The 57,671-nt window shown below is 75.1% G+C and carries 46 protein-coding genes and 1 pseudogene (2 of these 47 cut by a window edge); 29 read left to right on the top strand and 18 right to left on the bottom strand.

Annotation, left to right across the window (positions count from 1 at the left end):
• Positions 1–2,587: the 5' portion of an alpha/beta fold hydrolase gene (locus OOK31_RS02100; protein ID WP_267010576.1), read on the bottom strand. Its footprint begins 155 nt before the window's first position; 2,587 of the gene's 2,742 nt are visible here — the first part of the coding sequence; its start codon is at positions 2,585–2,587; its stop codon lies beyond the left edge, outside the window.
• Positions 2,588–2,764: 177 nt separating this feature from the next.
• Here OOK31_RS02100 and OOK31_RS02095 point away from each other — a divergent pair, with 177 nt between their 5' ends.
• The 3 genes from OOK31_RS02095 to OOK31_RS02085 are packed head-to-tail and all read left to right on the top strand — an operon-like array spanning position 2,765 to position 5,234.
• Positions 2,765–4,303: an ATP-dependent DNA ligase gene (locus tag OOK31_RS02095; protein WP_267010575.1), complete on the top strand. Its 1,539-nt coding sequence runs from the start codon at positions 2,765–2,767 to the stop codon at positions 4,301–4,303.
• Positions 4,304–4,360: 57 nt separating this feature from the next.
• Complete coding sequence (locus tag OOK31_RS02090) at positions 4,361–5,023, top strand: helix-turn-helix domain-containing protein (protein ID WP_267010574.1); 663 nt, start codon at positions 4,361–4,363, stop codon at positions 5,021–5,023.
• A 16-nt stretch (positions 5,024–5,039) separates the two neighbouring features.
• A complete protein-coding gene (locus OOK31_RS02085) occupies positions 5,040–5,234 on the top strand; it encodes a DUF6126 family protein (protein WP_267010573.1) in 195 nt (64 codons plus the stop codon).
• Here OOK31_RS02085 and OOK31_RS02080 read toward each other — a convergent pair.
• Positions 5,146–5,652, bottom strand: a complete 507-nt coding sequence (locus tag OOK31_RS02080; protein WP_323188171.1) for a DUF6629 family protein — start codon at positions 5,650–5,652, stop codon at positions 5,146–5,148. The genes OOK31_RS02085 and OOK31_RS02080 overlap by 89 nt on opposite strands.
• Before the next feature lie 78 nt (positions 5,653–5,730).
• On the bottom strand, positions 5,731–7,215 hold the full coding sequence (locus OOK31_RS02075; RefSeq protein ID WP_267010572.1) for an MFS transporter: 1,485 nt from the start codon (positions 7,213–7,215) through the stop codon (positions 5,731–5,733).
• A gap of 242 nt (positions 7,216–7,457) precedes the next feature.
• Here OOK31_RS02075 and OOK31_RS02070 point away from each other — a divergent pair, with 242 nt between their 5' ends.
• From OOK31_RS02070 to OOK31_RS02045, 6 genes and pseudogenes are all read left to right on the top strand, one after another.
• Positions 7,458–11,021, top strand: coding sequence for a S8 family serine peptidase (locus tag OOK31_RS02070; RefSeq protein WP_267010571.1), 3,564 nt, complete (start codon positions 7,458–7,460; stop codon positions 11,019–11,021).
• 135 nt (positions 11,022–11,156) lie between these two features.
• Positions 11,157–11,906 carry a hypothetical protein gene (locus tag OOK31_RS02065; protein ID WP_267010570.1) on the top strand — a complete coding sequence of 250 codons (750 nt, stop codon included), beginning with the start codon at positions 11,157–11,159 and terminating at the stop codon, positions 11,904–11,906.
• Between the two features lie 28 nt (positions 11,907–11,934).
• Positions 11,935–12,447 carry a protein phosphatase gene (locus OOK31_RS02060; RefSeq protein ID WP_267011801.1) on the top strand — a complete coding sequence of 171 codons (513 nt, stop codon included), beginning with the start codon at positions 11,935–11,937 and terminating at the stop codon, positions 12,445–12,447.
• 121 nt (positions 12,448–12,568) lie between these two features.
• The gene (locus OOK31_RS02055; protein WP_267010569.1) at positions 12,569–13,726 is read left to right on the top strand and encodes a hypothetical protein; all 1,158 of its coding nucleotides are present in this window, start codon (positions 12,569–12,571) and stop codon (positions 13,724–13,726) included.
• Positions 13,723–13,965: a hypothetical protein gene (locus OOK31_RS02050; RefSeq protein ID WP_267010568.1), complete on the top strand. Its 243-nt coding sequence runs from the start codon at positions 13,723–13,725 to the stop codon at positions 13,963–13,965. The genes OOK31_RS02055 and OOK31_RS02050 overlap by 4 nt, the downstream gene beginning before the upstream one ends.
• Before the next feature lie 33 nt (positions 13,966–13,998).
• Positions 13,999–14,157, top strand: a pseudogene (locus tag OOK31_RS02045) (gluconate transporter); the annotation flags it as partial.
• 47 nt (positions 14,158–14,204) lie between these two features.
• Here OOK31_RS02045 and OOK31_RS02040 read toward each other — a convergent pair.
• A complete protein-coding gene (locus OOK31_RS02040) occupies positions 14,205–14,711 on the bottom strand; it encodes a gluconokinase (RefSeq protein WP_267010567.1) in 507 nt (168 codons plus the stop codon).
• Between the two features lie 149 nt (positions 14,712–14,860).
• Between OOK31_RS02040 and OOK31_RS02035 the strand changes: the two genes are divergently transcribed.
• The gene (locus OOK31_RS02035) at positions 14,861–15,571 is read left to right on the top strand and encodes a FadR/GntR family transcriptional regulator (protein ID WP_267010566.1); all 711 of its coding nucleotides are present in this window, start codon (positions 14,861–14,863) and stop codon (positions 15,569–15,571) included.
• Positions 15,572–15,651: 80 nt separating this feature from the next.
• On the top strand, positions 15,652–17,727 hold the full coding sequence (locus tag OOK31_RS02030) for an AAA family ATPase (RefSeq protein ID WP_267010565.1): 2,076 nt from the start codon (positions 15,652–15,654) through the stop codon (positions 17,725–17,727).
• A 22-nt stretch (positions 17,728–17,749) separates the two neighbouring features.
• Here OOK31_RS02030 and OOK31_RS02025 read toward each other — a convergent pair whose 3' ends face one another.
• Positions 17,750–18,127 (bottom strand): VOC family protein, encoded by a 378-nt coding sequence (locus OOK31_RS02025; RefSeq protein WP_267010564.1) that lies wholly within the window; start codon positions 18,125–18,127, stop codon positions 17,750–17,752.
• A gap of 52 nt (positions 18,128–18,179) precedes the next feature.
• A complete protein-coding gene (locus OOK31_RS02020) occupies positions 18,180–20,120 on the bottom strand; it encodes an ABC transporter ATP-binding protein (protein ID WP_267010563.1) in 1,941 nt (646 codons plus the stop codon).
• 147 nt (positions 20,121–20,267) lie between these two features.
• Between OOK31_RS02020 and OOK31_RS02015 the strand changes: the two genes are divergently transcribed.
• Entirely contained in the window at positions 20,268–22,268 is a 2,001-nt protein-coding gene (locus OOK31_RS02015) for an AMP-binding protein (protein WP_267010562.1), read from the top strand.
• 33 nt (positions 22,269–22,301) lie between these two features.
• Here OOK31_RS02015 and OOK31_RS02010 read toward each other — a convergent pair whose 3' ends face one another.
• Positions 22,302–24,023 (bottom strand): GNAT family N-acetyltransferase, encoded by a 1,722-nt coding sequence (locus tag OOK31_RS02010; protein ID WP_267010561.1) that lies wholly within the window; start codon positions 24,021–24,023, stop codon positions 22,302–22,304.
• 173 nt (positions 24,024–24,196) lie between these two features.
• On the opposite strand from OOK31_RS02010, the gene OOK31_RS02005 reads away from it, so the two are divergent.
• Positions 24,197–24,619 (top strand): DUF350 domain-containing protein, encoded by a 423-nt coding sequence (locus OOK31_RS02005; protein ID WP_073908177.1) that lies wholly within the window; start codon positions 24,197–24,199, stop codon positions 24,617–24,619.
• A 71-nt stretch (positions 24,620–24,690) separates the two neighbouring features.
• Here OOK31_RS02005 and OOK31_RS02000 read toward each other — a convergent pair whose 3' ends face one another.
• The 4 genes from OOK31_RS02000 to OOK31_RS01985 all read right to left on the bottom strand — a co-directional run bounded on the left by OOK31_RS02000 (position 24,691) and on the right by OOK31_RS01985 (position 29,182).
• Positions 24,691–25,911: an acyltransferase gene (locus OOK31_RS02000; protein WP_267010560.1), complete on the bottom strand. Its 1,221-nt coding sequence runs from the start codon at positions 25,909–25,911 to the stop codon at positions 24,691–24,693.
• Positions 25,908–26,954, bottom strand: a complete 1,047-nt coding sequence (locus OOK31_RS01995) for an alpha/beta hydrolase (protein ID WP_267010559.1) — start codon at positions 26,952–26,954, stop codon at positions 25,908–25,910. The genes OOK31_RS02000 and OOK31_RS01995 overlap by 4 nt, the downstream gene beginning before the upstream one ends.
• A gap of 135 nt (positions 26,955–27,089) precedes the next feature.
• Entirely contained in the window at positions 27,090–27,770 is a 681-nt protein-coding gene (locus OOK31_RS01990; protein ID WP_267010558.1) for a response regulator transcription factor, read from the bottom strand.
• Entirely contained in the window at positions 27,767–29,182 is a 1,416-nt protein-coding gene (locus tag OOK31_RS01985) for a sensor histidine kinase (RefSeq protein ID WP_267010557.1), read from the bottom strand. Before OOK31_RS01985 ends, OOK31_RS01990 begins: the two co-directional genes overlap by 4 nt.
• 160 nt (positions 29,183–29,342) lie before the next feature.
• On the opposite strand from OOK31_RS01985, the gene OOK31_RS01980 reads away from it, so the two are divergent.
• The 3 genes from OOK31_RS01980 (at position 29,343) to OOK31_RS01970 (ending at position 31,515) form a co-directional block, all read left to right on the top strand.
• Positions 29,343–30,290: an AEC family transporter gene (locus tag OOK31_RS01980; protein WP_267010556.1), complete on the top strand. Its 948-nt coding sequence runs from the start codon at positions 29,343–29,345 to the stop codon at positions 30,288–30,290.
• On the top strand, positions 30,287–30,814 hold the full coding sequence (locus OOK31_RS01975) for an HXXEE domain-containing protein (RefSeq protein ID WP_267010555.1): 528 nt from the start codon (positions 30,287–30,289) through the stop codon (positions 30,812–30,814). The genes OOK31_RS01980 and OOK31_RS01975 overlap by 4 nt, the downstream gene beginning before the upstream one ends.
• 266 nt (positions 30,815–31,080) lie before the next feature.
• Positions 31,081–31,515 (top strand): hypothetical protein, encoded by a 435-nt coding sequence (locus tag OOK31_RS01970; RefSeq protein ID WP_267010554.1) that lies wholly within the window; start codon positions 31,081–31,083, stop codon positions 31,513–31,515.
• On the opposite strand, the gene OOK31_RS01965 is transcribed toward OOK31_RS01970, so the two are convergent.
• The 4 genes from OOK31_RS01965 to OOK31_RS01950 all read right to left on the bottom strand — a co-directional run bounded on the left by OOK31_RS01965 (position 31,469) and on the right by OOK31_RS01950 (position 36,790).
• The gene (locus tag OOK31_RS01965) at positions 31,469–32,857 is read right to left on the bottom strand and encodes a trypsin-like peptidase domain-containing protein (protein WP_267010553.1); all 1,389 of its coding nucleotides are present in this window, start codon (positions 32,855–32,857) and stop codon (positions 31,469–31,471) included. The genes OOK31_RS01970 and OOK31_RS01965 overlap by 47 nt on opposite strands.
• Before the next feature lie 14 nt (positions 32,858–32,871).
• Positions 32,872–34,407: an FAD-binding oxidoreductase gene (locus OOK31_RS01960; protein WP_267010552.1), complete on the bottom strand. Its 1,536-nt coding sequence runs from the start codon at positions 34,405–34,407 to the stop codon at positions 32,872–32,874.
• A gap of 223 nt (positions 34,408–34,630) precedes the next feature.
• Positions 34,631–35,284 carry a class I SAM-dependent methyltransferase gene (locus OOK31_RS01955; RefSeq protein ID WP_267010551.1) on the bottom strand — a complete coding sequence of 218 codons (654 nt, stop codon included), beginning with the start codon at positions 35,282–35,284 and terminating at the stop codon, positions 34,631–34,633.
• 33 nt (positions 35,285–35,317) lie between these two features.
• Complete coding sequence (locus OOK31_RS01950) at positions 35,318–36,790, bottom strand: IucA/IucC family protein (RefSeq protein ID WP_267011800.1); 1,473 nt, start codon at positions 36,788–36,790, stop codon at positions 35,318–35,320.
• Between the two features lie 183 nt (positions 36,791–36,973).
• On the opposite strand from OOK31_RS01950, the gene OOK31_RS01945 reads away from it, so the two are divergent.
• Both OOK31_RS01945 and OOK31_RS01940 read left to right on the top strand, forming a co-directional pair.
• The gene (locus OOK31_RS01945; protein ID WP_267010550.1) at positions 36,974–38,530 is read left to right on the top strand and encodes an IucA/IucC family siderophore biosynthesis protein; all 1,557 of its coding nucleotides are present in this window, start codon (positions 36,974–36,976) and stop codon (positions 38,528–38,530) included.
• Between the two features lie 145 nt (positions 38,531–38,675).
• Positions 38,676–39,449: a GntR family transcriptional regulator gene (locus OOK31_RS01940; protein ID WP_267010549.1), complete on the top strand. Its 774-nt coding sequence runs from the start codon at positions 38,676–38,678 to the stop codon at positions 39,447–39,449.
• Between the two features lie 10 nt (positions 39,450–39,459).
• On the opposite strand, the gene OOK31_RS01935 is transcribed toward OOK31_RS01940, so the two are convergent.
• Positions 39,460–40,143 (bottom strand): hypothetical protein, encoded by a 684-nt coding sequence (locus OOK31_RS01935; RefSeq protein ID WP_267010548.1) that lies wholly within the window; start codon positions 40,141–40,143, stop codon positions 39,460–39,462.
• A 605-nt stretch (positions 40,144–40,748) separates the two neighbouring features.
• On the opposite strand from OOK31_RS01935, the gene OOK31_RS01930 reads away from it, so the two are divergent.
• The 5 genes from OOK31_RS01930 (at position 40,749) to asnB (ending at position 48,396) form a co-directional block, all read left to right on the top strand.
• Entirely contained in the window at positions 40,749–41,531 is a 783-nt protein-coding gene (locus OOK31_RS01930) for a phytanoyl-CoA dioxygenase family protein (protein WP_267010547.1), read from the top strand.
• 275 nt (positions 41,532–41,806) lie between these two features.
• Positions 41,807–43,699 carry an NAD(P)-dependent oxidoreductase gene (locus tag OOK31_RS01925; RefSeq protein WP_267010546.1) on the top strand — a complete coding sequence of 631 codons (1,893 nt, stop codon included), beginning with the start codon at positions 41,807–41,809 and terminating at the stop codon, positions 43,697–43,699.
• Complete coding sequence (locus tag OOK31_RS01920; protein ID WP_267010545.1) at positions 43,692–45,113, top strand: MFS transporter; 1,422 nt, start codon at positions 43,692–43,694, stop codon at positions 45,111–45,113. The genes OOK31_RS01925 and OOK31_RS01920 overlap by 8 nt, the downstream gene beginning before the upstream one ends.
• 106 nt (positions 45,114–45,219) lie before the next feature.
• On the top strand, positions 45,220–46,482 hold the full coding sequence (locus OOK31_RS01915) for a nucleotide sugar dehydrogenase (RefSeq protein WP_267010544.1): 1,263 nt from the start codon (positions 45,220–45,222) through the stop codon (positions 46,480–46,482).
• A 54-nt stretch (positions 46,483–46,536) separates the two neighbouring features.
• A complete protein-coding gene (gene asnB, locus OOK31_RS01910) occupies positions 46,537–48,396 on the top strand; it encodes an asparagine synthase (glutamine-hydrolyzing) (protein WP_267010543.1) in 1,860 nt (619 codons plus the stop codon).
• A gap of 82 nt (positions 48,397–48,478) precedes the next feature.
• Here the strand turns inward: asnB and OOK31_RS01905 are convergent, their stop codons facing one another.
• Positions 48,479–48,808: a helix-turn-helix domain-containing protein gene (locus tag OOK31_RS01905; protein WP_267010542.1), complete on the bottom strand. Its 330-nt coding sequence runs from the start codon at positions 48,806–48,808 to the stop codon at positions 48,479–48,481.
• A gap of 145 nt (positions 48,809–48,953) precedes the next feature.
• Between OOK31_RS01905 and OOK31_RS01900 the strand changes: the two genes are divergently transcribed.
• The 3 genes from OOK31_RS01900 (at position 48,954) to OOK31_RS01890 (ending at position 52,978) form a co-directional block, all read left to right on the top strand.
• On the top strand, positions 48,954–49,943 hold the full coding sequence (locus tag OOK31_RS01900; protein ID WP_267010541.1) for a SigB/SigF/SigG family RNA polymerase sigma factor: 990 nt from the start codon (positions 48,954–48,956) through the stop codon (positions 49,941–49,943).
• Positions 49,944–50,117: 174 nt separating this feature from the next.
• A complete protein-coding gene (locus OOK31_RS01895; protein WP_267011799.1) occupies positions 50,118–51,185 on the top strand; it encodes a glycine betaine/L-proline ABC transporter ATP-binding protein in 1,068 nt (355 codons plus the stop codon).
• Complete coding sequence (locus OOK31_RS01890; RefSeq protein ID WP_267010540.1) at positions 51,185–52,978, top strand: ABC transporter permease/substrate binding protein; 1,794 nt, start codon at positions 51,185–51,187, stop codon at positions 52,976–52,978. Before OOK31_RS01895 ends, OOK31_RS01890 begins: the two co-directional genes overlap by 1 nt.
• A 66-nt stretch (positions 52,979–53,044) precedes the next feature.
• Here the strand turns inward: OOK31_RS01890 and OOK31_RS01885 are convergent, their stop codons facing one another.
• Positions 53,045–55,201 (bottom strand): MMPL family transporter, encoded by a 2,157-nt coding sequence (locus OOK31_RS01885; RefSeq protein WP_323188170.1) that lies wholly within the window; start codon positions 55,199–55,201, stop codon positions 53,045–53,047.
• A gap of 297 nt (positions 55,202–55,498) precedes the next feature.
• On the opposite strand from OOK31_RS01885, the gene OOK31_RS01880 reads away from it, so the two are divergent.
• The 3 genes from OOK31_RS01880 to OOK31_RS01870 form a co-directional block, all read left to right on the top strand.
• Complete coding sequence (locus OOK31_RS01880) at positions 55,499–56,698, top strand: sensor histidine kinase (RefSeq protein WP_267010538.1); 1,200 nt, start codon at positions 55,499–55,501, stop codon at positions 56,696–56,698.
• Positions 56,695–57,363 (top strand): response regulator transcription factor, encoded by a 669-nt coding sequence (locus OOK31_RS01875; protein ID WP_267010537.1) that lies wholly within the window; start codon positions 56,695–56,697, stop codon positions 57,361–57,363. The genes OOK31_RS01880 and OOK31_RS01875 overlap by 4 nt, the downstream gene beginning before the upstream one ends.
• A 142-nt stretch (positions 57,364–57,505) precedes the next feature.
• Positions 57,506–57,671: the 5' portion of a hypothetical protein gene (locus OOK31_RS01870; RefSeq protein ID WP_267010536.1), read on the top strand. It continues 80 nt past the right edge of the window; only the first 166 of its 246 coding nucleotides appear in the window; the start codon lies at positions 57,506–57,508; its stop codon lies off the right edge, out of view.

Genomic DNA, 57,671 nt, shown 5'->3' with positions numbered 1-57,671 from the left:
CCGCGGAGCCGACCCCCTCCAGGGCGGCGACCTTCGCGACGACCGGCTCGCCCACCGGCCCGTCCAGGGTGACCAGCAGGGTGTCCCCGCCACCGGTGATCTCGGCGACCTCGCCCGCCGCGACCCGCCGGCCGCGGTCCATGACCACCAGATGGGTGCAGGACTGCTCCACCTCCGACAGCAGGTGGCTGGAGACGATGACCGTCCGCCCGCCCGCCGCGTAACGGATCATCACGTCCCGCATCTCCCGGATCTGCGGCGGGTCCAGACCGTTCGTCGGCTCGTCGAGGATCAGCAGGTCCGGCAGGCCCAGCATGGCCTGCGCGATGGCCAGGCGCTGGCGCATGCCCTGCGAGTAGGTGCGCACCGCGCGTTCCAGGGCGTCGCCGAGACCGGCGATCTCCAGGGCCTCCTCCATGTGCGCGTCCCCGGCGGGCCGGCCCGTGGCCTGCCAGTACAGCTCCAGGTTGGCGCGGCCCGTCAGGTGCGGCAGGAAGCCCGCGCCCTCGACGAACGCCCCGACCCGCGACAGCACCGGCGACCCCGGCCGGATCGCGTGCCCGAACACCCGTACTTCCCCGGCGTCCGGTGCGATCAGCCCCATCAGCATCCGCAGGGTGGTGGTCTTCCCCGCGCCGTTGGGCCCGAGCAGACCGAGGACCTGGCCCTTCTCCACCCGGAAGGACAGGTCCCGCACGGCGTAGCGGTCCTGGGCCTTCGCGTAGCGCTTCGTCAGCCCGGTGATGTCCAGTGGTACGTCGGCCAGCGCGGGTTCGGGCTGCGGTGCGCGCGCCCGCGCCGCCCCGCGGCCCCCGCCGGTCCGCCGGATCCCGAGGAGGGCCGCGGCCAGCGCCAGCGCGCCGAGCGGCAGCCCCCAGGTCCAGGCGGGCAGGCCGGCGGACGCCGTCCGTACGCCGTCGGCGACGGGCACCTGGAGCGGCCCCTCCACCGAGACCGTGTAGGAGGCGGGCGCGGCGGGCGAGGCGTAGCCGAGGTCGGTGGCGGCCACCACCAGCCGCAGCCGGTGCCCGGCCTGCACGGCGTGGTCGATCGCCGGGAGCCGCAGCGTCACGCTCCGGCCCTGCCCGGCGTCCTCCACCCGTACCGGCGCGACCAGCTGGCTCGGCAGCACCTGCTGCCGCCCGTCCGGGGCGACGTCGTACACCTTGCCGAACAGCACCGCCGATCCGTCGCCGGCTGTCGACCTCACCTTCAGGGTGAGGGTCGGGGTGCCGGTGACCCGTACCTCCTCGGTCAGCGGCTCCGACTCGAACCGGGCGTGCTGCCCGGGGAAGTCCAGCGCGAACCCGGCTCCGAAGGAGGCGAGCTGACCGCCGATCCCGGGCAGCGAGGACAGGGCCGGCGGGGTGCCGCCCGCAGGATTGGCGAAGGTCTGCTCCCGGCCGGACAGCGCGAAGGCGCGCGGTGCGGACGTCAGCCCGGGGTAGCTCTCCCCGCTCGCGCCGCGCACCATGACCCGCCCGTCGGTGGAGTCGATGCCGCCGGAGCGCGAGACCCGGAACGCCGGGCCGGTGTCCACCGCACCGTCACCCTTGAGGTGGCGGTCGAACCAGGCCGTCACACGGGACTCGATCCGGGCGGAGTCGCGCATCCCGCCGTCGTGCCCGCCGGCCGCCCAGTCCACCGAGACCGGAGCCCCGTTCGCGGCGATCGCCTTCGCCATCGCGTCGGCCTGGTCCAGCGGGAAGAGCGAGTCGTCCTGCCCCTGCACGATCAGGGTGGGCACCTTGATCCGGTCGCCCACCGCCGAGGGGCTGCGCCGCTCCAGCAGTTCGCGGGCCTCGGCGTCGGGCTTTCCCGCCACCGCGACCCGCTCGTACATGGCGCACAGCTGCGGCTCGAACCGGCCGCAGCCCGGTGCGGCCGGACCGGAACCGCCCGCACCCGCGCCCGCACCGGCCCCGGCCCCGGCCGCCGGCGGCTGCGCCGGCTGGAGGCCGCCCGCCGCGCCCGTGGTGAAGAAGATCCCCGCCCACAGCTTCTTGAAGACGCCCTGCGGGAAGAGGGAGTCGGCGAGGTTCCAGTACGTGATCTGCGGGGCGATCGCGTCCACCCGCCGGTCGTACCCGGCGGCCAGCAGCGAGACGGCCCCGCCGTAGGAGGCCCCGGCCACGCCCACCCGGGGGTCGCCGTCCCCGTCGAGGCGCACCTCGGGCCGCTTCGCCAGCCAGTCGACCAGCGCGGAGACGTCCTTGACCTCGTGCTCGGGATCGTTCAGGCCGATCTTCCCGCCCGAGCGGCCGAAACCGCGCGCCGACCAGGTCATGACGGCGTACCCGTCGCGGGCGAGACGTTCCGCCTGGGCGCGGACGTCGTCCTTGCTGCCGCCGAAACCGTGCCCGAGGAGCACGGCGGGCCGCCGCTGCCCGCCGTCGTCCCCGGCCGTGAAGTAGGAGGTGTCGATCCCGGCTCCGGGCAGCTCCAGGACCTGGTCCTGGCGGTGCACCCTCGGGGCGTCCCCGGACGCGGCGGACGCCGTCCAGGTCCCGGCGCCCGCCAGCACCGCGAGGGCGGCGGCGCCGGAGAGCAGGCGGTCCCGGCGGCGCCGGGGCAGTCGTAGCTTCATACGGGAACCCTACGGGCCGGGCCCCGCTCGCCCGAGCTCCCTCAGGGGGACCCCCGGCCCTTCTCCAGGAGTACCCGCACGGCCCCGCGTACCGCACCCGCGGTACACCGCCCGGCCCGGGCCCGCCGGCGGGACACCGCCTGGCGGGGGCGGGCCGGCGGCGGCAGGATGGACCGCATGCTGCTGGCCGAGGTCGCGCGCGTGTCCCGGGAGGTCGCCGCCGCCTCCGCGCGGTCCCGGAAGACGGCCCTGCTCGCGGAGCTGTTCGCGGCCGCCCCCGCCGAGGAGGCCGCGACGGTCGTCTCCTACCTCTCCGGCCGCCTCCCGCAGGGCCGACCCGGCATCGGCTGGCGCGCCCTCGCCCAGGACACCGACCCCGCCGCCCTGCCCACCCTGACCGTCCCGGCCGTCGACGCGGCGGTGCGGGAGCTGGCCGCCGTCGGCGGCCCGGGCGCGCAGGCCGAACGCCGTCGGATCGTGGCCGCCCTGCTCGGCGCCGCCACCGAGGGGGAACAGCGCTTCCTGCGCGGCCTGCTGTCCGGGGAGGTCCGCCAGGGCGCCTCCGACGCCGTGGCCCTGGAGGGGGTCGCGGCCGCCGCCGGGGTGCCGGCCGCCGCGCTGCGCCGGGCCGTGATGCTGGACGGCTCGCTGCCCCGGGTGGCGGCGGCCGTCCTCGCGGAGGGGGCCGGGGCGCTGCGCGGGGTGAGCCTGCGCGTGGGACGGCCCGTCCAGCCCATGCTGGCCGGAACCTCCCGGTCCGTGGCCGACGCCCTGACCGCGCTCGGGCCCTGCGCGGTGGAGGAGAAGCTCGACGGGATCCGCGTCCAGGTCCACCGCGACGGCGACGAGGTACGGATCCACACCCGGTCCCTCGACGAGATCACCGACCGGCTGCCGGAGGTGGCCGAGCTGGCGCGGAGCCTGCCGGGGGACCGGTTCATCCTGGACGGCGAGGTCATCGGGCAGGGCCCCGACGGGCGCCCCGTTCCCTTCCAGGAGATCGCGAGCCGGGTCGGCTCCCGGGTGGACGTGGCGGCGGCGCGGCGGGGGCTGCCGGTGGACGCCTACTTCTTCGACGTGCTCGCCCTGGACGGCCGGGTCCTGCTCGACCTGCCCGTCCGCGAGCGGTACGCACACCTGGCGGCGCTGGTCCCCGGGGCCGCCCGGGTCCGCCGGCTGGCCGTCGAGGACCCGGCGGCGCAGGCGGCCGAGGCCGAGGCCTTCTGGCGCGAGGCCCTGGACCGGGGCCACGAGGGGGTCGTGGTCAAGGCCCTGGACTCCGCGTACGAGGCGGGCCGGCGCGGCAAGCGCTGGCTGAAGGTGAAACCGGTGCACACCCTCGACCTCGTCGTCCTCGCCGCAGAACGGGGCCACGGCCGCCGCACCGGCCTGCTGTCGAACCTGCACCTGGGCGCGCGGGCCGCCGACGGCACGTACGCGATGCTCGGCAAGACCTTCAAGGGCCTCACCGACGAGATGCTGCGCTGGCAGACCGAGCGGCTCGGCGAGCTCGCGGTCGGGGACGACGGGTTCACGGTGCGGGTCAGGCCCGAGCTGGTGGTGGAGATCGCCTACGACGGCCTGCAACGCTCCCCGCGCTACCCGGCGGGGGTCGCCCTGCGCTTCGCCCGCGTGCTGCGGTACCGCCCGGACAAGGGCCCGGAGGACGCCGATACCGTGGAGCGGGTGCTGGAGCAGGGCGGCCGGAGCCCCTGATTTTGCCTCAGAGGCAAGGAAGTTGCCAGACAGGCAAGTCTCTGGCTCAATCGGGGTATGCACCCCCGTTCAGAGGCCCCGGAGGACCACGAGGAGCCCCCGGGCCCCGACGACCCCGAAGGCGCCGCCGAGCTGCCCGCCGTGGCCCCGCAACTGCGCGACCTGCGCCGCCGCGCCGGACTCACCCTGGAGGCGGCCGCCGCCCGGGCGAGGCTCTCGCCCGCGCACCTGTCCCGGCTGGAGACCGGCCGGCGCCAGCCCTCGCTGCCGCTGCTGCTCGGACTCGCCCGCACCTACGGCACGACCGTCTCCGAACTGCTCGGCGAGACCCCGGCCGTCGCCGATCCCATCGTACGGGCCGGCGGACCGGGCGCCCGAGAAGCCGACGGCTGGACGTACTGGCAGGCCGGCGGCCCCGGGCGCGGCATGCAGGCCCTGCGCGTGCACGTCCCCCACGGGCGCAGCCAGGGCGAACTGGTCCGCGTCCACCCCGGGGAGGAATGGCTGTACGTACTGACCGGGCGGCTGCGGCTGCACCTGGGGGACACCGAACACCTGCTGGAACCGGGGGACAGCGCGCACTTCGACTCCCTCACCCCGCACCGGATCGGCGCGGCCGAAGCCGGCGGGGCCGAGCTCCTGTTCGTCCACACGCTGCTCCAGAGCAGCCTCGCCGGGCTGTGCCTCGGCGGCGCCACCACGACCACGCACCACCGCTGAGCGAGGAGCCGTACCCATGCCAGGAACGCCGAAGCCCGCTGCCACGCCCGCCGCCGCCGAGGAGCCGGAGCAGCCGGTCACCCTGATCGGGCGCATCGAGTCGAAGTTCCCGCGCGGCCTGGTCATCCGACTGGTCGCCTACCTCTTCGTCGGCCACCTCTTCGCCTTCTTCGTCTACCTGCTCTTCGTCCTGGGCGGCCAGAACCAGTAGTCCGGAGCCCCCGCACCCAGCCGAGCACCAGCACCGAGGCCGCCGCCGCGAAGGCGCACCAGGTCGAGGCGAACTCCAGGCGCCACAGGGCCGCGCACAGCACCGCCCCGGCGGCCAGCACCGCCCCCAGCAGCCGCAGCGGGCGCTCACCCGAGAGCAGCAGGGATCCCAGGGTGGCGCCGAGGTAGCCGGCCAGGACCAGCGGCGGGTACGGCACGTCCACGCCGTACCCGAGGACCCGCCCCCGCACCTCGGCGCTCACCGGACCCGCCGCCAGGCAGTACGCGAGGACGGCCGCGGTGGCCAGCCCGGCGGCGGCCGGCCACCACAGCCGGCGCCGTACCACCGGCGCCGCCGCCAGCAGCACCGGCAGCGCGGCGACGGGCAGGTCGCGGACCGGCGCACATGGGCCAGGCACACGACCCCGACGGCGGTGACCACCGTCCCCGCCATCAGATCGGCCTCCGCGCTCCAGCACACCGCGCCCCGTCCCGGATCAGGCCGGCGGCCGGGCGGGACGGTCCCCGGGCGGTTCGAGCGGCGGGGCGCAGACCGCGCACTGGGTGCGGCACTGGGCGTGCGGGGCCCCCGGCGCGGGGGTGCGTACGGTCGTCCAGGCCAGCGCCGCGCCCACCACCAGCACACCGGCGCACCAGGGCATGGCCCGGTCGAAGGCCGCGTCGAAGGCGTCGGCGGAGAGGTACGCGTCCGGGTCCATCCCCGACAGCAGCGGCAGCGCCGCCACCGCGAGGAGGCCGGCGGCCCGCGCGGCGGCGTTGTTGATCCCGCTGGCCAGGCCCGCCCGGCCCGGGTCCACCGAGGACAGCACGGTGGCGGTCAGCGGGGCCACCAGGGCCGTCATGCCCGACCCCATCACCACCATGGCGGGCAGCACGTCCCGGACGTAGGAGGCGTCGGGGCCCACCCGCAGCATCAGCAGCATCCCGGCCGCGCACAGCAGCGGGCCCACCGTGAGCGGGATCCGCGGCCCGATCCGCTCCCCGAGGGCCGCCGACCGCGCCGACAGCAGCAGCATCAGCACGGTCGTCGGCAGCAGCGCGGCCCCGGCCCCGAGGGCGGAGTAGCCGGCCACCACCTGGAGCTGGAGCACGACGAGGAAGAAGAAGCCGCCGAAGGCCGCGTACACGCACAGCGTGACCAGGTTGACGGCGGTGAACTGGCGGGAGGCGAAGATGTCCGGCGGGACCATCGGATCCGGCCGCCGCCGCTCGACGTACACGAAGGCGACGCCCAGCAGCAGCCCGCCCACCGCCGCGACGGGGACGAACACCGACCCGGACCGGGCCTCGATCAGCGCGTACGTGATCAGGGCCAGGGCCGCCGCGCCCAGCGCCGCCCCGGCCACGTCGAACCGCCCGCGCGCCAGCGGATCCCGGGACTCCGGTACGTGCCGCAGCGCCACCGGCACGCACAGCGCGGCCAGCGGCACGTTCAGCAGGAACACCCACCGCCAGCCGGGCCCGTCCACCAGCCAGCCGCCCAGGAAGGGCCCCACGGCCGCGCCGACACCCCCGAACCCGGACCACAGGCCGACCGCCCTGGCCCGGTCGTCGGGATGGATCGAGCCCTGGATCAGCGCGAGCGAACCGGGCGTCAGCAGCGCACCGCCGACGCCCTGCAGGGCGCGGGCGGCGATCAGCACCCCGGCGTTCGGCGCGATCCCGCACAGCAGCGAGCCCGCCGCGAACCACACCACGCCGAGCACGAAGATCCGGCGCCGCCCGTAGCGGTCGCCGAGCGCGCCGCCGACCAGGATCAGTCCGGCCAGGGTCACGAGGTAGGCGTTCACCGTCCACTGGAGCACCGCCAGGTCGGCGTCGAGGTCCAGGCCGATGCGCGGCAGGGCCACGTTGACCACGGTCGAGTCCAGCAGCGCCATGCTCGACCCGAGCACGGTGGTGAGCAGGATCCACCGGCCTCGGGCGGAGGCGAGCGGAACCGCGGGCGCGGGTGCGGTCATCCCCCCAGGCTGGCCCGCCGCGCCCGGAAGGGCCACCCGGCGGGCCCGGACCGTCCCCTCCGGATCCCGGCCCGCGAGAGACGGCCTAGCCACGGCGCCGGATGTGGCTCATGAGGCCCTCTTGTCGTGAGCACGGCACCTCGCTCACCATGACCGCGCACGTCACCGGGGGCGCCCCCCGACCACCGGCCACGGGCGTCCCTTCCCGCACGACCCGCACACGGCGTACGAGGAGACCACACGTGGCACAACGCGACCGACGACGATCCTTACGGGCGGGGCTCGCCGCCCTCACCTCGGCCCTGCTCCTTCCCCTCGGCGCGGGGCTCGCCTCCGCCGCTCCCGCGCCCGGGCCCGCCCCGGGCGCGGACGGGCGCAAGATCGAGCCCGCGCTCGGCGCCCAGCTCGACGCCTCCGACAAGGCCGTCTTCTGGGTCTACCTGGACAGCGCGGCCGACCTCACCGAGGCGGGACGGCGGACGACCCGCACGGCCAAAGCAGAAACGGTTCTGCGGCTGAAGCGGGACCATGCCGCACGCAGCCAGGCCGAGCTGCTGAAGGCCCTGGACGGAGCGCACGCCGAGTACACCTCGTACTGGATCGTCAACGCGGTCCGCGTCGTCGGCGGCCGCAAGCTCGCCGGGTCCCTCGCCCAGCGCCCCGAGGTCTCCCGGATCGACGCCGACGACAAGGTCACCCTCCCCGCGCCCGCCGTGGGCACCCGGGAGAAGACCGCCGACGCCGTCGAATGGAACATCGACCGGATCAAGGCCCCGCAGGTCTGGGACCAGCTCGGCGTACGCGGCGAGGGCATCGTCGTCGCCAACATCGACAGCGGCGTCGACCACACCCACCCGGCCGTGGCGGGCCGGTACCGGGGCAGGAACGCCGACGGCAGCTACGACCACAACCACAACTGGTTCGACCCGGCCGGGATCTGCGCGGGCGCCGCGCCCTGCGACAACAACGACCACGGCACCCACACGATGGGCACCATGGTCGGTGACGACGGCGGAGCCAACAAGATCGGCGTGGCCCCCGGCGCCCGGTGGATCGCGGCGAAGGGCTGCGAGAGCAACTCCTGCTCCGAGGCCTCCCTCCTCGCCGCCGGCCAGTGGATCGTCGCCCCGACCGACCTGAACGGCCAGAACCCGCGGCCCGACCTCGCCCCGCACGTCGTCAACAACTCCTGGGGCAGCTCGGCGCACGACGACTGGTACCAGCAGATCGTCGACACCTGGCGGGCCGCCGGGATCTTCCCCGCCTTCTCCAACGGCAACTCCGGCCCGAACTGCTCCACCAGCGGCTCGCCCGGCGACTACGCGCACTCCTACAGCTCCGGCGCCTTCGACGTGAACAACGCCATCGCCCCGTTCTCCTCGCGCGGCGCGGGCCCGGGCGGCATCGTCAAGCCGAACATCGCGGCGCCCGGCGTCAACGTCCGCTCCTCCGTGCCCGGCGGGGCCTACGAGTCCTTCTCCGGCACCTCCATGGCCTCCCCGCACACCGCCGCCACCGTGGCCCTGCTGTGGTCGGCCGCGCCCTCCCTCGCCGGTGACGTCGCCCAGACCGAGGCCCTCCTCGACGGCACCGCCCAGGACACCGACAGCGGCCAGTGCGGCGGCACCACCGCCGACAACAACGTCTTCGGCGAGGGCCGCCTCGACGCCCTGGCCGCGGTGACCGCCGCCCCGCGCGGCGCGGTCGGCGCGCTCGCCGGCACCGTACGCGCCGAGGGCGGCGAGCCCGTCGCCGGCGCCAAGGTCACCGCCGACGGCCCGATCGCCCGTACGACGACCACCGCGGCCGACGGCAGCTACCGCTTCCCGGCCCTCTCGGTCGGCGCCTACGCCCTGACCGCCTCGAAGTTCGGCTACGGGCAGCGCGACGCGAGCGCGACGGTCTCCGAGAACGCCACCGCCACCGGCGACTTCACCCTCGCCCGCGCGCCCTCCGGCACCCTCACCGGCACCGTCTCCGGGCCCGCAGGACCCGCCGCCGGCGCGGCCGTGACCGTCGCCGGCACCCCGGTGACCGCCACCACCGACGACCGGGGCCGCTTCGAGGTGACCCTCCCGCACGGCACCTACGACGTGAACGCCACCCACTCCTCGCGCTGCGTCACCGGCGGCACGGCGAAGGCCACCGTCGCCGGGGACACCACCGTCACCGTGACCCTGCCCGAGCGCGCCGACGGCTACGGCTACGCCTGCGCCACCGCGAGCGGCCGCCCGTACCCCGCCGGGGACCAGCGCCTCGCCCTGACCGGCGACAACACCACCGAGCGCGTCGACCTGCCCTTCCCGCTGCCGCTGTACGGAAAGACGTACGGGCAGGCCTGGATCGGCACCAACGGCACCGTCAGCTTCGGCGGCAACCACACCGGGGACACCAACGGCGACCTGCCTTCCACGAGCACGCCCAACGCGGCCCTCTACCCCTTCTGGGACGACCTCGTCGTCGGCCCCGCCGGCAGCGGCTCCGGCGTCTTCACCGCCGTCACCGGCACCGCCCCGCACCGCAGCTACGTGATCGAGTGGCGCGCGGTCTCCCACTGGTCGGCGCAGGCCGACACCTTCTCCTTCTCGGCCGCCATCGGCGAGGACGGCACCGTCACCTACTCCTACAAGGGAACCGGCGGCACCGGCATCAAGGGCGGCTCCACCGCCACCGTCGGCGTGGAGAACGCCACCGGCACCGACGCCTTCCGCTACTCCTTCAACACCCCGGTCCTCACCGACGGCCTGTCCGTCGCCTTCCGCACCACCCGCAGCGGCGTCGTCACGGGCCGGGTCCTCGACGCCAACGACGGCAACGGCGTCGCCGGCGCCACCGTGACCGTCGGCAGCGGGGACACCGCCGTCTCCGCCACCACCGCCGCCGACGGCGGCTACGTCGTCCAGAGCGCCTCCGGCCCGCGCACGGTGACCCTGACGGCCCCGTCCTACGAGCCGGCCCAGGCGGCCGTCGAGGTCAAGGCGGCCGACGTGACGACGGCGGACCGGTCCCTGCGCACCGGCAAGGTCACCGCCGCCAAGCCCTCGGTCGAGATCGTGCTGCCCGCCGGGCAGCGGCGCACCCGCACCGTCGACCTCACCAACCCCGGGCTCGGCTCGGCCTTCGCCGTGTCCGAGGACGCCGCCTGGCTCACGGCCACCCCGGCCGACGGCACCCTCCCGACGGGCGGCAGGTCCACCCTCACCCTCACGGCGGACACCACCGGACTCACCCCGGGCACCGTCCTCAGCACCGGCCTGCGGATCACCTCGGACAGCGGCCGCTCCCCGGTCCTCACCGTGCCCGTGAAGATCGTCGTCCCGCGCTACCAGGCCGCCCTGGACGCGGGATCCGAGCAGGCGGCCACCGACGCCCTGGGCGACTCCTGGTCCCCGGACCGCGCCTACACGGCCGGCTCGTACGGCTACCAGGGCAGCTCCACCGTCCGCTCCACCGGCCGCACCATCGCCGGCACGACCGACCAGCGGCTCTTCCGCACCGCCCGCGAAAACATGTACGAGTACCGCTTCGACAACGTCCCGAACGGCACGTACACCGTGGAGCTGGGCTTCGCCGAACTGTCGGACGCCCGGCCCGACAAGCGGGTCTTCGACGTCCTCGCCGAGGGCGCCCAGGTCCTGCCCTCCCTGGACATCTCCCTGGAGGCGGGCACCTACACGGCCCTGACCAGGACCTACACGGTCACCGTCACGGACGGCGTGCTGAACGTCCGCTTCGTCACGCACAAGGGCTACGGCAAGCCCCTGATCAGCACCCTGCGGGTGACCGACCGGCCCGACAAGCCGTAACCCCCGCCCCGCCCCGCCCCGCCCCGCTCCGCCGCCGCCCGCCACCCGTGCATTCGGGTGGCGGGCGGTGACTTCCCGGTGAACCGCCGCGCGCGGCTCCGGGAAGGCCGCACGGGCCGACGTAGCGTGCCGCCCATGACGCCACCGAGCGAGCAGGCCGGCCGGATCGAGGCCCTCGTCCGCTCCGCCGACCCGGACGCCGTCTGGGCGGCGGGGTCGGCGGACACCGTCCACACCGGCCTCCCCGACGGGGCCGCCGACACCCCGCACGACGTCGGCGGGCTCGCGGCGGTGCTCGCGCTCTGGCCCGTCCTCGGCAGCCTCGTCACGTGCGGGGAACTGACCCTGCACACCCCCGTCAGCGCCTACACGGCCGACGCCGCGGCCGGGCTGCCCGCCGGGACCACCGCCCACCACCTGCTCACCCACGCGGACGGCCCGCACGCCCTCGCCGCCCTCACCCGCCTCGCCGAACACCTCGCCGGCAGCCCGCCCGCCGCGTACGCCGCCGCCCGGATCTGGCGGCCCCTCGGCATGACCGGCACCCGCCCCGTCGGCGCGACCCTGCACGCGCCCCTGTCCGACCTCGCCCGCTTCCTGCGCCACCTGCTGTCCACCGCCGACCACCCCATCCCCCGGGCGTGGACCGCCGAGTCCCTGCGGATCCGCACCGGCGAGCTCACCCCCGCCCGCGGCCTGCTCTGGCACCCCGCCCCCGCCGGGGTCTGGACCCACCACCCCGCGGACGGCGCCGGCCCCGCCCTGTGGGTGTCCCCGCGCCACGGCCGCTGGGCCGCGCTCCTGCCGGGCGCCGGCCGCACCCCCGCGGGCTCCCTCCGTACCGCGTTCCGGGAAGCGGTCTTCGGGGCAACTACCGCCCTCTGAAGCCCTGTTGTACGCTCCGGGGACGATGGTGAAGCTCCGCTGGAAGAACCCCGACGCACCCTGCCCCGCGACGCCCTGGGACGAGATCACCCCCGGCCTCTGGATGGGCGGCCACGTCTGGTCCGACCCCGCCGGGGAACAGCGCTCCGCCGTCGTCACCGACGAGTTCGACCTCGTGATCAGCCTCTTCACCCGGCCCGGCCACGGCCCCGACCCCGGTGTCGAACACCTCGTCGGGGAGGTCCCCGACGCACCGCTGAACGCCGCACAGCTCCACACCGTCCGGCACCTGGCGGACAGCGCGGGCCGGGCCCTCGACGAAGGCCGCCGCACCCTCGTGCGCTGTTTCTACGGGTACAACCGCTCGGGCCTGGTCGTCGCCCAGTGCCTCGTCGGCCGGGGCAGCCCGCCCGAGGAGGCCGTCCGGCTCGTCCGGCGGGGGCGCTCCCCCTGGGCCCTGCACAACGAGGTCTTCACCGACTACCTCGCCACCGGCCTGGACGCTGCCGCCCAGCTCACGGGGCCCGACCCACTCCCGTAGCGCAGTCGGAGCGCGCACCCCACGGGAGCGACGTACGGTGATGGCGATGTGACCGTACGCGGACGTCCGGCCGTGCCGAGGCCGGCCCGCGCCCGCCCCTGCCGCACCACGCGAGGATCCCATGTCCGACGCCGTGACCGCCCGGGCCACCGACCCGGACGTCGACACGCTCGACGCCCTTTGCCGGGAGCTGGCCGAGGCCGCCGACGCCGTCGGCGAGGCCTCCCGGTACGCCTCCGGGCTCGCACTCGGTACCCGGCTGCCCGCCCGGGCCCTCGTGGGCCGGGGCAACGGGGGAGCCCGCCGCCGACGTGCCTGGCACACCCTGCTCCGCACCCTCACCGACCCGGCCGGGCTCGGCTGGGCCCCGCGCGGGCGGGGCGTGGCGCGGGCCGGATGGCTCGCCGGGATCCTGGCCGGCCGGGAGAGCCTCGCGGTGAGCACCGCCGTCTGCGGACTGAAGGCCCGGATCCGCGTCGCGGGCCTGGGCCGCCCCGATCTGCTCGCCGACCCGCACTGCGCCGCCGTCCTGCGGGCGGTGGCCGAGGACCGCCAGGCCGAGGCGGCCCGCGCCTTCCGTACGCTGCTGCGCGAGCGGGGCGCCGGGCAGGCGTTCACGCTGCTGGCCCCGACCTTCGCGGACATCCTGGCCTGGCACGCCCTGACCGACGAGAACCCCTTCAACGACCACGCGGGCTGGCAGGTCGCCACCGGCCGGGCCGTGACCGCCGAACCCCTGCTCGGGCTCGGCGCCGCCCTGCGTTCCCTCTTCTCCCGCGATCCGGGCCCGGGCACGGTGTGCACCCCGGGCGTGGGGCTCCTGGAGGCGCTCGACACCTCCGGCACGCTGGAGGGCTACCTGCGCAACACCGCCCTGCTCGGCGTCGCCGACACGCTGCTGGTCCAGCGGGTCACCGCGCCCGACGGCAGGGCCCGTCACGTCGTCCAGCTCGGCGACCGCGACGCCCCGTACGCCGCCGAAGTGGCCCGCGTCCTGCGGGCGGTGGTCCCCTCCGGGACCGGGCTCGCGCTGGTCGGGCACCGGCTGGGCGCGGTCACCGCCATGGACCTGGCCCGGGACCGGGAGTTCACCGCCGTCTACGCCGTCACGCACGTCGTCGCCACCGGCTCCCCGGCCGACGACCGCGCACCCGCCGACCCCCGCACCCGGGTCGTCCCGGCGGCCGTGCCGGACGCCGCCGCCATCGAGGGAACGGTCACGGGTACCCGTCTCCTGCCGCTCCGCGCGGCGGACCCGTCCTCCTGGAGGAGCCCGTGAACGACTGCCCCCCTGGGCACGGGCCCGCCCCGGCCGACGGCCTGCGCACCCATTCCGCCGCCCTGCGCTCCCACGCCGGCCGGCTCCGCGCCGGCCTGGCGGCCCTCGACTGGCGCGGCCCGCAGGCCGAGGCCTTCCGCGCGGAGGTGTCCGCCCTCGCCGACCGCTGCGCCACGGCGGCCGACGGTTTCGCCCTGGCGGCGGCCCAGCTCGACGGGGCGGATCCCCGGCGGCGCTGAGTCCCTGCCCCGGGTCACAGGACCAGCGACAGGGGCGCGGGCGGCGGCTTCAAGCAGACCCTGATCGGCGTGGGTGTCGGACAGATGATCCTGGACCTGTCGAAGGACTGGGCGATCCCCACCCTGCTGCTGGCCTGGCTGATCGCGGTGGCCATCCGCCTCGCCACCGGCTCCGCGACCGTCGCGACGCTGAGACCTGTCACGGGGGTGCTTCCTTTCAGGGGCGGGGGAGGGGCCCGTCAGAGGGCGCGCAGGGCGGCCAGCGCCCGCGCGGTGATCTCTTCGGGGGTGCCGGTGACGTCGACGGCGGTGCCGGGCTCGTCCGCCTGGAGCGGTTCGAGCACGGCGAACTGGGAGTCCAGCAGCGAGGTGGGCATGAAGTGGCCCTTGCGGTCCGCCATCCGCCGCCCGACCAGCTCCCGGTCCCCGGTGAGGTGGACGAACACCGCCCCGGGGGCGGTGGCGCGCAGTCGGTCGCGGTAGGCCCGCTTGAGGCAGGAGGCGGCCACCACGCCGCCGCCGCGCCCGGCCCGGTTGCGGATCCACTCGCCGATCGCGTCCAGCCAGGGCAGCCGGTCCGCGTCGTCCAGCGGGGTACCGGCCGACATCTTGGCTACGTTGGCCGCCGGATGGAAGGCGTCGCCCTCCGCGTAGGGGAGGCCGAGCTCTTCCGCGAGCAGCCGGCCCACGGTCGACTTGCCCGTGCCGGCCACGCCCATCACCACAATGACGCGCTGGGAGCTCACGTCGTACCTCGCTGTCCTCGTCGACATCGGCCCGGGAGGGGGAGGCCCGGGGGAGCATCACCGAAGCGCATTAAGTAGTACTTATTCAAGGGTCCTGCGGTAAAACATCACATCATTTGTTGTCCGGGGAGTCGCCGTACGCTTACGCCATGACCACCGAAGGCAGTCCGGGGCAAGGACTCCACTCCCAGGTGCTGGACACCCTCGGCCTCGCGATCACGGCGGGCGACCACCCGCCCGGCAGCGTCCTGCGCACCGACGAGATCGCCGAACGCTTCGACGCCTCCCGCACCGTCGTCCGCGAGGTGGTCCGCGTCCTGGAGTCGATGCAGCTCGTCGAGTCCCGCCGCCGGGTCGGCGTCACCGTCCGCCCCACAGAGGAGTGGAACGTCTACGACCCCCGCGTCATCCGCTGGCGGCTCGCCGGCACCGACCGGCCGCGCCAGCTCCGCTCCCTGACCGTGCTGCGCTCGGCCGTCGAACCCGTCGCCGCCGGACTCGCCGCCGCCCGCGCCACCCCCGAGCAGTGCGCACAGCTCACCGAGGCGGCCCTCGGCATGGTCCGCACCTCCCGCGGCCACCAGCTGGAGGGCTACCTCCACCACGACATCGCCTTCCACCGGACCGTGCTCAACGCCTCCGGCAACGAGATGTTCGCCCGGCTGGGCGACGTCGTCGCCGAGGTCCTCACCGGCCGCACCCAGCACTCCGTGATGTTCCACGACCCCGACCCGGCCGCCGTCACCCTGCACGTACGGGTCGCCGAAGCCGTCCGCGAAGGCGACGCGGCCCGCGCCGAGGCACTGACCCGGCAGATCGCCCTCGGCGCCCTGGACGGACTCGACGTCCTCGCCCCGTAGGACCTCCCCGGACCTTCCCCGACCTCCCCGCACCGCCCTGCCGGTACCCGCGGCCCCCGGGCTTGGGCCACACTGGGCCCGTGCTGCTGGGACATACCGGGGAGAACGCCGACGGACCCGCCCCCTTCGTCGGTCGCGACGGCGAACTGGCCGCGCTGAGCGAGGCCCTGACCGGGCGGCGGCTGATCACCCTCACCGGGCCCGGCGGCGTCGGCAAGACCCGCCTGGCCCGGCAGGCCGCGACCGCCGCCGCGGGCCCCGCCGGGCCCTTCCCCGACGGGACCCACTGGGCCGACCTCTCCCCGCTGCCCGGCGAACGGCTGCTCGTGAACACGGTCGCCGACGCCCTCGACCTCGCCGACCACACCGCACGCACCCTCGCCGAAGCCGTGCACGCCTGGATCGGTGGACGCCGGCTGCTCCTCGTCCTGGACTGCTGCGAACACCTCACCGCCGCCGTACGGACCCTCGTACGGGACCTCCTGGACCACGCCCCCCACCTCGTCCTGCTCCTGACCAGCCGCGAGCCGCTGGGACTGGCCGGCGAACACGTACTGGAACTCGGCCCGCTGCCCTACGAGGCCGACGCCGGCGAGGCCCTCGCACTCTTCGCCGCACGGGCCCGCACCGTCCGCCCCGGACAGGCCCCGCCGTGGAACCCGGAGCGGCTCGCCGCCGCCCGCGCGATCTGTGCCCGCCTCGAAGGGGTACCCCTCGCGCTGGAACTCGCCGCCGCGCAGTTGACGGACCACACCGTCGAGGAACTCGCCGACCGGCTCGCCCGCCGCATCGGCCCGCTGTCCGGCCGCCGCGACACCCGCCCGCCCCGCCACCGGGCCCTGCGCACCGCCATCGGCTGGAGCCACGAGTGGTGCACCCCGCGCGAACGGCTGCTGTGGCTGCGGCTGTCCGTCTTCGGCGGCGCCTTCGACGAGGACACCGCGCGCGCCGTGTGCTCCGCGCCCCCGCTCACCGAGGAGGAGGTGCCGCCGCTGCTCGCCGCACTGGTCGCCAAGTCCGTCGTACGCCGCGTCCCGGGCCGGACCCGCTACCGCATGCTCGACACGATCCGGGAGTACGGGGCCATGTGGCAGGCCGAGGCCGGAGAGCGCGAGGTGCTGCGCGACCGGCACGCGGCCCACTTCCTGGGCCTGGCGCGCGCGGCGGAACGGGACTGGCTCGGACCCCGCCAGCGCGCAGCCTACCGGCGGGTCGCCGCCGGGCACGGGGACCTGTGCGCCGCCCTCGACCACTACCTGGCCACCGCCCCCGCCACCGCCCTCGAACTCGTCGGCCGCGTCGGCTTCTTCTGGGCCTGCTGCGGCTACCTGCACGTCGCGCGCGGCTACCTGGAACGGGCCCTGGCCGCCACCCGGCCCGAGGACGCCGACCCGGCCGCCCGGGTCCGCGCCCTGTGGGCCCTCGGCGTGGCCCTCCTGCTCCAGGGCGAGCAGGAGGAGGCCCACCGGCTCGCGGTGGGCTGCGAGGCCCTCGCCGTGGGCCGGGCCGACGCCGAACCGCAGGCCGCGCTCGACGCCGCGTACCTGCTGGGCCTGAGCCACCTGCTGGCGGGCCGCCCGCTGGCCGCCCGGATCGTCGCCGACAACGTCCTGGAGGCCGTCCCCGGCACCCCCTTCGACTCCGCCTCCCGGCTGCGCTGCCACCTCGTACGGGTCTTCGCGCTCACCGGCACCGGCCTGTTCGCCGACGCCCGCGCCGAGGCGCAGTCCCTGCGCGAGGGGTGCGTGATCCGCCAGGAGCAGTGGATGCGGTCCTACGCCGACTACCAGCTGGCGCTCATCAGCCTGTTCGAGGGCCGCCCCGCCGAGTCCGCCGCGCACGCCGAAGCCATGCTGGAGGGCAAACGGGAGATCGGCGACATCTTCGGCACCGCCCTCGGCCTCGACCTGCTCGCCGCCGCCCGGGCCGCGAACGGCGACGAGGCGGCCGCCGCGCACGCCTACGGCACCGGGTACGCCTACTGGCAGGCGGTCGGCCACCCGCAGCGCGGAACCCCGGAACTGGGGCCCGTACGCCAGGAGTTCGAGCGCACCGCCCGCAGCGTCCTCGGGGACCGGGCGTACGAGGCGGCCTTCGCGGAGGGCGTCCGCCACGGCCGGGCCCAGCGCGCCCGCGCCCAACTGGCCTGGAGCTGAACCCCCTGCGGGCCCGGCGGGCTCAGTCCGAGGCGGTGCGCGGGGTGGTCTGCTGGACGGCCCAGCCGTTGCCGTCGGGGTCGGAGAAGTAGACGAAGGAACCCCAGGGCATGTCCTGGATCTCCGTCACCTCCACGCCCCGGTTCCTGAGGTCCGCGTACGCCTCCTCGATGTCGGTGACGACCACCTGCATGTTGTCCAGGGACCCCGGGGTCATCCGGGTGAGCCCCTTGCCGACGGCGATCGAGCAGGCCGAGCCCGGCGGGGTCAGCTGGACGAAGCGGACGTCCTCGCTGACGGTGACGTCGTGGTCGGCGTGGAAGCCGATCCGCTCGTAGAAGGCCTTGGCCCGGTCGACGTCGGTGACGGGGACGGCGACCAGTTCCAGCTTGATGTCCATCACGTTCTCCAGGGTCGGCGGCGGCCCCGGGGCGGCCGGGGCCGTCCGGCCATCATGCGCCCGAGGGGGCCACGGCGCCGCCCGGCGCGCGGCCGCCCGCACCGGCGAACTGCGTCCGGTACAGCTCCTCGTACCGGCCCGCGGCCGCCAGCAGCTCGGTGTGCGTACCGCGCTCCACGATCCGGCCGTCCTCCACCACCAGGATCAGGTCGGCGGCCTGCACGGTGGAGAGCCGGTGCGCGATCACCACGGCGGTACGCCCGGCCAGGGCCTCGGCCAGGGCTTCCTGGACGGCCGCCTCCGAGGTGGAGTCCAGGTGGGCCGTCGCCTCGTCGAGGATCACCACCCGCTGGCGGGCCAGCAGCAGCCGGGCGATGGTCAGCCGCTGCCGTTCGCCGCCCGAGAGGCGGTAGCCGCGCTCGCCGACCACCGTGTCGAGGCCGTCCGGGAGGGAGGCGACGAGCCCGTCCAGGCGGGAGCGGCGCAGGGCCTCCCAGATCTCCTCCTCGTCGGCGCCGGGCCGGGCCAGCAGCAGGTTGGACCGTACCGACTCGTGGAAGAGGTGGCCGTCCTGGGTGACCATGCCCAGGGTGTCGCGGATGGAGTCGGCCGTCAGATCGCGGACGTCCACCCCGCCCAGGCGCACCGCGCCCGCGTCGGCGTCGTACAGGCGCGGCAGCAGCTGGGCGATGGTCGACTTGCCGGCGCCCGAGGAGCCGACGAGGGCGACCATCTGGCCGGGTTCGGCGCGGAAGGACACCTCGTGCAGCACCTCGGTGCCGCCCCGGGTGTCGAGGGTGGCGACCTCCTCCAGGGAGGCGAGGGAGACCTTGTCGGCGGAGGGGTAGCCGAAGGAGACCCCGTCGAACTCCACCGACACCGGGCCGTCGGGCAGCGTACGGGCGTGGGGCTTCTGGGCGATCAGCGGCTCCAGGTCCAGGATCTCGAAGACCCGCTCGAAGCTGACCATGGCGCTCATGACCTCGACGCGGGCCCCGGCGAGCGCGGTCAGCGGCGCGTAGAGCCGGGTCAGGAGCAGGGCGAGGGCCACGACGGAGCCGGCCTCCAGGCTGCCGCGCACCGCGTAGTACCCGCCGAGGCCGTAGACCAGCGCGAGGGCCAGGGCGGAGACCAGGGTGAGGGCGGTGATGAAGGCCGACTGGGCCATGGCCGTACGGATCCCGATGTCCCGCACCCGGGCGGCGCGGGCCGCGAACTCGGCGGACTCGTCGGCCGGGCGCCCGAACAGCTTCACGAGGGTGGCGCCGGGGGCGGAGAACCGCTCGGTCATCTGCGTGCCCATCGCGGCGTTCAGGGTGGACGCCTCGCGCTGCATCCCGGCCATCCGGGCCCCCATCCGGCGGGCCGGCAGGACGAACACCGGGAGCAGGACCAGGGCCAGCAGGGTGATCTGCCAGGAGATGCCCAGCATCACCGCGAGGGTCAGCAGCAGGGTCACCGTATTGGCGACCACCCCCGAGAGGGTGTTGCTGAAGGCCCGCTGGGCGCCGATGACGTCGTTGTTCAGGCGGCTGACCAGCGCGCCGGTGCGGGTCCGGGTGAAGAAGGCGACCGGCATCCGCTGGACGTGGTCGAAGACCGCCGTCCGCAGGTCGAGGATCAGCCCCTCGCCGAGGGTCGAGGAGAGCTTGCGGGTCAGCAGGCCGAGCGCCGCCTCGGCGACGGCGATCACCGCGATGAGCAGCGCGAGCCGGGTGATGTGCCCGGTGTCGCCCCCACCGGTTCCGGCGCCGTCCGCACCGCCGGCCCCGCCCTGCACGATCGCATCGACGATGCGGCTGGCCAGCAGCGGCGTGGCCACCGCCAGCAGCGCGCCGACCACGCTCAGCAGCAGGAAGAGGGTCAGGCCGCGCCGGTGCGGGCGGGCGAAGGCCGCGATCCGGCGCAGGCTCGCCCGGGAGATCGGGTGACGGCCCTGCTGGGCGTTGATCGCGCTGTGCAGCGAGGTCCAGGCGGTGACTTCCATGTCCATGACCCCCACGCTAGAACCTCAACCAAACTCCAGGTCAAGGGATCGCCCCGCCCCCACCCGTTGGAGGCCGCAACTCCTGTCCGTACGAAGGATGTTCACCCTGCGCAGGCCTCCTCCCCGGCCGCCGGGCGGTGGCATCATCGGGGGATGACGCAGGCACCGCCGTCCGCCCGCCCCGCCGTCGACACCGTCCTGGACCGCTTCGAGGCCTGGGCCCGGGACACCCCCGCGGCCCGCGCCCTCGTCCACGGCGCCGAGCACCTGACCTACGGGGAGCTCGACGTCCGGGCCAACCGGCTGGCCCACCGCCTGCTCGGTGCCGGCCTGGCCGGGAACCGCCGCGTCGCCGTGGCCACCGCCCGCCCCGTGGAGCGCGTCGTCGCACTCCTCGCCGTCCTCAAGGCGGGCGGGGCCTACTGCCTGATCGACTCCGGGAGCGGCCCGCGCACCGGCCGGCGCCGGCTCACCGCGCTCTCCCCGCACCTGCTCCTCGCCGACGCCCCCGACCGCGCCCGTCTCGACGAGGGCGCCGGGCCGCGCGCCGTGGACCTCGGGGCGGGGGGCATCGCAGACCTGCCCCCGACCGCCCCCGACCGACTCAGGGACACGCCCGGCGCCGCCGTCCTGTTCACCGGCGGATCCGAGGCGCGCGCCGTCCCCGTCAGTCAGGCACTGCTGCTCGCCGCGTACGAGGGCTGGGCCCAGCTCGCCCGGCCCACCCCCGAGGACCGCCACCTGTTCACCGGGGAGGCCGACGCCACCGCCTTCGCCGCCGGCTGGACCCGCGCCCTGTGCTCCGGCGGCACCCTGGTCCTGCCCGAGACCGACGTCCCGAGCCCCCAGGACCTCGTCCGCACCGTCCGGGACGAAGAGGTCAGCTGCCTGTACACCGACCCCGGCGGCGCCGGCGAACTGCTGCGCCAGGCCCCCGAACCGCCGCCCGCGCCCGCCGGACGGGGCCGCGAACCGGCCCCCGCCCTGCACACGGTGCGGCTCGTCGCCGTCACCGGCGACCGTTTCCACCTCGACGAGCAGATCGCCCTCCAGGACCGGCTGCGCCCCGGCGCCCGCGTGCTCGCCGTCTACGGGCTCACCGAGGCCGCCGGCACCGGCACCTGGTTCGAGCTGACGCAGCTGCCCCGCCCCCAGGACGACCCGGAGACCCTCGCGCCGCTCGGCACCCCCTTCCCCGGCTGCCAGGTCCACGTCCTCGACGGGGAGATCCACCTCACCCCGCCGACGGGCACGGACCCCGTGGCCACCGGAGACCTCGGGACGCTGCGCCCCGACGGACTGCTGGCCTTCGGCGGGCGGCTGCGCGACCGGCTCACCCTGGAGGGCGGCCGCCGCCTCGACCCGTACGCCGTCGAGTCCGCGATCCGCACCCACCCGCACATCGGAGCCGCCGTGGTGGCCCGCGTCACCACCGCCTACCGCACCCGGCTCGTCGCCTACGTCGCCCCGCCGCCCGAGGACCCCGACTGGGCGGTGGGCCGCGAAGCGGTCGGCCTGGACTCCCTGCGCGAGCACCTGTCCGGCAAGGTGGCGTACGAGGAGCTCCCCGGCGGGCTCGTCCGGCTGCGAGCCCTGCCCCGCAACCGGGCCGGCCAGGAGGACCGGGCGGCGGTACCGCAGCCGCCCGAACCGGCGAAGCCGAAGCCGCGGGGCACGCCGTCCGGCGGCGGCAAGTACGGGGCGGCCGGGGGCGAGGGCCTGTCGCCGGGCTGCGCGACCGGCTGCCTGTCCCTTCCGGTGGCCGTGCTGCTCGCGGTGCTCACCGGGGTGTTCTGGCCAGGCTCCACCGACCTCACCGGCGTACCCCAGCCGTGGGCCTTCCTCTTCTTCGTGCTGTACGTCTTCGAGGTGGCCGCCTTCGCCGCCGGGGTGGTGTTCCTCCTCGGCGGGCGCCGGCTGATGCCACGCCGGGGCCGGGGGCGGGCCCTGACCCGGGCCGCGCACCTGGCCGTGGCCTACCTGCTGCTCGCCTGGTGGCCGCAGGACAACTTCTACCGCCTCGCGGCGAAACAGGACTGGCCCCGCCAGGCCGCCCTCGTCTACGCCTTCAACATCCCGCTGATGATCGCGGGCATGGTCGTGGCGTTCTACGTCACCCGCAAACCGTCCACGCCCTTCGACTTCGACAACTGAGCGGCTGGGCAGCGGGCGGCGAGGACCGTACGGCTACGGCCCGCCGAGCCCCGCGCCGGCCGCCCGGGCCCGCTCCCGCACCAGCGCCTCTGCCGCGTCCAGCACCCCGGCGCTGTGCGCGGCCACCAGCACCCCGAGCCACGGCTCCGGATCGAAGGCCCCGGTCGGGACGGCCGGTACGAACACCGCCCCGAGACCGGCGCAGTCCCGCGCCAGTTCCCCGCACAGCTCCACCAGCCGCCCCTGCGGCAGCCGCGCCCCGAGCTCCACCCGGTCGGCGATCCGTACGAGGTGCCCCGCGCCCCGCAGCGCGTCCAGCCGGGCCGCCACCATGAACGCGGCCGAGGGGCCGGTCAGGCGCAGGTTGGTCTCCGTCGGCGCGAGCCGCCCTTGCGCGTCGGCGACGAAGTCCACGTCGAACCAGCCCCGGTAGCCCGACGCGGCCAGCTCCTGGCCCACCGCCGCCCCGAACCCCAGCAGCGGCCCCGCCAGCCGCCCGGGAACCACCCCCGGCCCCACCGTCGCGCCCCGGTAGCCGCCGCCGGCCACGTCCATCACCGCCGCGCCGACCTGGTGCGCCCGGCCCGCGCCGTCCACGAACCCGTCGTAGGTGAGGTCCCGGGGCCCGGCCCCGGGTTCCGGCGGGCCCGGCACGTACTCCTCCACCAGCAGCGGCCCGCGCGGCAGCCGGCGCAGCAGCGCGCGGGGGCCGCCCGCCGCCCGTACGCCGTCGGGGGAGACCACCGTGGTGCCCGAACCCCCGACCCCGTGCTCCGATTTGAGAACGGTGCTCTCGCCCCGCCGGGTCCGCTCCGCCAGCAGCCGTACGGCCGCCCGCCGCGTGCCGGCCCGCCACTGCGCGGGGAGCACGATCCGCGGGTGCCCGCCGCCCGACAGGATCCCGGCGAACAGGGCGTGCGCCGCCGACTTCGACTCGTAGCGCAGCTCCCGGGGCCGCCACGGCAGGCCCGCCAGCCGCGCGTACGGCTCGGTGTGCCCCCACGGTACGAGGGGCAGACCGCGCCCGGTGATCCGTCCGGCCAGCGCCGGCCGGGCCCGTACCCGGTCCGACAGGCCGGGCCCCCGCTCCACCAGGCCGTCGTAGACCTCCACGTCCGGCCCCCAGCCCAGCTGCCGGCCGACGAGCGCCACCCAGCCCGGCGGTACGGACCGGGGCAGCACCAGGGCGGCCGGGCAGGGACTGTAGAAGGCGGCCAGGCAGGCGTAGTCGTGCGCGGCCCGCTGCTCGCGGTCGAGGGAGGCGTCGGCGAACTGCGCGTTGAACTCGGCGACATTGCCCACGTGCACCGCCCGCTGCCCGCCCGTCCAGGCCCGCGCCCAGCCGGCCAGCGGCGCCGGGGCCACCTCGAAGCGGACCAGCCCGGACGCGGAACCGGGCGCGGGGCCGGGAGAGGCCACCGCGCCCATCGCCCGGTAGAAGCCCGCCGCATGCGGGTCGGAGTCGATCAGCAGCCGGCGCGAACCCAGCGCGACGGCCCGGCGCACCGCGTCCAGGTACAGCAGCCGCCCCACGCCCCGGCCGATCGCGGCGGGCTCCACGAACAGCAGCCCGAGCCGCGCGACGCGCCCCTCGCCGTCCGGCCCCTCCAGCGAGGCCAGCCCCAGCACCTTCCCGCGCGCGTCCTCGGCCACCACGATCCGCCGGGCCGTCAGCTCCTCCTCCCGCACGCGCAGCTCGGGCGCGCACGCGGCGAGGAACCGGGCGTCGTACCCCCAGTGGGCCTTGGACCGCATGACGAGCTCCGTCAGCGCTGCCGCCTCACCGGGCCGCGCGCCCCTGACCTTTGCCAATTCCTGACCTCCCCATGGCCGGGCGCGGGGCCGTGCGATAGATTCGGCCTCCCTACGGCCGGTTCCCGTCCCGTACGGTCCATCCTTATCCCACCCACGCGGAGACAGGCTTCTCAATGAGCGACATCGTCAACGGACTTGGCCGCACGAGCGCCTACGGCGCCCTCGGCCTGGTGCTGCTGATCCTCGGCATCGTCCTGGTGGACGTGCTGACGCCCGGGAAGCTCCCGAAGCAGATCTGGGAGGAGCGCAACCGCAACGCCGCCCTCCTCCTCAGCTCCGCGCTCCTGGGCATCGGCGGCATCGTCTTCACCTCGATCTGGACCACCTACGACGACTTCGGCAAGGGCCTGCTGTCCACCGCCGCCTTCGGCGTCCTCGGCCTGGTCCTGATGGCCGTCGCCTTCCTGGTGCTGGACCTGGTGACCCCGGGCAAGCTCGGCGCCATCGTCGTCGACCCCGAACCGCACCCGGCCGTGTGGGTCACCGCTTCCTGCAACCTCGCCGTCGCCGCGATCGTGGCGGCCTCGATCGCCTGAGGCCCGACAGCCACGCACGAGAGCGCCGCTCCCATCGGGGAGCGGCGCTCTCGTCGTAGCGGACGCGGGTCCTACGCCAGACCCAGCGCGAACACCGCGAAACCGGCCGCCAGGAGACCCGCCACGGTGCGGCGCAGTGCCGGGGCGCCGCGGCCCGCGCGCGGCGGACCCTCGAAGCGGCGGGTGTGGCGGGCGATGCCCACCAGCAGCGCCGCGAACACCGGCAGCCACGCGAGGCGTGCCACCAGCCACCCCAGGCTGTCGGGTGCCGTCGTCAGCCCGGTGACCTCGCCCACGAAGGAGGCGGGCACGGCCGCCGCCAGCATCGCGCTCTGGTGCCAGCACAGGATCGTCATCGCGGACAGGTTGACCACCACCACCGGCGCCCACAGCGCGGGCCGGGCCAGCAGGGCCGCCAGCCGGTCCCGCAGCAGGATCGCCGCCCCCGACTGCGCGGAGGCCAGCGCCAGCACCAGCAGCGACGGCGGGTGCGAGTTCGTGCGCGCCTCGCCCGGTACGCCGACCATCGACGCCGGGTAGTGGAACACCAGCAGCAGCACCGCGAACAGCGCCGCCCCGCCTACCAGCAGCAGCCACGCGCCCCGCCGCCCGATCCGCCGCTCTCCCCAGGACACGCCCAGCTGGTAGGCGAACAGCCAGCCCGGCAGGACGTTCAGCACCGACAGCCACGACGGCACCGAGCCGGAGAGGGGCCCGTACCGCAGGAGGTCCACCACCGCGACCGACGCCAGCAGCGGTGCCGCGGCCCACCCGCCGAGCCGGTGCGCGGCGCGCACGCAGTACGGGGTCAGCGCGGTCACCACCACGTACACCCCGACGAACCACAGCGGCTGGACCACCAGCGTCGCCCCCGTCCGCAAGGTGGCCTCCGGCACCCCCGCCGCGTACAGCACCGGCGCCGCCAGTGCCCACACCGCCGTGACCCCGAGCACCGGCCGCCCCAGCCGCACGACGCGGCCCTTCAGCCACGCCCCCGTCGACCCGGCGCGGCGCCGGTAGGAGAGCACCGACGCGTACCCGCCGACCAGGAAGAAGATCCCGAGCATCTGGAGCACCCAGCTCGCCGGGGCGAGGGCGCCGAAGGCGGACAGCGGGCTGGCGTTGTGCAGGGCGCCGTCCTCGTCGAGGGTGAACCCGCCGAGCATCCAGTGCCCGGCCGGCACCGCCAGCAGGGCCAGCGCCCGCAGACCGTCGACCGCCCGGTCGCGGTGGGCGGGGGTCTGCCGGTCGATCCGCCCGGCCGTCCCGCGCAGCACGGTCAGCGCGCTCATCGGACCTCCCCCTCGGCGATCGCGGCGAAGGCCGCCAGGGACTGGGTGCCGGGGGCGAAGTAGCCGGTGTGGCCCTTCGCGTCGGCGGCGGGCACCCGGCGGGCGCCGAAGGCCGGGGAGGTGGGGTCGGCGCCGTGGCCGATCCCGGCGAACCGTACGTTCGGGACGTCCGCTATCCAGTCCGAGGGTCCGCGCGCCGCCCACACCCGGGCCCCGGTGCCGAGGCCCGCGGCGCTGTCGGCCCGCATCCCCGGCGAGCCGAGGGCGACGATGTCGCTGGCGTCCGTGTGCCGGGCCGCCAGCCCGCAGACCACCGAGCCGTAGCTGTGGCAGAACAGCACCGGGTCGGGGGCGCCGACCGCGTCGAGCCCGGCCGTGAACCGGGCCAGCCGGACGGCGCCCGCCTCGGCCAGCCTTCCGTCCGCCGCGTCCAGGCCCACCCCGACCGGGGTGGTGTAGCCCGTCCACGCCACCACGGCCGTCGAGGCGCCCGTCGCCGCCCGCAGGGCGCGGGCCATCCCGGCCGGGCCGGTGTGCGGGGCGCGCGGGGCGTCGTGGGAAGCGGCGTCGTTGTCGGACCCCGGTACGACGACCGAGACGTGCGCCGCCTGCTCCAGGTCCCCGAACACCTCGGCGACGAGGCCCCGCCCGCGCGGGTCGAAGGCCAGGATCTGCCGGTCGGGCGCGCCGAGGGAGGCGTAGCGGGCCTCACCCGTGGCGGCGACGGCGATCCGGTTGGCCTCGTACCGCAGGGGGAGCGGCGCCCCGTCGAGGTTGCCCACCACCAGCGGGTGGGAGCGCAGCAGTTCGCGCCGCGCGGCCCCGTCCAGCCCGGCGAAGAAGCGGGCCACCTCGCGGGGTGTCGCCCGCCCCGGATCGGGCAGCGCCCGGCCCCCCGGGGCCGTGTCGGCCAGCCAGGCGGCGGTCCCCGGCGGCGGCCCGGTCACCGCCGTCTGACTCTCCCCGGAAGCCCACCCCGCGGTCCCCGCCACGACGGCCACCGCCAGCGCGGCCGTGACCGACGTCCTCCCAAAGCGGCGCATGCCCCTTCTCCTCTTCCTCGTGACGAGCCTCGTGACGAGGAGGAAGGTAGGAAGGAGGTACCCGGCCGGGCGTCGCACCAGGGAGCCAAACCGGATGTCATACCCCGGTAGGGGGTGGAGGAGGGAGGGGCCGGGTCAGGCGGAGTCGCCGGGGCGGACCAGGCCGGCTTCGTACGCGAAGATGACCGCCTGCGCCCGGTCGCGGAGGTCCAGCTTGCCCAGTACCCGGCCGATGTGCGTCTTCACCGTCTGCTCGGCCAGTACCAGGTGCGCGGCGATCTCCTGGTTCGACAGCCCGCGCGCGATCAGCTCCAGGACCTCCGTCTCGCGCGGGGTCAGCCCGTTCAGCCGCAGCGCCGGATCCTTGCGCGGGGCCGGCCGCTGCCGTACGAAGTCCGCGATCAGCCGGCGGGTCACCGAGGGCGCGAGCAGCGCCTCGCCCGACGCCACCACCCGTACCGCCGCGATCAGGTCGGCCGGCGGGGCGTCCTTCAGCAGGAACCCCGAGGCACCGGCGCGCAGCGCCTCGTACACGTAGTCGTCGATGTCGAAGGTGGTCAGCATCAGCACCTTCGGCCGGTGCACCACCCCCCGCGGCGGGTCGAGCAGTTCGCGGGCCGCCGAGAGGCCGTCCAGCTCGGGCATCCGTACGTCCATCAGCACCACGTCGGGGTGCACGGTCCGCGAGACCCGCACGCCCTCCCGGCCGTCGGGGGCCTCGCCCACCACGTCGATGTCCGGCTGCGCCGACAGCAGGGCGGCGAAACCGGCCCGCACCATGGCCTGGTCGTCGACGATGATCACGCGGATGGTCACGTTGCGTCCTTGCTCGTGTCGGCCGTACCGGCGGGCCCGTCCGCGGGATCCAGCGGCAGCCGGGCCGCGACCCGGAAGCCGCCGTCGGGCAGCGGGCCGGTGTCCAGGGTGCCGCCGGTCAACCGTACGCGCTCGCGCATCCCGACGAGACCGTGCCCGGTGCCCGACTCCTCCAGCTCCACCACGGCGTCCCGCGCGGGGCCGTTGACGACCAGCACGAGCACCTCGCCCTCCTCGGCGGAGTGCGTCACCGACACCCGGGTCCGCGCTCCCGGCGCGTGCCGCACCACGTTCGCCAGGGCCTCCTGGACGATGCGGTACGCCGACAGGTCCACCGCGGGCGGCGCCACCCCGGCCGCGCCCGCCGCCAGGGACAACTCCACCGGCTGCCCCGCCCGTACGGTCGCCTCCACCAGCTGCTGGATCCGGCCGATCCCCGGCTGCGGCGCCCGCTCGCCGCCCGCGCCGTCGCCGCCGTTCGAGCCGTCCCCGCGCAGCACCGTCAGCAGCCGCCGCATCTCGCCCAGGGATTCCCGGGCGCTCGCCGCGATCGCCGCGAACTCCTCCCGTACCGGCTCCGGCATCCCGGGCAGGCGGTACGGCGCGGAGTCCGCCTGCACCGTGATCACCGACATGTGATGGGCCACCACGTCGTGCAACTCCCGCGCGATACGGGCCCGTTCCTCCAGCAGCGTGCGCCGTGACCGTTCCGCCTCGCTGATGCTGCGCTGCTCGGCCACCCGTTGCTGGGCGTCGCCCAGACCGCGCAGCGCGCCCGTCAGCGCCAGCACCGCACCGCCCAGTACGAAGAGCAGGGCCACGGTGTTCGTCACCCCGGCGGGCTGGGAGAAGCCGAGGGCCACCCCGGCCGCGCCCGTGACCAGCCACACCTGCACCAGGGTCCGCACGGACTCGCGCAGCCCCAGGCAGATCATCAGCACCTGGTACCCGACCACCACCGGCGGCGTCCACGGCCAGGCGTGCCCGGCCACCTGGTCGGCGCCCATCAGCAGCACCGCCCCGACCACGTCCGCGCACAGCACCATGGCCCAGGCCGGCAGCGGCCGGGTCACCGCCAGCAGCAGCGGCACGGTCTGCGCCACACCCAGCGCTCCGGCCCAGCCCCCGCCCAGCGCGTAGTCGTTGGTCAGCACCGCGATCGTGACGGGCAGCAGCGACACCACGAAGATCGCCACGACGGCGTACGGCAGCAGCCGCTGCCACCGCTTGGGCGCCTGAGCGAGGAGCGGCTCCCCGGCCCGCCCCGGCTGGCGCAGCGCGACGGCGAACCGCGCCCACCCGCCCGGCGGTCCGGACGCGCGGGACCCGCGCTCCGTACGGACCGGCCGGTCACCACCGGCCTCCCCGTCCCGACGGGACCTGCGGAAGCGGCTGCGCGTCTTGAGGCTCATGATCGGTCCAGCCTAGGCCGTCTCTTGCGGGTCCTGCGGGTCCTGCGGGTTGCGGGTCCTGCGGGCACTGCCGGTCGAGCCCGATTCGTCCGGGCCCGTCCGGGAGCGGTCGTGGAGCCGGGGGTAGGCTGCCGACGGTCGATCAAGGGAGCCGGTACGCATGGGCGGGGCAGCCGCACTCGAAAAGCTCGTGCCGGTGCTGCTGGCCTTCGGCGGCGGGGTGCTGCTCGCCCGCCGCAAGGCGGTCCCGGCGGAGGCGTCCAAGGCCTTCGCCGACTACGCCTTCCTCTTCGCCGTCCCCTGCTACCTCTTCGGCAACATCTACGCCGCCGACCTCGGCGCCCTCTTCGACTGGCGGGCCGTCGGCGGCTACGCGGCGGCCGCCGCCCTCGCCGTGCTCGCCGTCGCCGCCGCGGCGGCCGCGTACGGCATACGCGAGCCCCGCGCCGTGGCGCTGCGCGTGATGGCCGGGGTGCAGGTGAACACCGCCTACTTCGCCGTGCCCGTCTTCATCACCGTCTTCGGGACGGCCGCGCCGATCTTCCCGGTGCTGCTCTTCCAGGTCTGCGTGCTGTCCCTCGTCGTGATCGCCGTGATGGAACTGGGCCGCGCCGACCCGGCGGCCGGCGGGCCCGCCGCCCGCCTCGCACGGGCACTGGGCGCCTCGCTCGTCACCCCGCTGGTCCTCGCCTGCAACGCGGGCATCCTGCTCAACCTGCTGTCGGTGCACGTCCCGAAGGTGGTGCTCGACGGCGCCGCCTTCGTCGGCGACAGCGCCTCGCCGGTCGCCCTGTTCGCCCTCGGCCTGCACCTCGGCGGCGCCGGCCTGGACCTGCGGGGCACCACCCGGGAGGAGATGGCCCTGATCGCCTTCAAGTGCGTGGCGTTCCCGCTGCTGGCGTGGGCGGTGTGCGGGGGGCTGTTCGGCGTACGGGGCGAATGGCTCGCGTACCTGGTGCTGATCGCCGCGATGCCCACCCCGCAGAATCTCTTCATCTTCGCCCAGCGCTACGACATCGGCGTCGGCCTCTCCGCCTCCCTCGTGATCAAGACTTCGCTGGTTTCCCTCCTGCTGCTGCCCCTGTGGCTGCAGACTGTTGCCTCGTGAACGCATCGGAGAAACCTTCCCTCACTCTTGCCACCTTCGGTCTGCTGGCGGCCTGGGCCGTCCACGACCTGGAGGAGGTCGCCACCGTGGCCCGCTGGTCCCGGACCCGGGTCCCGGTCCTGCGCGCCCGCCATCCCCGCGTCCCGGACCGCGTGTGGCGCAGCGTCGGCGACATCGACGGCCGCGAGTTCGCCACCGCCGTCGCCGTCATGGGGGCGGTCGTCGCGGCGGCGGCCGCCGACGGGTACCGCACCGGCGGACGTTCCGCCTTCTACCAGCGCGCCCTGGACGGCTTCGGACTGCACGGCCTCGTCCACCTCGCGCAGGCCGCCGCCACCCGCGGCTACACCCCGGGCGCGGTCACCTCGCCGCTGGTCGTCGTCCCCTTCACCCTGTGGGCGCGCGGCCGGCTGCGCCGCGCCGGAGTACTGCGCCCCACCCGCGCCCGGGAGCTCGCGGCCGGGCTCGCCCTGGCCGGGGCCGCCACCGCCGGGGCGCACGCCGTGGCCCGCCGGATCCGCTGAGACCGCCTAGGGCCTGTCGTCAAACTCCCGTCCGCCCTCCGGGCGACGACGCGAGTTTGACGACAGGCCCTAGTGCTGTGGCCGGAAAGGTTTGCCGTGTCACGGCGCCCGGCACGGCACCTCGCCGCGTTGTCGGGCCACCCGAGTACGTCCAGTACGAGCGGCGGCCCTCCGCCTTGCGAGGTACCGCACCGGACACCGCGACCCGGCAAACCTTTCCGGCCACAGCACTAGTTCCCCCGGCGGGCTCCGCTCGTTGACCGGGCATGGAGCTGCTGCCGACCATCGCGGCGCCGGGCGTCGCCGAACGGGCCGACGCCTCGGCCGACGCCGCCTGCCACCTCTACGACGCCGTCGTCCCCTGGGGCGGCGGGGAGCCCGGCGGGTGGAGCCGGAGCGCCGCCGAGGACGCCGCCGAGACCATCGAGACGACCGCGCACGCCCTGGCGTACATCCACCCGCGCGCCGAGGTCATCCTCGCCCCCGTGCACGCGGCCCTGGCCGATCTGCGCCGCCAGCTGGAGCTGGCGCCCGCCGATCCGCTGAGCGCCGACGAGGTGCCGGCGACCCCGCGTACGGTCGGCAACCCGCGCCGGACGCGCTGGGTGCGGGTGCCGACCCCGGGCGTGCCGGCGCAGCCGGTACCGCCGGGGGTCACGCCGTCCGGGCCCCGGCGACAGCCGTCCGGTACAGCTTCCTGATCTCCGCGCCGAAGTAGGAGCTGTACGAGGTGTCGGCGGTGGGTCCGCCGGTCTTCCATCCGCCGATCACCCCGACCACGTCCCCGGTCCCGGTGGCGGCGTCGTAGCGGGCGAGGAACGGGCCGCCGCTGGTGCCGCCCGGATAGCCGGTGCAGTCGATCCGCAGGAACGATCCGGGGCTGTTCGCGTCCGTGCTGGTGAACTTGGTCGTCCGGTTCACGCAGATCCGGGGGCGGGCCGCCGACGCCGGATAGCCGATCAGGGTGATCTGGGGGTGCGTGAAGGCGGCCCCGGTGAGGAGCCTGTTGCCGCCGACCACGCTCTCCACGGGGTCGCCGTCGGCGTCCGGGCCGACCTGCGCGAAGGCCACGTCGAGGGTGGCCGCCCGCTCCGCGCCCTCGGTGCGGTAGCGCTGGTGGATCCACACCTTGGAGCGGCCGGCGGCGTCGCGCAGCACCGGGAACATGCCGTACGGCTGGGGGTCCGCCCGGGTGTACTGCGGTACGAAGGCCACCTGGCGGGTGTCCGTGCCGAGCAGGCAGTGCGCGGCGCTGAGCACCAGGTTCCGGCCGGGGGAGGAGACCACGCTGGCGGTGCAGAAGTAGGCGCCGGCTCCCTTCATGACGAACATCCGGCCGACCACCGGCATCCCGTCGAAGTCCCGGCCCACCCCTGCGGGGGCGGGCGCGACCACGACGGGCCTCGCGGGCCGGGGCACGGGTACGGGGACGACGGGCGGCGATGCCGGGACGGAGCCGGTGGGTGTGGCCACGGGGACCGCCGGGGAGGAGGGGACTACTGCGGGGGTCGGGTCGACGGGACTGGACGGGACTACCGCAGGGGTCGGGTCCACGGGGTCCACCGGGTCCACCGGGGCCGCCGGGGTCGCCGGAGCGGCGCCGTCGGCCGGTGCCGTGGGTACGGGCGCGGCCGCCTCCGCGGGGGTGGGAGCGGTGGAGGGCGCGGGCGGGGCCGGGTCCGGCGCCGCGACGCCGCCCGGGACGGGGACAGCTCCTGGGGCGGGGACAGCGCCCGGGACGGGGCCAGCGCCCGGGACGGGGACGGCCGCCGGTGCCGGGGCCGGTGTCGGTGTCGGCGAGTCCCCGGCGGCCGGCGGCGCGGACGGCGCGGGCGCCGCCACCGGGGCCTGCGGTGCGGGCGGATCGGGGACCGGGACGGCCGAAGCCATCCGCTGCGGGGTCCAGAAGGAGGCGGCCTCCCGCGCGGTCCACCGCCCGGGGGCCGCCTCGGCACTGCCCGGTTCCGCGACGGGCAGCGGCCCGCCCGGCAGCAGCAGGACCGCGGCGGCCACCGCCGCCGCCACCGTCGACGTACGTCGCATGTCTGGCTCCTGTTCTAGACGGCCTGGGGGAAACGGAACAGCCGGTCCGGGTCGTAGGCGCGCCGGACCTCCTCCAGCCGGGGGAGGTTGGGCCCGTAGTAGGCCTCGCGCCAGCCGGTGAGCTTCGGGTCGGCGTAGTTCTGGTACGCGCTGCCGCCGGCCCAGGGGCGCAGGTCCCGCCAGAGCCCGTCGAGCCAGCCCTGGTGCCGGGCCACCTCGGAGTCCGGCGCCGACTCCGGCCAGTAGACGAGGTACTGGGCGAGGAACGCGCTGTCCCGGTGCGCGAACGCCGTCGCGGTTGCCGGGACCCGGTTCACGGCCCCGCCGCACACCCCGTCGAGCTGGACCACCCCGCGCCCGCCGCGCGGCACGGCCCCCGGGTAGCGCCGGACGGCGTCCAGCACCACTTCCACCGCCGCGTCGGGGAGTCCGGCCCCGCCCCAGAAGTCGGAGCGGGCGGCGTACGAGTCCCGGCCGAGGAGACCGCGCGGGTCCCGGCCGGGCAGCCGCCCCGGCAGCCGGCACGCGGCGGCGCCCTGCTCCGGGCAGCCCGCCATGGCCCGCACGGTGTCCCCGTAGCCGCGTACGACGACCCAGCTGTCCCGGGGCTCGCGGCCCACGAGCGCGGTGAGCCGCGACAGTTCCCGCTCCAGCTCCCCGCGCCCGTCCAGGCACACCACGCGGACGGCGGGGACCGCCGGGGCGGCGCCCGGCCCGGACTCCGGGGCGAACTCCACCTGGCTCCAGAACGGGTCCCCGAGGGCGCCCAGCCAGCGCTGCCAGCCGCGCAGCACCGCCGGGGAGTCCGCGCCGGACCAGTGCAGTTCGGCGAAGGCGGCGTCGGCGACCGGGTGCGTACGGAGCCGGAACTCGGTCACCACCCCGAAGTTGCCGCCCCCGCCGCCGCGCAGCGCCCAGTACAAGGAGGGGTCGTGGCCCGCGTCGGCCTCGCGCACCACCCCGTCGGGGGTGACCACGCGGGCGCCGGTGAGCCGGTCGGAGGTGGTTCCGTAGGCCCGGGAGGCGAGGCCCAGGCCCCCGCCGAGGGTGAGGCCCGCGATGCCGACGGAGGGACACAGCCCGGCGGGGACGCCGAGGCCGCGCGCTGCGAGGACCCCGTGCACGTCGGCGAGCCGGGCCCCCGCGCCGACACGCACCTCGCCGCCCTCGACGGACACCCCGGCCATCGCCCCGGTGTCGATCACGAGCCCGGACTCCACCGTGGACCAGCCGGGGTAGCTGTGGCCGCCGCCGCGCGGCACCACGGGCACGGCGGAGCGGCGCGCGAAGTCCAGGCAGGCGGCCACGTCCCCGGCGTGCGCGGGGTAGGCCACCGCGCCGGGCCGGACCGTGTCGTAGCGGGGCTGGAACAGCTGCCGGGCCTCCGCGTAGTCCGGCTCGCCCGGCAGCACCAGCCGCCCGTCGAGGGCCCGGGCCAGCGCGGCGAAGTCGGGCGCGCGGGAGCCGGCGGCGCCGCGCCGCCCCGCCCCGGCGGTGGCCAGGACGGCGGTGGCGGCGCCCGCCAGGACCCGGCGGCGTGGGAGGCTCACCCCTCCTTCCTGCCACCGCCCGGCCCGATCCCCACGAAGGCGGGCCCGCCACCACCCCGTTGCCCCCCGAACGGCTCACCCGCCCGCCCGTACGTACGAGCCCGCGCCCGTCACCGACCCCGCCGCCGGGGGTACCCGCGTACGGCCGGACCACGAGGGTCCCGGCGGCGCCGTGCAGCCGTCGGCCCGGCGGTCGTGCCCGCGCCCCCGTCCGGAGGGGCCGTCAGGGCGTCGGGGGTTTGCGGAACAGGAGGAAGGCCTGGGGGCATTTCTCCGCGGGGCCCGGTTGGCGGACGAGGCGGGCCACCTCCGTGAGGCCCGCCCCGGACAGCAGGCCGGCGATCAGGTCCGGCGGGGTCCAGTACACGTCGAGGTCGACCGGGTGGCCGTAGGCGTGCTCCAGCCGCCGGCGTTCGTCCCCGGCCTTGAAGGCGATCAGGACGTGTCCGCCGGGCGCCAGGACCCGGGCGAACTCCGCGAAGACGGACGGGAGTTCCGCGGGTGGGGTGTGGACGGTGGAATGCCAGGCCAGGACCCCGCCGAGGGCCCCGTCCGCCACGTCCAGCGCGCCCATGCGGCCCACCTCGAAACGCAGCCCCGGATAGGTGCGCCGGGCCACCGCCACCATCGCGGGGGAGAGGTCGACGCCGAAGGCCCGTAGGCCCAGATCGTCCAGGTACGCCGTCACCCGTCCAGGGCCGCAGCCCAGGTCGGCCACCGCCCCGCCGCCGTCCGCACGCACGCACTCGGCGAACGCGCCCAGCATGGCCCGTTCGAGCGGTTCGGCCTCCAGGGCGCCGCGCAGCAGCCGGGCGTAGTCGACGGCCACGGCGTCGTAGGACGCCCGTACGGTACTGACGTGCGAGGTGTCTGTCATGCCCCTGAACAGTAGCCCGCCGGGCCGCAGGTCTCACCCCCCGACCGGCCCTCCCGTCAGCGGACTCGGCAGCTGCGCCCACTGGTCGCCCGGAACCCCCGGGCTCAGCCGCATCAGGGTCAGTGCCTTCACCGGCAGCGGGCCGTGCAGGAGCCGCGAGTCGGCGGTCGGCGCGAGGCCGTCCAGCGCGGCGGCCAGGTCCTCGCCGAAGGCCGCCGAGGAGCCGGCGGTGGAGGCGAGCGCGCCCGCCGCCAGGGAGCCGAACAGCTTGCGCCGCAGCACCGTCTCGTCGTCCGTCACGATCCGCCCCGAGAGCGGCGGCACCGGCAGCCCGTGCCGGGCCAGCCGGGCGGGGCTGATCCGGATGTCGGCGAGGTCGCGGTAGACGAGCCGCAGCGGGGCCCCGTCGGCGGACAGCACCACGAGGAGGTTCTGGCCGTGCGCCTCCAGGGCCACCCCGAGGTCCAGCACCCGCAGGCACACCGACAGCGCGAGCCGCGCGAACTCCGCCCGCCAGGCGGCGGACCGGGCGAGCCGCGTGCCCGCCAGCGCCGCCACGGGCACCACCCGCTCGCCGGGGCCCGCGTACGTCTCCGGGGGTTCGCGCAGCACCGCCGCCAGGTCCGGGCTGTGCGCGGTGGCCGCGCCGAGGGTGCGGGTGATGTGCAGGCGGCCGTCGAGCCGCTCCGACAGGGCGTGGGCGAAGGCGGAGACCACCGCCGCGGTCTCCACCGAGTAGCCGGAGATGTCGCGGACCGAGGAGGTCAGCCGGGTGCTCAGGGCCGTCTTCACGTGCGGGCCGCCCTCCGCCGGGGCGAGGGTGCGCAGCGCCATCAGCGGATGCGCGGCGAAACCGGCCCCTGCGGCCTCGCCCTTCAGTACGTGTTCGGCCTGCCAGGGGTGCACCGGCAGCAGGATCCGGTCCCCTTCGCGCAGGTGGTCCGGCCACAGGCCGCTCACCAGGCACTCCCGCGCCGGTACGGGGACCAGCCCGAGCTCCACCACCGGCCGGTGCTCCGGCGCGTACGCCAGCTGCTCGGCTACCGAGAAACCGGGCCGGGAGCGGCAGTTGGGGTGGTACGGGTGCCCGTCGACCACCCGCTGCTCCCACTCCCAGCCGGTGTCCGGCTCCGCTCGCGGCCCCGTCGGCTGCCCGGCCCGGGACAGCGCCAGGGAGGCGGTGGAGTCGTCGAGTTCGGCGGCGAAGGCGCTCCCGTGCGCCGCCCCGAGCGCCTCGACCAGCCGCGCGGCCTGCCGGTGGCCCCGGCCGTCGAGGCGCAGTTCGTCCACGCGGTCGCCGGTCGCGTACGGGTCCGCCGCCGGCCCCTCCAGGCGCCGGCCGTCCGCGAGCAGCAGCGTGAGGGAGTCCGGACCGTGCTCCCGGCGCACCACCCAGGGCAGCGGTTCGAAGGCCAGCGCCCGCCACAGCCGGGTCAGCACGGCGGCCCGCGCACCGGCCAGCGAGGCCTCGTACGCGGACCCGAGCCCGGGCCGTACGCCGCCCAGCGCACGGGCGACGGCCTCCTCGGCTGCGGTGGCGGGGCAGTGCCCGGGGTCGGGGTCGGGGAGGTGCGTGCTGCGGTCCAGGGTCCCATTCCTTTCGGATCGCTTTGCCTGATGATCACGTCATCATCGCGGATACTGAAGATCACGACCGGTGGTCCACCTCGCGAACCTCCGGCACTCCGGATGGACCGAATGGAACCAGTGCACCCCAACGCCGACGCCGATGCCCTCGCGGCCGCCCCGCTCCTGAACTGCCTGCTGAGGGAGGTGGCCGACGCCCAGGGCGCGGGCGTCCACCGGCTGCGCGGCAGCGGCCGGCTGCTGCGGGTCGGCGGCGGGCGCCGCCCGGCCGGGCCCGAGCTGCGCACGGCGGACGGCTGGCAGCCGCTCGGCCACTCGGACCTCGTCAAACTGGTCGCCGACGAACTGCACCGCTGCACGGGCGTCACCAACGACGAACTCCCCGCAGAGATCGACGACAGCCGCGACGCCCTCGCAGCGCTGCTCGCCGCGCGGGCCGGCGCCGCCGCGCCCGCCGACCCGTACGTCCGTTCCGAACAGGCCCTGGTCATGGGGCATCCGCACCACCCCGCGCCCAAGGCCCGGGGCGGCGCGCCCGCCGCGAGCTGGCTCCCGTACGCACCCGAGGCCCACGCCCGCTTCCCGCTGCACATGCTGGGGCTGCGCGAGGACCAGGTGGCCGAGGAGGGCGGCGCGCGGGCCGCTGCCGCCGTCGACGCGCTCGCCGGGATCCTCGACGGCCCCCGCCCGCCCGCCGGATACGCCCTCCTGCCCGCGCACCCCTGGCAGCTCGAACTGGTCGCCGGGCGGCCGGAGGTGCGCGAGGCCTTCGCCGACGGGCGCCTGCTGCGGCTCGGCCCGACCCGGCTGCCGGTCTGGCCGACCGCCTCCCTGCGGACCGTGTACGCGCCGGCCCCCTCGGCAGACCCGGACGCCGACCTGTTCGCCAAGTTCAGCCTCGACGTCCGGATCACCAACGACATCCGGCGCCTGTGGCGGCACGACCTGCTCGAGCTGCGCCGCACCGACGCCGCCGTCGAGGAGGCCTTCGCCGACCTGCGCCGGCGTACGGGATCGACGGCGGCGTGGCTGTGCGACCGGGGCTACCGCACGGCCGCCTTCGCCTTCGAGGAGCTCGCCGTCCTCGTCCGTGACGGCCTGCGCGTCCACGGCGTCGCCGGGTCCACCCCGCTGCTGGCCGCCGCGCTCGCCGAGGGGTTCGACGGCAGCCCGCTCGCCTCGGCGGCCGATCCGGGCGCGTGGTGGGAGGCGTACCTGCGCCACGTCGTGCCTCCGGTACTGGACCTGTTCGCCCGGCACGGGATCGTGCTGGAGGCCCACCTCCAGAACTGCCTGGTCGCGGTCGACGACCGGGGCATGCCGGTGCAGGCCCTCTTCCGCGACGCGGAGGGGGTGAAACTTCCGGACGACATGCCGAGGGAGTCCGCCTGGCAGCGGCTCGTGTACTGCCTGATGGTCAACCACCTCGCGGAGATCGCGGGGACCCTGGCGGAGCGCCGTCCGGAGCTGGCCGACCGGGTGTGGCCGGCGGTCCGGGAGGAGTTCCTGCGCTACGACCGGGCGCACGGGCTGCCGGAGATCGCGGAGCTGCTGGCGGGCCCGGACCTTCCGGCCAAGACGAACCTGCTGCTGCGGTGGACCCGGGCGGACGGCGCGGACGCGCGCTACCTGCCGCTGCCCAACCCCCTGCGGGGCTAGGCCCTAGCGGGCCGGGTGGGCGGCGGGAGTGGGATTTGGCCAAGGTGGTTCCGGCACCGGCAACCCGCGTACCGAAAGGTATAGACCAATGCTACGTTGGTCGGGCAGACCGCGCAGTCCTTGACCACCCGTCAGAGGAGAAGCCATGCCCTCCCCTTCGCGGGGCGGCGGCCCGGCCGCCACGCCCAAGTACCAGCGGATCGCCGCGGCCCTCCGGGACGAGCTCGACCACGCCACCCGCACCTGCGGCGGCAAGCTCCCCTCCGAGCGCACCCTCGCCGCCCGCTACGGGGTCAACCGCCAGACCGTACGCGCCGCCCTCCAGCAGCTGCGCGCCGACGGACTGATCGTCACCGGCCGCCGGGGCACCCGGGCCGCGGCCGCCGAGGGGGCCGCGGGGTCCGCCCCGCCGTCCGGGCCCGCCGTGCGGGCGGGCGCGTACGCCGTGCCGGGCGTGGCCACCCGCTCCCGGCTCGGCCTCGTCACCGTGCCGCCCTCGCTCGCCGCGCTCCTCGGCATGAGCGGCGGGGCGCTGACCCTGGTCCACCACCAGCGCGCGTACGGCCCGGCGGGCGAGACGCTCCAGCACGCCGTCACCTACTTCTGCCCGCGCGCCGTCGCCAGGACCCCGGAACTGGCGCCCTACCTCGACCGGGCGGCGGCGGCCCGTGACGAGGACCTGCGGCCGCTGCACCGCTGGCTGGAGCGGACCGCCGCGCGGGGCCGCACCGCCGAGACCATCACGATGACCCGCACCACCCGGCCCGGCGCCCCGTCACCGGCCTGCGGGCTGACCGTACGCCGCACCCTGCACGACCTCTCGGGCCGGCTGCTCGCCGTCACGGACCTGGCCTTCCCCACCTGGGACCGGCTCACCTTCCTCCGTGAACCGGCCACCATCGGATTCCGCGTCACCTGACACGCGCGGCTCACCGGAGCAGCGCGACCCCTTCGCCCGGTGCCGGCGCCGGTGCGGCGGGGGAGGGGGCCGGGGTGAACCAGTCGGTCATCGCCCGGTACTCGGGCGCCGGCCGCTCGTCGGGGGAGGCCCAGTCGCCCGGCCCGACGCGCTGCTCCCAGGCCCGGTGGCGGGAGTTCACGGCGTCGACGAACTCCCCGGCCAGCAGCGCCGCTTCGTACAGGTCCTGGTCGGTGCCCTGCGAACTGGCGCCGACGATCTGGCCGCGCACCTCGGCGGAATGGCCGTAGCGGAAGCCGCCGGTGCCGAGCAGGTGCGGATCGACGTGCACGGCCTCGCCGTTGTTGCGGCCGAGCCGGCGGTGCGCGCCCGCCTTGGCGGCGGCGTTCGGCAGGAAGGCGTGCCCCCCGTCCCCGAGGGCGATCACGCCGAGGACGGCCTCCTCGTTGGGTGTCCAGGGGCCCGCGGTGGCGTCCAGCAGGACGAAGCCCATCGCGGGCCGGGGGTAGGCGCCGCGCGGGGCGTCCCGCTCGTCGGCGGTGTGGTGGCGCCAGACGCTCCCGGCCCGGCGCAGCGCCACCTCCAGCAGCAGGGCGTCGAGTTCCGCCCCCGTGAGCATGTAGGCGTAGGGGTTGCGGCGGTGTGCGACCTGGACCTCCAGGCCTTCGGGCGAGATGGTTCCGACGCCGGGCATGGCGGCCTCCGTGGCGGGGTGAGGGGGGCTGGGCAGGCCCATGGTGGAGGGCCGGACGGCAAAGATCATCAGTGACCGGGATCACGTTTGACGGCCGCCCGGAGCGGTCCGCGCGGCCGTCGCCGGAAAGATCGCTGGTGGGCCGGGGTTGCGGGGCGAGCTGTCCTGTTTTCGCACGAACCCTTCAATAATTCCGGCCGAGTGAAACGCGACTGAAAATCGACCACCGGCTGTCCGCATCCGGCCAAACCCGCCGAGTTCCCGCCGGTGCGTCGAATGGGAAAACCCCAGGTGCCGGGGTGTGGGCGCCTCGGATTGGTTTTAACAAAACGGGCAGACCGGCCACCGTGAAGGCTGTCTCAATAAGCTTGACCGGTCCTGAAGTCGTCCCTTAGGTTGCCGATGCGACAAGGACGGCCGGGCCGCCCGGTAATCGCTCCCGACGGGTGTGGACTGCCCCCGCCGGTCCGACGGGGATTTTGTTCTCCCCTCATGATTTCTTTTTGGGCCCAGCGTCGGGCGTGCATCGACATCGTCGATCCGGGCCCCCGGCCTCGACATCAGCGTCCACCGGTAGTGGATGAGAAAAGAAAGGTTCCATCGCCATGACAGTGAAAGCCGGTCTCTTACGAACCCAGGCATTCCGGCAGGACGGGTTCGCCACGGCCGGAGCGCTCCTGTCCCCCGAAGAGGTCCAGACCTATCGCGAGATCTACGACCGGCTCCTGAGCGGCGAGATCGAGAGCGGGGACAAGCGGTCCGACCTCGGCTCCCACGTCCCGCGCAAGGACGGCGTCCGGGAGAACATCACCCAGATCATGTGGCCGTCGGCGCTCCACCCCCCGCTGCGCGATCTGCCGCTCCACACCCGCGCCCTCGCCCTGGCGCGGGAGCTGATCGGCGACGATGCCACGCTGGACTTCGACATGATGATCCACAAGGCACCCCACACGGGAGTCCCGACGCCCTGGCACCAGGACGCCGCCTACTGGGTCGACCTGCCCGACACCCGTGCCGTCTCCGTCTGGGTGGCCCTGGACGAGGCCACCCTGGACAACGGCTGCATGTGGTACGTCGCCGGTTCGCACCTCGAACCCCTGCGCCCGCACCGCCCCACGAGCGACGGCCGCAACATCGAGTGCGATTGCTCGGAGGACGAGCCCGGGGCCACCCCGGTGCCCCTGTCACCGGGCGAGGCCGTCGCCCACGCCGGCGGAATCCTGCACTCCTCGCGGGGAAACACCACGGACCACAACCGCCGTGCCTACATTCTCAATTACCGTCCCGCCGAAATGATCCGGCTGGAACGCGAACAGGGAATGGACCACGGCCTCGAGAACAACGAGCGGCAGGTGCGCAACAAGGCCGCCGAGGATTCCGGCACCTGATCCGTCGATTCCTTTCCGAATTACTGATCCCCTTCTCTCGGGGAAGTCGCCTCGCCGTGCCCGCCCGCCGGATCGGAGCCGGATGGTCCGGCACCGTGGAATTCTGCCGCGGCGGGCCGGTGACGGCTTCCGTTCACGCTCCCGCAATACCCCTTCACGTACCCGTAATTCCCGCGACTCCCGCAATACATCGTCCAGCCCTGCGAGGTAGTGCCATGAATTCCCCGATCCCCGCCGACACCCCCGTGGTACCTGTCCGGTTGAGCGGTGCGGTGATGACGCATCCCAGACGCCTCGACGCGGCCCGCGAGCTCGCCGGGACCGACCCCCGCGGCCGGATCCAGGTGGTGACCGACCCCGAGCCCGACGGCCCGCCGACGGCGCTGCGCTCCGGGGCCCTCGCCTGGCAGTGCGTGGACCCCGAGGCCACCCACCACCTGGTCCTCCAGGACGACGTGGTCCTCGCCGAGGGCTTCTACCCCTACGTCGAGCAGGTCGCGGCGGCCGTCCCCGACGAGGCCGTCGCCTTCTACGCCGGCTGGGACGGCCGGACCGGGGCCGCCGCGCGACTGGCGGCGCTCGCCGGGCAGGAGTGGACGTACGCCCTGGAGGAGCACACGCCCTGCCTCGGCCTGATGCTCCCGGCCCGAGCGGCCCGCGGTTACGCGGCCTTCGCGGCCGAGCACGGTCTCGGCTGGCCCTACGACGTGGTCGTACAGCGGTACCTGAACTCCCTCGGCGTCCCCATCAGGGTGGCCGTGCCCAGCACGGTCGACCACAGCGAGGTCCCCAGCATCGCCGGGAACACCACCCACGGCTGGCGCCAGGCCGCCGTCTTCACCAGCCGGGCACCCCGCCCCGCCACCTACGACTGCGCCCAGTTCGCGGTCGTCCCCTTCTACCAGTACGGCGACGCCCGCTGCGCCGTGCGGCAGGGCCCCGACGCGCCGTGGGAGTACGTCGAGACCGGGCGCTACCTGAGCCGGATCGGGCTCGCGGAGCACTCCCGCGCCGCGCACGAGGCGGCCCCGCCGGCCCCGCTGCCCGAGCGGGTGGCGCAGGCGGTGTGGGAGACGGCCTACATGATGGGCGTGGTCGTGGCCCGGGTCACGGCCGAGGCGCCGGAACCGGCCGTCACGCACGCCGTGATGGACTCCGTCGGACCCGGCGGGCTCTGCGAGGAGTACACCGCCGCCGAACTCGGCGAACTGATCCCGCCCGTGCGGGAGCTGGGCCTGGTGGCCTTCGAGGCGGGCCGCGCAGCCGAATCCGCCGTGGCCGCCGGGGCGGCCGGGGGAGCCGAGGCCGCGCCGGGGGGCGCGACCTCGGCCCACACCCCCGCCACGGCCACCGTCACCGTCACGGGCGGAGAGGAAGGCTTCGGCCCGCTGCTCACCGGCCTGCTGGAGGACCTCGGCCACCGCGCCGTCCACCGGCCGGAACCCGACGGCGACAGCGACGTCGTGGTCCACCTGGGCTCCGCCGCGGACGGCGCCGACCGGCTGGAACGCGTCCTGGCCGCCGCCGAGAAGGCGGGCACCGGACGCCTGCTCTACGTGGGCTCCGCGCAGATCTACCGCGGCGTCGGCCGGGCACCGCAGGACGGACCCGCGACCGAGGACGGCCCGGCCGGACCTCCCTCCGACCCGGCCGCCCTGCGGTGGTGGCTGGAGGAGGAGCGGGTCCGCCGCTGGGGCGAGGAGACCGGGACCGCCGTACAGGTGCTGCGGGCCGCCGAACCCCTGGGACCCGGCGTCCTCGTCGAGGGGACCACCGCCCACTGGATGCACCGCGCGTGGACCCGCGAACCGCTCCAGCTGGACCGCACCCGCCGCCACCAGGTCCTCGACCACCGGGACCTGGCCGCCGCCGTCGACGCCGTACTCGCCGCCGAGCCCCTGCGGCCCGTGTTCAACGTCGCCTCCCAGGTCTGGACGGAGGAGGAACTGGCCGAGCTCGTCGCGCTCATCGCCCGCCGCACCGCATGGGAGGACCTGGCCGAACCCGCCGAGGCGCAGGCCGTCATGGCGACCGGCCTCATCGAGAGCGAGCTGGACTGGCGGCCCTCCGCCCCGCTGCGCGAGGCACTGCGCGCCCTGGCCCAGTGGCTGGCCTGCGACACCCACCGGGCGATCACCGGCCTGCCGCAGCTGGGCCGTGATGTCTGACCCTTCCGGCCCGGCGGTGGAGGCGGCCCCGGACCGGCCCGACGCCGGGGCTGCGTCCGGGCCCGGACCCGGCCTGTTCTCACGGGAGTTCGGAGCCGCGACGGCCACCTTCGCCGCCGTCATGTTCCTCACCGGGTTCGCCGCGCTGGCCGTGGTACCCACCCTCCCGACGGCCGCCCGCGACCTCGACGGAGTGTCCCTCTTCCCCCTGGTGGCCGGCTGCTTCGTGTCCGCGAGCCTGCTCGGCGGGGTCCTCGGCGGCCACTGGGCCGACCGGGCCGGCGCCGGCCGGCCCCTCGCGGCCGGGATGGTGCTGACCGTCGTCACCCTGCTGGTCTCGGCCACCAGCACCACCATCTGGCAGCTCGCGGCCGGCCGGTTCCTCGACGGACTGGCCGCCGGAATGGTCGCGGTGTGCATCAACACCGCCATCGGCCAGACCTACCCCGACCGGCTGCGCCCGCGCGCCCTCGCCCTGATGAGCACCTCCTGGATCATCCCCTCGCTGACCGGCCCCCCGCTGGCCGGGCTCGTCACCGGATGGTGGTCCTGGCGGGCGGTGTTCTTCGGCCTCGCCGCCCTCACCCTGATCCCCTCCCTCGCGCTGGTCCTCGTCCTGCGCGGCCGCGGCGGACCCGGCGCGGCCGCCCCGGACGGGGAACAGCCGCCGCGCCCGGCGCTGCTGATCGCGACGACGGTGAGCCTGGCCGCCGCCCTCGGACAGTACGGGGTGTCGGGCTGGGACCCCCGGCACCTGCTGTTCGCGGCCGTCGGCCTCGGGCTGCTGGTCCTCTTCGCGCCCCGCCTGCTGCCCGTCGGCACCTGGCGGGCCGCCCGGGGACTCCCCACCACCGTGCTGCTGCGGGGCTTCGGCTCCGGGGTGTTCTTCACCGTCGAGGCCTTCGTCCCGCTCATGCTGATCACCGAGCGGCAGGTGTCCGCCGTGGTGATCGGCGTGGTCTTCACCGGCGCCGCCGTCGTGTGGGCGGGCGCCTCCTGGGTGCAGGGGCGGCTGCTGGAGTCCTGGCCCCGGCACCGGCTCGTCGTCGTCGGCGCCCTGGTCATGGCCGTGGCGGTCGCCCTGGCCGTCCTCGGCACCCTGCCGGGGTCCCCGGTGCTCACCGCCGCCGCGGGCATGCTCCTCGCCGCCGTCGGCATGGGCCTGCTGGACCCGTCCCTGACCGTACTGTCCCTCGCGCACAGCCCCGCCGGCCGCCAGGGCTACGCCAGCGCCGCCATGCAGACCAACCAGAACCTCGGCCAGATCGCCATCCTGGGCCTGGCGGCGGCCGTCCTCAACACCTGCCTGGGCCTCGGCGCCTCCGAACTGACCGGGTACGCGGCCGCCTTCGGCCTGCTCCTCGTCCCCACCCTGCTGGCCGCCCTGCTCGCGGGCCGGGCCCGCAGCACATGAACGCACCCACCCGCCCGGCCGGATCCCCGCCGGAACCGGCCGGCTCATCGACCGGTCGACCGATCGACCGATCGGCATCGACCCCCTGCACCAGAAAGGCACCATCGTGCGCAGTGACCTGGTCGTCATAGGCCTGGGATACGTCGGCCTGCCGCTCGCGCTGGAGGCCTGCCGCTCCGGCATGGCCGTCGCGGGCCTGGACCGCGACGCGAGGACGGTGGCCCGGCTCGGCGAAGGCCGGTCCCACATCGACGACATCGACGACGAGGCCGTCGCCTCCATGGGCGCCGCCGGATTCACCGCGACGACCGACGAGCGGGTGATCGCCGACGCCGCCGCCGTGGTGGTGTGCGTGCCGACCCCGCTGTCCGAGCACGGCGGCCCCGACCTGGCCATGGTCGAGGACGCCTGCGCGGTCATCAGCCGCCACCTGCGCCCCGGCACGCTCGTCGTACTGGAGTCCACCACCTACCCCGGCACCACCGACGAGGTCGTGCGCCCCATCCTGGAGCGCTCCGGCCTGAAGGCCGGCACCGACTTCCACCTGGCCTTCTCCCCGGAACGCGTCGACCCGGGCAACCGCGACTACGGCATCCGCAACACCCCCAAGGTCGTCGGCGGCTACACCCCCGCCTGCACCGCCGCCGCGGCCGCCTTCTACGGCAAGTTCGTCGACCAGGTCGTCCAGGCCGCCGGCACCCGCGAGGCCGAGATGGCCAAGCTCATCGAGAACACCTACCGCCACGTCAACATCGCCCTGGTCAACGAGATGGCCGTGTTCTCCCACGAGCTCGGCATCGACCTCTGGGACGCCATCTCCTGCGCCGCCACCAAGCCCTTCGGCTTCCAGGCCTTCCGCCCCGGCCCCGGCGTCGGCGGCCACTGCATCCCCATCGACCCCAACTACCTGGCCCACAAGGTCCGCACCCTCGGCTACCCGTTCCGCATGGTGGAACTCGCCCAGGAGATCAACACCCGGATGCCCCGCTACGTCGTCGAACGCGCCCAGCAGCTCCTGGACCGGGCCGGCAAGACCCTCGGCGGCGCCCGCGTCCTGCTCCTCGGCGTCACCTACAAGGCCGACATCGCCGACCAGCGCGAGACCTCCGCCCGCCACGTGGTGCGCCGCCTGCGCGCCCTCGGCGCCGAGGTCTCCTTCCACGACCCGTACGTCCCGGCCTGGGAGGTCGACGGGATCCCGGTCCCCGCCGCCACCGGCGCCCTGCCCGAAACCCTGGAACGGGCCGACGTGGCGATCCTCCTCCAGCAGCACCGCGCCTACGACCTCCACGAGATCGAGCGCCACGCCCCGCTGCTCCTCGACACCCGCGGCTCCGCCCGGCCCCAGGCCCACGTCGAACGCCTGTGACCGAAGACCGGACCGGCAGCCCTTCCTCCCCCTCTTCCTAGGAGCAGAACTTCCATGTGCGGTATCGCCGGCTGGGTCGACTTCTCACGCGACCTGGCCCAGGAACAGACGATCGCCGAGGCCATGACGGCCACGATGGCCCGCCGCGGCCCCGACGCCGGAGGCGTCTGGTACGGGCGGCACGCGGCCCTCGGACACCGCAGACTCTCCGTCATCGACCTCGAAGGCGGCTGCCAGCCCATGGCCGCCGACGAGGGCACCGACCCGCGCGCCGTCCTCACGTACAGCGGTGAGACCTACAACTTCCAGGAACTGCGCACCCGGCTGAGCTCCCTCGGCCACGCCTTCCGCACCCGCAGCGACACCGAGGTCGTCCTGCGCGCCTACCTGGAGTGGGGGCCCGGCTTCGTCAGCCGGCTGGAGGGCATCTACGCCTTCGCTGTCTGGGACACCCGCCGGGAGGAACTGCTCCTGGTCCGCGACCGGATGGGCGTGAAGCCGCTGTACTACGCGACCACCCCCGCCGGCGTCCTCTTCGGCTCCGAACCGAAGGCGATCCTCGCGCACCCCGAGTTCCGGGCCGTACTGGACGCCGACGGGCTGCGCGACATCCTCTCGATCGCCAAGGTCCCCGGCCGCGCCGTCTTCCGCGGCATCCGCGAGGTCCGGCCGGGCTGCACCGTACGCGTCGGCCGCTCCGGCGCCGTGGAAGAGCGGTACTGGGGCCTGGAGGTGCGCGAGCACACCGACACCCTGGACGAGACCGTCGACACCGTCCGCGAGATGCTCGAAGCCATCGTCGCCGAGCAGATGGTCTCCGACGTCCCGCTGTGCACCCTGCTCTCCGGAGGCCTGGACTCCAGCTCCCTCACCGCCCTCGCCGCGCAGGTCTCCCGTACGCAGGGCCTCGGCAGGATCCGCTCCTGCTCGGTCACCGACGCCGACCCCCGCCACGAGGTCGACGCGGCGGGCGTGCACGGCTCGGAGGGCAACGAGGACCACGTCTACGCACGGATCCTCGCGCGGCACGTCGGCTCCGACCACAGCGAACTGCCCCTCTTCGCCCCCGACCTGCTCGACCCGGCGCTGCGCTCCTCCGTCCTGGCCGCCTACGACCTTCCCATCGCCAAGGGCGACGAACACGCCTCCCTGCACCAGCTGTTCGGGATCGTGCGGCAGCACTCGACGGTGGCGCTCTCGGGGGAGTGCGGGGACGAGGTGTTCGGCGGGTACCGCTGGCAGCGCGACCGCGACACGGTCCTGTCCGACACCTTCCCCTGGGTCCACGAGGGCCGGCAGCACTACCAGGGCGACGAGGTGCTCTACCAGCCCGACCTGCTGGCCAAGCTCGACCTCGCCGCGTACGAGCGCGACATCCACAGCGCCGCCGTCGCGGAGATCTCCGCGGGAGAGCACATCGCCGACCCGGCGGAGGCCCGCTACCGGGAGGTCACCTACCTGGCGCTCACCCGCCACGCCCAGGTGCTCTTCGACCGCAAGGACCGGATGAGCATGGCCTGCGGGCTGGAGGTCAGGGTTCCGTTCGCCGACCACCGGCTCGTCGACTACACCTTCAACGTCCCCTGGGCGATGAAGGGCTTCGACGGCCGGGAGAAGAGCCTGCTGCGAGCGGCGATGAAGGACCTGCTGCCGGAGGCCGTGGCCCAGCGCGTCAAGACCCCCTACCCCTCCATCAGGGCCGCCGCCTACAACCGGGTGCTCCGCGAGCGCCTGGCCGAGGTCGTCCGCGCGGACGCGAGCCCGCTCGCCCCGCTGTTCTCGGACGCCCTCAAGCGCGCCGTGGCCAAGGACGGGGCCGCCGCGCTGGAGGCGGGCATGAGCCGCGCCTCGCTGGAGACCACGCTCCAGCTGGACGAGTGGCTGCGCACCTACGACGTGCGCATCGCGCTCTGACCTGACCCGACCTGACCTGTACGAAGGACCGTGCCCCGGAGCCCGAGGCTCCGGGGCACGGCGCTGCGTGGCCCCGGTCCGGCTACTCGGCGGCGGGCTCCGGGGAGTTCTCGGCGGCGGGGACCCCGGTCAGCAGCGCGAGGAGTCCGGCGACCTGCACCCCGGCCTCGGCGGGGTGCTTGAAGACGGCGCCCGCCGAGATCTCGTAGCGGTTGCGCCGTCCGTCGCGGACGCGCTGGAGGTACCCGTCCGACTCCAGGTCGGCCACGATCGTCTGCACCGTGCGCTCGGTGAGCGCGCACGTCACGGCGACGTCCCTGAGCCGCACGGCCGGGTCCCGGGCGATGGTCACCAGAACGCGTGCGTGATTAGTCAGGAATGTCCAGTTATGTCTACGTGCCGTACTCCCCATGCGCACATGATGCGTTACACGATTCAGGTGATGCAAGACGCGAAACACATTTCCTGCATTTCTTGACGTACGAGCGGAAGAGGTCCAGCATCTACGGCAGTCAAGGTCCCGCGCCGCAAGCCGACAAGCCCAAGGAGCGAACCCCATGCCGGTCCCCGCCCCCCTCTCCCATACCGCCGACCACGCCACCGACCCCACCCCCCACCCCCGCACCGCCCTGCTGCCGAACCCCCGCCGCAGCGCCGGGGCCGCCGCCCGCAGGGCCGGCCTCCCCCGGATCGACGAACCCCGGGAGATGGCCCCCGCCGACGCCCGGGAACTCTCGAAGGTCTTCTTCCGGCGCCTCAAGGAGCTGGAAGAGGGCACCCCCGAGTACCGCTACGTCCGCGGCACGCTCATCGAGATGAACGCCTCCCTGGTCCAGTACGCCGTACGCCGCTTCCGTTCCCGCGGCGACGGCGGAGACATCGAGGACATCGTCCAGGTCGGCACCATCGGCCTGATCAAGGCCATCGACCGGTTCGACCCGGCCCGCGAGAACGAGTTCTCCACCCTCGCGATGCCCTACATCACCGGCGAGATCAAGCGCCACTTCCGCGACACCACCTGGGCCGTCCGCGTCCCGCGCCGGCTCCAGGAGCTGCGCATCGACATCGCCAAGGCGAAGGAGGAGCTGACCGTCGCCCTCGACCGCTCGCCCACCGTCGCCGACCTCGCGGCCCACCTCGACCTCACCGACGAGCAGGTCGTCGAAGGGCTGGTCGCCGCCAACGGGCACACCAGCGGCTCCCTCGACGCCCCCCACGGCGAGGTCGGCGACGGAAGCGGCGAAGGTCACACCCTCGCCGACGTCATGGGCGAGGAGGAGCCCGCCATCGAGCTCGTCGAGGACGTCCAGACCCTCGCCCCCCTGCTCGGCAGGCTCACCGACCGCGAACGCCGCATGCTGCGGATGCGCTTCGGCGAGGAGCTGACCCAGGCCCAGATCGGCGCCGCCCTCGGCATCTCCCAGATGCAGGTCTCCCGGCTCCTCACCCGGGTCCTCGCCCACCTGCGCGCCTCCATGCTCGACGACGGCGACGACCGCGAGGGCGCCGGAGCCCACGAGCGCCGGGACGCGCCCCCCGCCGCGTGAGGTGGGTCACTTACCCGTTTGCCCGGACAGATGCCGGGCAGTCGCGCCGCTGGAGCGGAACCACACCCTCCGGCCCCTCGGGCCGGAGGGCGGACCGCGCGGGCCGATCCCGCCCCGCTCCCCGGCCGCCGTCGCCAGCGGCGCGCCGGACCCGGTACGACCCGCGAGGTGCATGTGTCCACGCTCCAGGCCGAACACGTCTACAAGGTGTTCGGCAGACGCCCCGACCGGCAGGAGGCCGCCGTCCGGGCCCTCGAACGCGGCGCCGACCGCGACGAGCTGCGCGCCGACGGCACGACGGCCGCCGTCATCGACGCCTCCTTCCGCGTCGAGCCGGGCGAGATCTTCGTCGTCATGGGGCTGTCGGGCTCCGGCAAGTCCACCCTCCTGCGGATGCTCAACGGCCTCCTCGAACCCACGGCGGGCCGCATCCTCTTCGACGGACAGGACCTCACCGCGCTCGGCGCGCGTGAGCTTCGCCACGTCCGCTCCACCCGGATCTCGATGGTGTTCCAGCACTTCGCGCTCTTCCCCCACCGCGACGTCCTGGCGAACGCCGCCTACGGACTGGAGGTCCAGGGCGTCCCCCGGGCCGAGCGCGAACGGCGCGCCGCCGAGGCGCTGGCGCTGTGCGGGCTCGGCGGCTGGGAGAACTCCTGGCCCGACGAGCTCTCCGGCGGCATGCAGCAGCGCGTCGGCCTCGCCCGCGCCCTGGCCACCGACGCCGACCTGCTCCTGATGGACGAGTCCTTCAGCGCCCTCGACCCGCTGATCCGCCGCGACATGCAGGACCAGCTCCTCGAACTCCAGCGGACCCTGAAGAAGACCATCGTCTTCATCACCCACGACCTGGGCGAGGCCATGCGCCTGGGCGACACCGTCGCCGTCATGCGCGACGGCCGCATCGTCCAGCAGGGCACCCCCGAGGACATCCTCGTCCGCCCCGCCGACACCTACGTCGCCTCCTTCACCCAGGACGTGGACCGCTCGCGCGTGCTGACCGCCGACGCCGTCATGGACGCGACCCCCGACGGCGCCGACGCCTGCGCCTGCCCCACCGTCGGCGCGGACACCCCGCTCGCCGAACTGTGCGCGGTCAGCGCCCGCGTCCCGCACCCGGTGGCCGTCACCGGAGCCGACGGCTCCGTCGTCGGCTCCGTCCCCCAGGACCGGATCGTCGCCTTCATCGGGGACGAACAGCGGCCCCCGATGGCCTGCGCCGCCGCCGAGGTGGCCGCCTGATGCCCCGCCTGCACCTCGGCGCCTGGGCCGACAGCGCCGTCGACTTCCTCCAGCGCCACCTGTCCTGGCTCTTCGACGCCGTCAGCGCGGTCGTGACCGGCCTCTACGACGGCATCGACGCGGTCCTCTCCGCCCCCGCCCCCCTGCTCTTCGCGGGCATCCTCGCCGTCGCCGCCTGGTGGCTGCGCGGCCTCTTCGCCGGCCTGCTGGCCTTCGCCGGTCTCGCGCTCGTGGACGCGGTGGCCCTGTGGGACGAGGCGATGTCCACGCTGTCCCTGGTCCTCGTCGCCACCCTCGTCACCCTGCTGTTCGCGCTGCCGCTCGGCATCTGGGCCTCCCGGTCCGACCGGGTCAGCGCCGCCCTGCGGCCGGTCCTGGACTTCATGCAGACCATGCCGGCCATGGTCTACCTGATCCCCGGCATCATCTTCTTCGGCGTCGGCGTGGTCCCCGGCATCATCGCCACGATCATCTTCTCGCTGCCGCCGGGCGTACGGATGACCGAGCTCGGCATCCGCCAGGTCGACGCCGAACTGGTCGAGGCCGCCGAAGCCTTCGGCACCGCCCCCCGCGACCTGCTCCGGCGCGTCCAGCTCCCGCTGGCCCTGCCCACGATCATGGCGGGCGTCAACCAGGTCATCATGCTCGGCCTGTCCATGGTCGTCATCGCCGGCATGGTCGGCGGCGGCGGACTCGGCGGCGCCGTCTACCGCGCCATCGGCAGCGTGGACATCGGCCTCGGCTTCGAGGCGGGCCTGTCCATCGTCATCCTCGCCATGTACCTGGACCGGATGACCGGAGCCCTGGGCCGCCAGGTCTCCCCGCTCGGCCGCCGCGCCCAGGCCGCGGCCCGCTCCGCGCTCAGCGGCGGGGCCCGGCTGTGGAGCCACCGCCCGCAGCCCGCGTACGCCGTCACCGCGGCCGTGGTCCTCGCCCTCGTCGCGGGAGGACTGAACACCTTCGGCGGATCCGGCGCCCCCGCGGCCGCCACCGGCGCCGAGAACGTCGGCAAGGGCCGCAAGGTCAGCATCGGTTACATCCCCTGGGACGAGGGCATCGCCTCCACCTTCCTGTGGAAGGAGCTGCTGGAGCGCCGCGGCTTCGAGGTGGACGCCCGCCAGCTGGAGCTGGGCGCCCTCTTCACCGGCCTCGCCTCCGGCCAGGTCGACTTCCAGACGGACGCCTGGCTGCCCGTCACCCAGGCCCAGTACTGGGAGAAGTACGGGAACAAGCTCGACGACCTGGGCTCCTGGTACGGACCCACCTCCCTCGAACTCGCCGTCCCCTCCTACATGAAGGACGTCAAGACCCTCGACGACCTCAAGGGCAAGGGAGCACGGTTCAAGGGACGCATCATCGGCATCGAGCCCAGCGCCGGCGCCATGTCCGTCCTCAAGAACAAGGTCCTCGGGGAGTACGGACTCGACGGCGAGTACCAGGTCGTCGACGGCTCCACCCCCGGCATGCTCGCCGAGCTCGAGCGGGCCTACGCGAAGAAGGAGCCCGTGGTGACCGTGCTGTGGTCCCCGCACTGGGCGTACTCCTCCTACGAGCTGACCAAGCTCGCGGACCCGAAGGGCGTCTGGGGCCAGGGCGACGGCATCCACACCCTCGCCCGCAAGGGCTTCACCGCCGACGAGCCCGAGGTCGCCGCCTGGCTGAAGTCGTTCAAGCTGACGGAGGCCCAGCTCACCGGCCTGGAGGCGCAGATCCAGGACACCGGCAAGGGCAAGGAGCAGCAGGCCGTCCGCGCCTGGCTGAAGGACCACCCCGAGGTGGCCGCCCTCGCCTGACCCCCGTACGCGCCGGGGCGTGCGGGACCACGAAGGTCCCGCGCGCCCCGGCGTCCGCCCGGCGGTTCAGCCCACCGGTACCCGCTCGGCCTCCGGCCGGGCCGCCCGGTGCTCCCCGCCCCCGGTCCGCGGCCGCAGCGGCCACCACAGGGAGCGGCCCAGCAGCGCCGCCAGCGCGGGCACCAGCACGATCGACAGGACGAAGGCCGAGAGCAGGATCCCGACCGCCGTCGCGAAACCGGTCTGCTGCGTACCGGCGTGCGGGCTCACGGCCAGACTGCCGAAGGACGCCGCGAGCACCAGTCCGGCCGTCGCGATCGCCGGCGCGGTGTGCCGTACGGCGCGGGCCACCGCCGCGCGGGCCGGTCCCGGCCGCTCCATCTCCTCCCGGATCCGGTCGCTGATCAGGATGTTGTAGTCGGTGCCCAGCGCCACCACGAACAGGAACAGCACCAGCGGCAGCGTGAAGTCCACGCCCGGCCGGCCCAGCCCGTGCTGGAAGAGCAGCGTCGAGGCGCCCAGCGTGGCCGTGAAACCGAGCCCGACCGCGAGCATCAGCACCAGCGGCGCGAGCAGGCTCCGCAGCAGCACCAGCAGGATCACCGCGATCAGCACCGCCGCCACCGGGAAGATGACCTTCAGGTCCTTGTCGACGGCCACCGCTATGTCCGCGAACACCGATGCCGTCCCGCCGACATGGGCCTCGGTCCCGGCCGGCAGGTTCGCCCGGACCGTCTCCCGGACCGGCCCGGACACCAGGTCGCGGGCCTTCTGCTCACCGGACTCGACGGTCAGCAGCAGATCGATCCGGGCCGCCTTCCCGTCCCCGCTCAGCACCGTCGGAGCGACCTGGCCCACCCCCGGCACCCGGCCGAGCGCCCCGGCCAGAGCGGCCACCCGCTCCGCCCCGAGCGGAGCCCCGTCCGTGGCGGCGACCAGCACGCTCGTCGGGTCCGAGACCCCGGCGGGCAGGGAACGCGAGATCTCCGCGGCCGTCTCCACGGCCGCGGTCCGCTCACCATCCGCGCCGGACTGCCCGTAGTCGATGCGGATACCGGCCAGACCCGCCGTCAGCGCGCCGAGCAGCGCCACCGAGGCCAAGGCGAGCGCCACCGGACGCCGGGCCGTGAGCCGGCCGAGCCGGCCCGCGACACCCTCACGGGGTTCGCGCTCCAGGGCGCGCGACGGCCAGAACATCTTCCGGCCGGTCACCGCCAGCAGCGCCGGCATCAGCGTCAGGCTGCCCAGCAGCATCACCAGTACCGACACCGCGATCGCCGGGCCCAGCACCCGGAACTGGCCGAAGGAGGCGATGCCCAGCGTGGCGAACGCCGCCACGATCGTCAGCGCCGCCGAGGTGACGGCCGTACCCACCCGGCCGGCGACCTCCGCCGCCGCCTCGCGCCCCGACTGCCCGGGGTGGAGCCGCAGCTGCTCGCGGAACCGGAACAGCAGGAAGAGGAAGTAGTCGATCCCGATGCCCATCAGCACCACGTTGATCAGCCCGGGGGTGGAGGGCGCCAGCCGGATGCCGGTCGCCATCGACCCCAGGACCACCGCCCCGGCCGCCGCGCCCCCGATGACCGCCATCGCGAGCAGCGGCAGCAGCGCGGCGAACACACTGCGGAACACCAGCACGTGGAGCAGCACGATCAGCCCCATCACCACCGCGCCGACCACCGTCGACCGGGTCTTCTCCGCGTCGGCCGTGTCCGCCGTGGCGGCCAGCCCGCCCGTGAACCCCGTCCGCATGCCCGCCTCACGGAAGGCGGTCCGGGCCTGCTCGCGGAACTCCTTGTAGGTGCCCTGCACCCCCGGGTCCTGCGGATTGCCCTTCAGCTCGACGGACAGCAGCCGGAAGCTCCGGTCCGGGGCCGTCATCCCCGCGCCGATCCGGGGGACCTGGGAGTGGTCCTGCGTGAACGGCGGATCGTCCTCGTTCCTCGGCATGACGATCCTGCGCCCCGCCAGCCGCGCCGACACCTCCTCGATCCTGCGTTCGTCGGACGCCCCGAGCGCGGCGCCGTCCGTACGGGCCACCAGCACCGTCACCGGATCGCTGTCCGGGCGGGCGCCGAAGCTCTCCTCGGAGATCCGCAGGGCGGCCGCCGAATCGTAGGAGGCGGGCAGGAAGCCGTCGTTGCCGGGCTGGGTGGCGCGGAAGACGAACACCTGGCCCAGGATGGTCAGCCCGATGCCCAGGACCGACCAGAGGGCGATCACCTTCCACGCGTTCCTCGTCGAGCATCCCGTCAGGGCGCGGATCACTGTTCTCCTCCGTCTGTCTTGCGGTACCGGCCGGGTGTCCGGCCCGTATCCAGACCACCAGCGGCCGGGCGGGGAAACGTCCTGGTGAAGGAGGAGTTCACCTCCGGTACCAGGGTCCGGGGCAGGGCCCCGACCAGGACCGGAGTCCTGGTCCGGGACGGTCCCCGAGGCCGGTGTCCGGGGCCCTGCCCGGTGTGAGAATGGATCCACGAGGGCGGCCGCGCGGCAGCCCGTGGGGGAGGTCCGGACACGATGAGCACGCGCGCCGACAGGCTGACGTGGACGCGCAACGACGCTCTGGTGGCGGTCGGCGCGGCGGCCGTGGACCTCACCGGCTTCGCCTTCGACACCCAGTTCGCGGGCGCTCCGCTGGAGGTCACCGCGGCGTTCCTCGTGGTGGCCTCGGCGCTGTCCCTGCTCGCCCGGCGCCGCCGCCCGGTGGTGACGCTCACGGCGGTCCTGGTCCTGGGCGCGGTGGTGAACGTGACCACCTCGGTGTCGCCGCACTTCGGCCTCACCCCGGCCGTCGCCCTCTACTCGGTGGTGGTGGCCCGCCCGCCGTACGCCGTGCTCGTCGCCGCCCTCGCGACCGCGCCCCTGGCCAGCCTGGGACAGGGCGGCCTGCCGTTCGACCCGGGCCTCGGCCTCCTCGCCAACGCCCTCGCCACCCTCCTCGTCGTCACCACCGGCCTCGTCGTCAAGCGCTGGCAGCGGGAGACCGAGGCCAACCGGGTCCTGCTCGCCGACCGCGCGGTGGCCGAGGAACGCCGCCGGATCGCCCGCGAGCTGCACGACATCGTCGCCCACCACATCACCACCATGCAGCTGATGGCCGGCGGCGCCCGCGCCAACCTGGCCCACGACCCGGAGGCCGCCCGCGAGGCCCTGGTGACCCTGGAGGGCTCCGGCCGGATGGCGCTCGGCGAGATGCGCCAACTCCTGGACGTCCTGCGCGCCGGCGAGGAACCGGAGACGGCCCCGCCCGCCCCGCAGCCCGGCGCCGTGGACCTGGACCGGATCGTCACGGAGTCCCGGCTCGCCGGAATGGACACCGGGTTCACCGTCAGCGGCCCCGTCCGCCCGCTGCCGCCCACCGTCGGCCTGACCGTGTTCCGCGTCGTGCAGGAAGCCCTGACCAACGCCCGCAAACACGCCGGGGACGCGCGGGCCCACGTCCAGCTGACCTACCGTCCGGACGAGGTCACCGTGGAGGTCCGCGACGACGGGCCCGGCAGCGGATCCGGCGGCCAGGCCGCCCCCGCCCGGCCGCCCGGCCAGGGCGGGTACGGTCTGATCGGCATGCGCGAACGCGTCGCCCTGCAGGGCGGCACCCTGGAAGCCGCCCCGCGGCGCGAAGGCGGCTTCCTCGTCGCGGCCCGGCTCCCGGCCGCCCCGGAAGCGGACACCACCGGGGCGACGACCGCCCCGGTACGACAGGAAGGCCCCCGATGATCCGCGTCCTCATCGCCGACGACCAGCCGCTGGTACGGCGCGGTCTCGCCCTGATCCTCGCCCCCGACCCCGGCGTCGAGGTCGTCGGCGAGGCCGCCGACGGGGCCGAGGCCGTCGAACTCGCCCAGCGGCTGCGGCCCGACGTGGTCGTCATGGACATCCGCATGCCCGTCCTCGACGGGGTCCAGGCCACCGCCGAACTGGCCCGCGTCCGGCCCGAGTCCCGGGTCCTCGCGCTGAGCACCTTCGACATGGACGAGTACGTGGTCGCCGCCCTGCGCGCCGGCGCCTGCGGGTTCCTGCCCAAGGACATCTCCCCCGAGGAGCTGATCGCGGCCGTCCACACCGTCCACACTGGGGAGGCCGCCGTCGCGCCCCGACTGCTGACCCGGCTGATCTCCACCTACGTACGCGCCACCCCGCCCGCCGCCCGGCCCGCCCAGACCGCCCCCGCCGGACTCACCCCGCGCGAACTGGAGATCTGGCGGCTGCTGGCCACCGGGTTCGACAACGCGGCGATAGCCGGCGCCCTCGACATCAGCGTGTCCACCGTCAAGAACCACATCACGGGCATCTTCGGCAAGCTGGGCGTCCGCGACCGCGCGCAGGCGGTCATCGCCGCCTACGAATCGGGCCTGGTCGAGGCGGGACAGAGGAGCACTTGATCACCAAGTGCCCCCAGAGGACCTGATCCGTCCCGGCTATGCGGCCCCTGACCAGCCACAACCCTGGATGATTGGCCCGTGCGCGCAGGGCACCGGGCATGGCACAGTGCGGGGAGTGCAACCGCCGGACCAGGGAGCCGCCATGCGTGATCCGCACCCCATGCCGCCGACGCTCACCGCCCTGCCCGAGTGCCGGACCGAGCCCGGCCCCCGGCCCGCGAGCCCGCTGCCCTCGTGCCCGGTGTGCGACACCGCAGCGGAGCGGATCTCCTGGCGCCAGCGCCCGGGCGAGCCGGTGGTGCTGGTCT

The organism is Streptomyces sp. NBC_00249 (assembly GCF_026342355.1).
Taxonomy (GTDB): domain Bacteria; phylum Actinomycetota; class Actinomycetes; order Streptomycetales; family Streptomycetaceae; genus Streptomyces.
Note: the sequence above shows the minus strand (reverse complement) of the source record. Positions and strands in the feature narration are given on the sequence as shown.

What these genes read in the sequence shown, in the direction of transcription:
- OOK31_RS01940 (WP_267010549.1), top strand. Translation starts at nt 38,676, where the DNA reads ATGCCCTCCCCTTCGCGGGGCGGCGGCCCGGCCGCCACGCCCAAGTAC.
- OOK31_RS02075 (WP_267010572.1), bottom strand. Translation starts at nt 7,215, where the DNA reads ATGACCGCACCCGCGCCCGCGGTTCCGCTCGCCTCCGCCCGAGGCCGG.
- OOK31_RS01905 (WP_267010542.1), bottom strand. Translation starts at nt 48,808, where the DNA reads ATGGGGAGTACGGCACGTAGACATAACTGGACATTCCTGACTAATCAC.
- OOK31_RS02055 (WP_267010569.1), top strand. Translation starts at nt 12,569, where the DNA reads ATGTCCGACGCCGTGACCGCCCGGGCCACCGACCCGGACGTCGACACG.
- OOK31_RS01985 (WP_267010557.1), bottom strand. Translation starts at nt 29,182, where the DNA reads ATGAGCCTCAAGACGCGCAGCCGCTTCCGCAGGTCCCGTCGGGACGGG.
- OOK31_RS02090 (WP_267010574.1), top strand. Translation starts at nt 4,361, where the DNA reads ATGCACCCCCGTTCAGAGGCCCCGGAGGACCACGAGGAGCCCCCGGGC.
- OOK31_RS02035 (WP_267010566.1), top strand. Translation starts at nt 14,861, where the DNA reads ATGACCACCGAAGGCAGTCCGGGGCAAGGACTCCACTCCCAGGTGCTG.
- OOK31_RS01900 (WP_267010541.1), top strand. Translation starts at nt 48,954, where the DNA reads ATGCCGGTCCCCGCCCCCCTCTCCCATACCGCCGACCACGCCACCGAC.
- OOK31_RS01920 (WP_267010545.1), top strand. Translation starts at nt 43,692, where the DNA reads ATGTCTGACCCTTCCGGCCCGGCGGTGGAGGCGGCCCCGGACCGGCCC.
- OOK31_RS02005 (WP_073908177.1), top strand. Translation starts at nt 24,197, where the DNA reads ATGAGCGACATCGTCAACGGACTTGGCCGCACGAGCGCCTACGGCGCC.
- OOK31_RS02095 (WP_267010575.1), top strand. Translation starts at nt 2,765, where the DNA reads ATGCTGCTGGCCGAGGTCGCGCGCGTGTCCCGGGAGGTCGCCGCCGCC.
- OOK31_RS01945 (WP_267010550.1), top strand. Translation starts at nt 36,974, where the DNA reads ATGGACCGAATGGAACCAGTGCACCCCAACGCCGACGCCGATGCCCTC.
- asnB (WP_267010543.1), top strand. Translation starts at nt 46,537, where the DNA reads ATGTGCGGTATCGCCGGCTGGGTCGACTTCTCACGCGACCTGGCCCAG.
- OOK31_RS01995 (WP_267010559.1), bottom strand. Translation starts at nt 26,954, where the DNA reads ATGCGCCGCTTTGGGAGGACGTCGGTCACGGCCGCGCTGGCGGTGGCC.
- OOK31_RS01955 (WP_267010551.1), bottom strand. Translation starts at nt 35,284, where the DNA reads ATGACAGACACCTCGCACGTCAGTACCGTACGGGCGTCCTACGACGCC.
- OOK31_RS01935 (WP_267010548.1), bottom strand. Translation starts at nt 40,143, where the DNA reads ATGCCCGGCGTCGGAACCATCTCGCCCGAAGGCCTGGAGGTCCAGGTC.
- OOK31_RS02000 (WP_267010560.1), bottom strand. Translation starts at nt 25,911, where the DNA reads ATGAGCGCGCTGACCGTGCTGCGCGGGACGGCCGGGCGGATCGACCGG.
- OOK31_RS02085 (WP_267010573.1), top strand. Translation starts at nt 5,040, where the DNA reads ATGCCAGGAACGCCGAAGCCCGCTGCCACGCCCGCCGCCGCCGAGGAG.
- OOK31_RS01925 (WP_267010546.1), top strand. Translation starts at nt 41,807, where the DNA reads ATGACGCATCCCAGACGCCTCGACGCGGCCCGCGAGCTCGCCGGGACC.
- OOK31_RS01980 (WP_267010556.1), top strand. Translation starts at nt 29,343, where the DNA reads ATGGGCGGGGCAGCCGCACTCGAAAAGCTCGTGCCGGTGCTGCTGGCC.
- OOK31_RS01875 (WP_267010537.1), top strand. Translation starts at nt 56,695, where the DNA reads ATGATCCGCGTCCTCATCGCCGACGACCAGCCGCTGGTACGGCGCGGT.
- OOK31_RS01890 (WP_267010540.1), top strand. Translation starts at nt 51,185, where the DNA reads ATGCCCCGCCTGCACCTCGGCGCCTGGGCCGACAGCGCCGTCGACTTC.
- OOK31_RS02020 (WP_267010563.1), bottom strand. Translation starts at nt 20,120, where the DNA reads ATGGACATGGAAGTCACCGCCTGGACCTCGCTGCACAGCGCGATCAAC.
- OOK31_RS02015 (WP_267010562.1), top strand. Translation starts at nt 20,268, where the DNA reads ATGACGCAGGCACCGCCGTCCGCCCGCCCCGCCGTCGACACCGTCCTG.
- OOK31_RS01970 (WP_267010554.1), top strand. Translation starts at nt 31,081, where the DNA reads ATGGAGCTGCTGCCGACCATCGCGGCGCCGGGCGTCGCCGAACGGGCC.
- OOK31_RS01965 (WP_267010553.1), bottom strand. Translation starts at nt 32,857, where the DNA reads ATGCGACGTACGTCGACGGTGGCGGCGGCGGTGGCCGCCGCGGTCCTG.
- OOK31_RS02025 (WP_267010564.1), bottom strand. Translation starts at nt 18,127, where the DNA reads ATGGACATCAAGCTGGAACTGGTCGCCGTCCCCGTCACCGACGTCGAC.
- OOK31_RS01930 (WP_267010547.1), top strand. Translation starts at nt 40,749, where the DNA reads ATGACAGTGAAAGCCGGTCTCTTACGAACCCAGGCATTCCGGCAGGAC.
- OOK31_RS02010 (WP_267010561.1), bottom strand. Translation starts at nt 24,023, where the DNA reads ATGCGGTCCAAGGCCCACTGGGGGTACGACGCCCGGTTCCTCGCCGCG.
- OOK31_RS01880 (WP_267010538.1), top strand. Translation starts at nt 55,499, where the DNA reads ATGAGCACGCGCGCCGACAGGCTGACGTGGACGCGCAACGACGCTCTG.
- OOK31_RS02065 (WP_267010570.1), top strand. Translation starts at nt 11,157, where the DNA reads ATGACGCCACCGAGCGAGCAGGCCGGCCGGATCGAGGCCCTCGTCCGC.